Here is a 57,671-nt window from a genome sequence, read left to right on the forward strand (position 1 = left end):
GACCCTGCTACTCGACGGCGACCGGCTATCGGATCGCTACGAACGAAACGTCGCCGGAACGGACCCGTTAGATCCTGACAGCGACTCGCCGCGAACGGACGCCGACGAAGCGAACAACGGCATTCTCGACGGGGTAGAGGACTACGACGGCGATCGTGCGGTCACGCTGTTCGAACGGCAGGCCGGTTCGGACCCGTTCGTCGCCGACTCTGACGACGATGGCCTCGACGACGGCTTCGAGATCCAAGTCGGGGCGTTCGACCCGACGACAGCCGACACCGACGACGACGGCGTGGGCGACGGGGACGAGGATCTGGACGGTGACGGCCTGTCCGCGAGCGCCGAAGACGACGCGGGGACGAGTCCGCTCACCGCCGACACGGACGACGACCGCCTGAACGACAGTGCGGAAGTCGAGCAGTATCCCACCGACCCGACCGACGCGGACACCGACGACGACGGCGTGCTCGACGGCGTCGAAATCCGCAATGGTTTCGACCCGACCGCGGCCGACAGCGACGGGGACGGCACGCCTGACAACCGGGAGCCGATCACCGTCCAGGTGGAAAGCAACGTCTCCTCGGTGTCGCTGACCGGGACGGGCGACCTGCGAGCGAACACGACCGTCTCGAAAGACCGCGGGAACGTCCTGGCCGATCGCTTGCCCGCGGCCGTCTCCCCGTTCACCGAGATCGAGACGAGCGCGGAGTTCGAGTCGGCATCGGTCACGCTGGAGTACGACGAGAGCGCCGCCGCCGACGAGTCGGACATCGCCGTCTACCGGTTCAACCAGAGCAAAGGGACGTTCGTCGAACTCGATTCGACGGTCGACACTGGCGCCAACACGGTGACGGCGGAGGTCGCACACTTCTCGAAGTTCGTCGCGCTCGAACGCGACGAGTGGAAACAGATCGAGAGTCGCCAGGTGCCGACCGGTGGGGGGAACACCTCGGTCGAACTGCTCCTCTATCTCCGAGAAGGCAACAACGACGCCTACGGGTCGGTCACACTGGAGGACGCCTCGCTCGACGAGTCGGTCTCGAACATCGAGGGGGGTGATGGCGTCGACAGCCAGGGCAACGACTTCCCACCGGAGGGGGCGACGAGCAGTCCGCGCGGCTGCGGTGACGACGAGGTCCACCGCGTCAACGACACGACCATCGACTTCAGCCTCGCGACCTGCGGCGCCGACGACGCGTTCCGCGTCGCCTACAACGTCGTCGGCGAGGACCCTGCGATCAACATCGACTACCGGCGGACGAACGTCGGGCTGAACGTCGCCGGGGAGATCTATCCCAGCTCGACGACGCTCGAACTCACCGACCAGGGTATCGATATCACGGATTCGGACAACGACGGCGTCGTCGACAGCATCGAGAACGGGACGATCCCGCTGGGCAACGGCCTCACGACGACGACCGACCCGAACGANGATTCGGACAACGACGGCGTCGTCGACAGCATCGAGAACGGGACGATCCCGCTGGGCAACGGCCTCACGACGACGACCGACCCGAACGACCCCGATACGGACGGTGACGGCCTCAGCGACGGCGAGGAATTGCGGTTGACCCAGAAGAACGACGCCGGCTACAAGATCAAAAGCGACCCGAACGACCCCGACACGGACGGCGACGGGCTGACGGACTACCAGGAGGTCGTCGTCTTCGACGGGCTGAATCCGATCGACGCCGACACGGACAACGACGGCCTCGACGACGGCGAAGACCCGCAGCCGTTGGTCCCCCAGAGCGAGGCGTCGTCGGCCGGTGACGTCGACTTCGTCGACGCCTCGGGCGAGGTGGCGGGCAACGCGATCAAGGGCGCGGTGCTCGGTGACGCCGGGGTAAAATACGAAGTCGACGGCTCGAAGACGCTGGAGTACTACGGCGGCTGGCTGACGGCGAGCATCGCGCCGACCGTCGACGTGGCAGCCGACACGCGCGACTGTCTCGTCCTGAACAGCGATATCGGTACGAACGTCCTCGACTGCGGCGGCGCGGTCATCAGCGCCGGCGGGAGTATTGGGACCGTCGTCGGGACGTTGACCGCGCCGACTGGGCTCGGCGCCGCGCTCGGCGCGGGCAGCTTCGCGGTCGACACGGCCGAGGACATCACCGACGTTGCGACGATCACCGCACGGTTCGTCGAGTACGCGCCGGAGACGGCGACCAGTGTCGGACGCGTGCTCGACCAGAAGATCGGTAGCAGATTCAGCGCCGCCTTCCCGCGAATTTCCAGCAAATTATCGCCTGGCATCGCCGACGACGTTCGACGGGGCGCCCAACGCGGCAAACTGGTCAGAGCAGGTCTCGATGGGGACACCGCCAGGGCGCTCGAAGACGTCTTGCCGCGGGTCGACGCGACGGCCGACGAGGTCGCCCAGCTGACTACACGGATCGACAGCTTCGACGGACTCGCTAGTTCTGAGCAGCGGCTGGTCGTACAGAAGTTAGCGGACCGAGGGGATGCCGCACAGCTCACTGATGCCTACGACGGTCAGACGCTCGCCCGGATCACCGGTACTGACGGCGTGACGGGCAGTGCAGCGATCGACAAGGCGAGCAGTGCTATCACGAACGGCCGGGCGGATGAAATCTCGCGGTTGGCCGACGAACTCGACCCGGTCGCGTTCGGCGGTGTCCTCCGGGTCGATCGCATCACAGAAGCACGCCGACTCGTCGATGGGACGCCAAGCGGCGCAGGGGCGGAAACGCTCCGCGGGCTGAGTGGTGTCGGCGAAGATGCCCTGCAACGATTCCTGTCGCTAGAGGATGAGCTCGCAGCTGCCAACGATCTCGATACAATCGGGAAAAGTTCCACTGAACTTGCTGATGACATTCGTGTTTCACTTGCTCGGTCAGCAGAAGACCCATCCAGCAAGATCGAGCTCCAAGCCACTACAATCGACCAATTCACAACTGCTCTCAAGAGCGTGTCACAAGCCGATATCGATGGAGTTGCGAAACAAGTAGACGCCGATATCGCCAAACGGGCGGACGGCGTCGCCCCGGACAATGCGTACCTCACTCGAAACAACGCGTATAGCAACATCAAGGGAGCCATCTACGAGGTTTCGTTGGCCGACGAGCTGGGAACCACGGAAGTCCGAGCGATCGGCGATAGCCCTTCGGGAACGCAGTTCGAAGCCGATATCGTATTAGTAGATGACACCGCGATCGAAGCGAAGTCAGCAGGTATCACTGACATCGAAAAGCAGCTGAATAACCTGAAAGAGTATCAGAAGGCGGCCGGGACCCCAGACGGCGATACCGTGTTGATTGCCAACGATCCTAGCCAGGTTCCAGTTAGTGCAGGTGATGGTCGCGTGGCTCTGAACGAAATCGACGACCTTCCGAATACGGACGGCGCTTTCGTCGAGGTTCGTACTATCGCTTCCGAACTACCGAACTGAACCAGCCAAGGCACTACCAAAGACTACTCTTTTGAAGACAGCTAAACAACTGTCAAACATGGACGAGTTCTTGTATGCGTATTATGTCCTCGACGAGGAACCATCTGCCGCGTTGGCGAGTGACATGCTCGAATTCGTTAGCGGACACGCGGAGACTACGATTGAAGCGGGAACTGCTGATGAAGTGGATCCAGCTGAACTGCTCGACAATTCGATAACGTTCGACCTCGGAGGGGTTGAATATCATCTCTCCCTCGATTCGGCTACGCTTCCACAATTCGACGGCGTCCCGGCAATGGAAATCCAGGTCTACGGAACCCATTTTCAAGAACGATATGCTGGATCACCCGACGCCCGCGAACATACCGAACGCCTGATCAACTTGCTCCGAGACACCTATCTCTCGTTGCGTGACCATGGACACGAGATCCGATGCGTCCATGCGTTCGGTCCGAGCGATGTTGCTTCTCTGCTCGATGGGCGAGTCACTGTTCCAGACGCGCAGGTCAGCGGCAACGCGTTCGACGCGGTTTACTGGCTCCACATTCTTCCGCCCTATCTTGTCGAGATAGTCGGCGCCGACCGTCTTCACGAGGCCCCGGCGTGGCTGGTCGAGAAACTCGCAGACGGGAGCGTCATGCTGGTGGTCGACGACCGACCTGACAGGGGTGGAGCCGAGGGAACCGATCTGTTCTCCGACGTGGTGGCCCATCTCGGGATCGACGACGAGGCGTATATGCCAGACTAATCGGACCCCCGATTCGGCCCACTGACTACAGTTCCCATCGATTGCATCTCCGACCTGAAGGGATTCACGCAGCGGTCGCGCAGACCCTTTCCGCTCGCTCCGGTCGTGGCGCTACGGGAAAGGGCGAACCGCGGCATGGGTCGAGCGGGCAGCACTGTGTGGGGTCACCGCGTTATGTCGTCGCTTGCTTCATAAATATCATTTGGGCGACTATATTAAACGTGGTCTGGGTATAGGACACACAGTCATAGTATATGACAGGCTACGCAGTCGAGTGGTTGTATCGACGCCGAATCAGCCCTTCCGCTCAGTGCTCGGTTCCAGGGTACACACGTTCGAATTCTCGACACGCCACGAAACCTGGATGTCGCTGGTTCAGACAGTGGGGTAGTCGCTCGTGCGGCGACCGATCGAGTCTGGATCGGTTCGCCTCGCCGGGGCAGGTTCCGGAAACCGTAGTTCTATACCGGCCGCTCTGCCTCTTTCGGATATCATGACGGACGACGTCACCGTCCACGAAGGAATCACGTACGCCGAGCGTGAGACCGGCGAGCTGAAACTCGACCTCTACCTGCCACACTCTGATGACCCACCGCTGGTCGTCTACGTCCACGGCGGCGGGTGGATCGCGGAGACACGCTCGAACATTCCCGATCCCGAGCAGTACGCCGCCGACTGGGACTGTGCGATCGCCAGCGTCAGCTACCGCCTCCAGGAGGCCCCCGATGGGGCGGCCGTCGAAGCAATGTACGACCCGGGCAACCCCACCCCACGGGGTCACTTCCCCGACCACTTCGTCGACGTGAAAGCCGCGATTCGATGGCTTCGCGCTCACGCTGACGAGTACGACTACGACGCCAGCCAGATCGCCGCGTGGGGCGCCTCCGCGGGTGGCCACCTCGCCCTCCTCGCGGCTGTCGTCGACGACGTCACCGACCTCGGAGACGCCTTCGCCGACGAGGTCGAACAGACCGTCGCGCCCGACGAATCCGGCGCCGTCCAGGCCGTCGTCAGCTGGTACGGCGCCGCCGACTTCACGCTCGTCGAGGACGACGTGGAGGGACTCATCCCGCTGCTGATGGGCGGCTCTCGCTCCGAACACCCCGAGCGGTATGCACAGGCCAGTCCCGTCACGCACGTCACGTCGGAAAGTCCACCGGTACTGTTGATGCACGGCCGCGAGGACGAGGTGGTCGACGTGGCGCACAGCCACCGCTTTTTCGACGCTCTGGAGGCGGCTGGCGTGGACGGCGTCTTCTACGAGTTACACGATCTGAACCACGTCTGGGTCGAAGACGTCGAGGACATCGAGTCCGAACGCGTGGCGATGGACCTGCTCGCGGCGGACCCGACCCACGCCCAGTCGGTCTCCGAGGCGACGCACGCGGAGGAGGGTGGGTCGCTTGCGCCGCTTCTGGCGGACCTCCCGCCCGCGGGTCCCGAGGCTATTCAGCAGTTTCTCGACCGGACGATTCGGTGAACCGACCTCGTACTCTTCAGGGAGTCGCCTCTTCGATATCGTACCGGTGTCAGGGTAGCTCGATGCTGGTCGCATTGACTCCAAGCGCGACGCTTCGACAGCGGCATTCGGACTCGTCGGCACACACCTTCGAAATGAATGTATCAAACAGTTTTCAGCATCTTTCCCGGGTCTCTCCCGAATACGATGAGGCACTCAGGCGACGAGATAAATCTTAAACTCAGCAGTGGCTCAATTGTGAGATAATGGGGTTATATCACCACTCTCTCAATAAGATCATCTAGAATATCCGTATTCACATCATCTCTCTCAATATATTTGTAAATGGATCTGTTGTCCTTTCTGGTTGGGCGATGAGATCCCTCCTCAAATAACTGGTCAACGTAGTCGGTGTATTTCCGGTCAAATTCAATGCCAGCGGCCTTGTTAAAGTTAATATCCTCAATATCATCGTGTTCTTCTCCACTCTGTGTTTTGACAACATAATATCCGTTCCGAATAGCCACCTCTTGGATATCACTATTCATTCCGGAGGTTTTGGAGAAGAGGAGAAGGTGTGCATGCGTTGTTCCGATGTCTGTACCGTCGGTCTCATCTGATTCCTCCATATCTCGACTGGTTAACGCCAGGCCCTGACCGTCCTCTAGAACTTCAATATCGGAATTGACCGCTGAAAGAAATCCCTCTAGAGAATCCCCAAGTTTATGGCCGCAAACTTGACCCTCGTGGATAATTGCAGACTTCTCGCCGTCAATGATATCAGTGTAATCGCCCGTAGAGCGATCCATCATTAGATAGCCCTCTCTGATTTTGACTTCGAACTTCTCGTCTGCCTTAGCGAGATAGTCCGTGATACAGTTCACAAGTCCATCAACCAGTTCCCCATCGTCGTCTTCTCCCGGGATAACTGCGAGGTATTCGTCCTCAACGGACTCTTTGACTGGTGTCTCGTCTTGAACTCCGTCAATAATATTGGTAATATGTGGCTTCACCCAAGTAATGGTATTCCCTTTCTCAATGAGGTCCTCAATCTTATCGCTCAACTCGTCGATATCCTGACGCAACTGATCCTTCTCATCCGACGACTCCTCACTTGATTGAAGTTGAGCCTCAGTACCTAAGAGCTGAAAGTACATCGCAAAGAGCTTCCAACTGAGCCGGCGTGAGAGATCGGCCGCAGTCTTGGCCTCATCAGTCATCGTCTCGAAATCCATGAGACGAAACGCAACTTCTGCGAGATTAAGATGTGGTGTCTCTTCTCCTTTGCTTTGCTCAATCGCTTGCTCGTGACATTGACGTGCAGTATCGTATTGTTCTGCCGCTTTTGCGGATTCATCGAGAGTTTCATAGAGCTGTCCCTTTTCGAACGACACGACACCCTTTCCACTGTATGGCTCGTAGGCGCTAGAGTCGCGATCAATCGCCCATTTGAAATCTCGGAGTGCTTGTTCCCATTTCTTTTCGGCAGCCGCTCGCAGTCTCTTCTCTAGACGATCCGTCTTCTCAGAGAGTCTTTGTTGCTTTCGCTGGTTAAGAGTCTTCGCTAACGAAATCCTGGAGTCCTGTTGCTCGTTTGGCCCGCTCTTCGATTCACTCTCTGAGTCTTCCTCAGCTGATTTGTCCCCTTGTTCACCACCATCTGGAACCGTCTGGTTAATCTCCGTCCGCAGTTCCGAATGGAGCTCTGCAAGTGTTCGAGCAATTCGTCGGCGGACTGTACCCCGTCCATTGTAGATCTCCGAATTGTCGAGGCCGTCGAGGTCAAGATCATTCAGATCGATCTCCTCTCCATCTATATCAAGCACTCCAAGCTCTCCTGTGGGCGTGGTCTCCTGACAAGGACCTCCTATAGCGGCCATGTAGAGGTCTTCAGCGAGAGCCCATTCATCAAAGATCTTTTTGTCGCGATTGGAATAGTATTCTGCAAGCGCGACATAGTTCATGGGGTCTTCTTTATCCGCTCTGATAGCCCGTTCATATCGTTCCTCGGCATATTCGTTCTTTTCCGCTTCATACCAGTAGTCTCCGGACAGTCTATATCGGAGTCCCTGAAGCGCTTGTTCATCGTCTTCCTTATCGACCTGGCCATCGATTCGATCACTGGAATCAACCCGAAAACTCTCAACTTCTGCAATTACTTTGTTTGAGAGCTTTCGCATTCGATCTTCGATCTCCTTGGCTCGTGGGAATAAGAATCCTTCATCGTAGCGAACCTTCCTATAAAAGTCGCCCATCAGATCTTGAAATCCACCTATTTCGACGAGATACGTATTTGGTTTCCGCAACAGCTTCTCGACATTTTGGTTGAGCTCGCTTGCGTCATATGCACACCAGATGATACCCGGTTCCGGGATAGCAAAATCATCCGAGGTCAAGACATCCATGATAGAGTCATCACGGCCTCCGTATCCGACGACGACAAGTCCGTATTCCTGCAAAGTCCGACGAAGCGCAATACGCATGTTTTTCTCCAGAGTACTCGTCTCAAACGCCGTATTCTGTAGATTTGAATACAGATAGTCCCCATGGAGTTTGATAATCGCTGGGTCTGATTCGGTTAGTTTGAATTCTGGCCCGATGATGGCGTTGTGGTTGAGCATTCGAGGCCGTTCATGGAAGTATTCATAGAAGGCATCGTATAGCAAGTCGTCAAAATTGGGGGTGAGAACATGAGAAATGTAGGGCGGATCTGCAGTCAGCATCCCGGCCATCATTATATGCCCAAACGTCGTATCTGAATCAGCGACATTCTCACTGATGTGCCGGCGCCGCTCCTCTCTCGTCGGATAACACTCAGAAAACCAGAATCCGTATTCGTTCTGATTTTGCTTCATTTTTTCCTTCCGATAATCGTTGACCCATTCGTGGAAATCCGGGTCATCATCGTCGAACTCATCCTCGTAGTGCTTCCAGTCGGGCTCCTCGCATTCAATTTCAAGCCCGAGCATATCCTCGATATATAGCTTGTTTTGCCACCGCTCGATGAACTCCGAAGCCAGTGGAATGTCCGCACTCTTGGACGTCCCTGCACCGATGAGAAACGCGTACTTCCCACGGTTCCGTGTTACTGATCGTACTACCCTGTCCGACTTTCGGCGGTCTACCGTCTCGATCGATTTCATGCTCATTGGTACCATCCCACGACCGCACCGCTTTGGGAACCGCGAATAAGACTCTTCCGAAGAGTTCAATAAAGAACAAATGACTGGGACAATGGATAGTTACCAAATCATAGCTTAGATAACTAGTACGGCAATCATAACTTCCAGAAGCGGATGACTGTAGGTGATAGTTACAGTGTATTCTCCCTCACACGGTCAAAGGTAGCGTATCCTGTGATCACGTTCGATACCATCGGAGCACACACTAAACAAGCTGGAAGTGATATTGAATCGGAACGATATCCCAGAACTCAGGTTGCGTAGACACATCCCTGACATGCTCTAGAGGAGTTCTGCCACAGGCAAATGGCTGGCACCGCAGAGGACGCGATTGCCGCGGCAGCAAACCTGGGCGATAATTCGTGAGCCGTCAGTGTCAGTTTGGGTCGAGACAGATTGAGGTGGATCAGAGCAGTCGACAACTGCAGGAGGACCAACCGTCGGAGGAACAGATGTATACGAACGGCTACCGTCCCTGCCTCCAATGAGCGAATCGGACGGTCCCAAGCAGGTGTCGGACCCGGAGTACCACAGCGAGAACCACACGGCCGCCCAGACCTGTGGGTGGACGGCCAACTCGCTGCGCGGCGAGGGGAAGTGCTACAAGTACGCCTTCTACGGGATCGAATCGCATCGCTGCATCCAGATGACGCCGGTCGTCAAATGCAACGAGCGCTGTGTGTTCTGCTGGCGGGATCACGCCGGTCACGCCTACGAACTCGGCGACGTCGAGTGGGACGACCCCAGCGCCGTCGCCGACGCCTCGCTGGAACTCCAGAAGAAGCTGCTGTCGGGCTTCGGTGGCAACGACCAGGTCCCCCGTGAGCGCTTCGAGGAGGCCATGGAACCCCGGCACGTCGCCATCTCGCTGGACGGCGAGCCCTCGCTCTATCCGTACCTGCCGGAACTCATCGAGGAGTTCCGCGAGCGCGACATCACCACCTTCCTCGTCTCGAACGGGACGAAACCCGAAGTCCTCGCCGAATGCGACCCGACCCAGCTGTACGTCAGCGTCGACGCGCCCGACCGCTGGACCTTCGATAACACTGTCAAAGCGGTCGAGGACGACGCCTGGGAGCGGCTGATCGACACGCTGGACGTGCTCGCCGCAAAAGACGAGACCCGCACCGTCCTGCGCACCACGCTGGTGAACGGGCGGAACATGCACCACCCTGAGTGGTACGCCTCGATGTTCCAGCGGGCCGACCCCGACTTCGTCGAGCTGAAGGCGTACATGCACGTCGGCCACTCGCGGGGCCGCCTCGACCGCGATGCCATGCCCGACCACGAGGACGTGCGCGCGTTCACCGAGGACGTGATGGAACACATGCCCGAGCACGACCACCTCAACGACGTGCCCGTCTCGCACGTCACCCTGCTGTCGAAGACCGAGGACACCTGGGTCCCCAAGCTGCAGAAGGACAGCGAGTTCTGGGAGCGCGACCCCTACGCCGAAGTCGGCGACTGACCGAGCCCGAACGGCCGTGACGCTCGACCGAACGCGAGTTCGCCATCGTTCGACGGCCGTTACGGTCGGCCGGGCCGGATTATCAATCTTCGTATTTCGGCAGATATCTTGATACAGGATACCGGGAGAGTGGTTGCCACGGAGACCGAAATGGCAAGTATACTATCGACGCTCGACCCGATGACGGTCGCGGTGGCCGCGGTCGCGATCGTCGGGATCGTCCCGGTCGCGATCCAGTACCGCGAGCGGTCGCGGTGGTTCGCGGTCGGCTACGGAATGTTAGTGGTCGCGGCACTGGCGACCAACCTGGAGGATCTCTTCCTGGGCGGCCTGCTGAATGCGACCGAACACGCCGTCGGGCTGATGGGCGCCGGGATCGCTTTCCTGGTCGCCGCGTACGTCCATCGCAAGCGGGAGATCGAACCGGGAGTGGTCGACGATGGTTGAGATCACGGTCCTGTTCGACTTCGTCGCGGCGGCGGCGTTCGCGGCGGCGGTCGTCGTCGGCGTCCTGAACTGGCGGGACACGGACCTCGAACGCGGGTTCTGGGTCAACTTCACGTTCGGGGCGACGCTGGGCCTGTTGTGGACCGGGTCGGTGCTGCTGGAGTGGCTCGGCGTCGCGCCGGCGCTGATGAACGCCCTGGGCATGATGTTCCTGGGGACGACCATCGGCGTCTACGCCGTCGGCTCGACGGGGACGATGGCGGTCGTCGACGACATGAAGACGGCCACCCGCGAGGCCGACGAGGCTCGCCGGGAGGCCGTCGATCTCCAGGAGGACGCCGAGGACGCCCGGCTGGAGGCCGAGGAGGCCAGCGAAGCGGCCGAGGAGGCCAAGGAACGGGCCGAACGCGAGCGCGAGCAGGCCCAGCAGTTGAGCGAGACCCTCGAACGGAAGGCGACGGAGTTCGGCGACGTGATGGCCGCCGCGGCGGCGGGTGACCTCACCCGGCGGATGGACGCCGAGAGCGACAACGAGGCGATGGCCGAGATCGCAGCGTCGTTCAACGCGATGATGGGCGATCTGGAGGGAACGATCCGGGAGATCCGAGCGTTCGCCGAAGAGGTGGGCGCGTCGAGCGAGGAGGTCGAAGCCGGCGCGAGCGAGAGCCAGGCCGCGAGCGAGCAGGTCGCCGAGTCGATGCAGGCGGTCTCGGCCGACGCCGACGAGCAGAACGACCGCCTCCAGTCGGTCGCCACGGAGATGAGCACGCTCTCGGGCGCCGTCGAGGAGGTGGCGGCCTCCGCGGACGAACTCGACCACGCCACCGGCGAAGCCGTCGAAGTCGGCGAGGCCGGCCGCGAGGCCGCCGGCGAGGCGATCGAGGACCTCGACGCCATCGAGACCAAGGCCGACGAGACGGCCGACGAGGTGGAGTCGCTGGCTTCCGAGATGGACGAGATCGGCGAGGTCGTCGACATGATCGCCGAGATCGCCGAGCAGACGAACATGCTCGCGCTGAACGCCTCGATCGAAGCCGCCAGGGCCGGCGAGGCGGGCGAGGGCTTCGCCGTCGTCGCCGACGAGATCAAGGGCCTGGCGGCGGAGGCCGCCGAAGCCACCGACGAGGTCGAACGGCTCATCACCGACATCCAGGACTCGACCGACGGGACGGTCGCGAACATCCGCGAGATGACCGACCGCGTCGAGTCCGGCGCCGTCACCACCGGGGAGGCGCTGGACGCGCTCGACGAGATGGCCGAGACGGTCCGCTCGGCCCACGACAGCATCACCGAGATCAGCGCCGCGACCGACGACCAGGCCGCCTCCACCGAGGAGGTCGCCAGCATGGTCGACGAGGTCTCCGAGATGGCCGGCCGGATCGACGCCGAATCGGACCAGGTCTCGGCGGCCGCCGAGGAACAGACCGCCTCGCTCACGCAGGCCTCCGACAACGCCCGCTCGCTGTCCGACCGCGCCGACGACCTCCGGGAGTTGCTCGACGAATTCGTCGTCGGCGACGCCGGCGGCGGTGCGGGCTCGCCGACGACGGCGGCCACCGACGGCGGGCTCGCCCGCGAGGAGTGACTCCTGCGGACGGCGATTCGGTTCTGAACGGCGACTCGGTGCCGAACGACGACTCGGTGCCGTTATGACGTACCGGTTCGTACGTCGACACACGCGACCGACGGATCGATCCGTCACGATCGTCTTACCCAATTCTGGGACGCATCCCACATCCGGTACCCTTATCGGCGAGTGGTCGCTAGAGAGAGGTATGTCAGGAATCACGGCGTCGTCGGTCGGCCACGCCGAGCTGGCGACGCTGAAGGAGCTGGCGCTGTCGGGCGACCTCGACGGCGACCAGAAGGTGTCCTGCTCGGCGCTGGCCGAGCGGCTCGACGCCTCGACGCAGACGGCCTCGCGGCGGCTCCAGCGACTGGAGGAGTCCGATCTGGTCGAACGCGAGATCGTCAGCGACGGCCAGTGGGTGACCGTCACCGACGCCGGCGAGCGCGCGCTCCAGCGCGAGTACGCCGACTACCGGCGCATCTTCGAGCGGGACGCGAGCGTCGAACTCGACGGGTCGATCACCAGCGGGATGGGCGAGGGACGGCACTACATCTCGCTGCCGGGGTACATGCGCCAGTTCGAGGACCGCCTGGGCTACGAGCCGTTCCTCGGGACGCTCAACATCGAACTCGACGAGGACAGCGTCCGCGAGCGCGGCCACCTCTCCTCGTTCGAGCCCGTCACTATCGACGGCTGGGAGGACGACGAACGCACCTACGGGCCCGCCTACTGCTACCCCGCGACCGTTGAGGCCGACGATGGGGCGACCTTCGAGGACGCCCACGTCATCACCCCCGAGCGCACCCACCACGGCGACGACCAGCTGGAAGTGATCGCGCCGGTGAAACTCCGCGACGAACTGGGGCTCGACGACGGCTCCTCCCTCACCATCCATGTCACCGAACAGCGATAGCATGACCGGCGACGGATCGACCGCGACCGCGAGTGCGGCCGTCGACCGAGCGGTCGACGCGCTCCGGCGGGGCGACCCGATCCTCGTCCACGACGCCGCCGACCGCGAGGGCGAGGTCGACCTGATCTACCCCGCCGCCGCGGTCACGCCCGAGGCGGTCGCCCGCATGCGCAACGACGCCGGCGGCCTCGTCTGCGCCGCGCTCGGGGACAGGGTGGCCGACGCCTTCGAGTTGCCCTACCTGCAGGAAGTCATCGACCACCCGGTCGCCGCCGACCACGACCTGGGCTACGACGAGCGGTCGTCGTTTTCGCTGACGGTCAACCACCGCGACACCTACACCGGCATCACCGACGAGGACCGCGCGCTGACGATCACCGAACTCGCCGCCGCCGCGACCGATCCGGAGGGGACTGACTTCGCGAGCGAGTTCCGCGCGCCCGGCCACGTCCACGTCCTCCGGGCGGCCCCCGGCCTCCTCGCCGACCGGGAGGGCCACACCGAACTCGCCGTCGCGCTCGCCGGCGCCGCCGACCTGCCGCCGGCGATGGTCGTCTGCGAGATGCTCGACGACGACACCGGGACAGCCCTCACCCCCGCCGCCGCTCGATCCTACGCCGACCGCGAGGGGCTGGTCTACGTCGAGGGGTCGGCCGTCGTCGAGCGACTCGGCCGACCGGTATCGGACGACTGAAGGGGTGTCCGCCCTCAGTCCCCGACGATGAAACCGTTCTCGCGCCGCGCGCTCCTCCGCGCGAGCGGGCTCGCCGCCGCCGGCGCCGTCGCCGGCTGCGCGACCGACGACTCCGACGGCCCGACCGGGACCCCTAACTCGGGCGACATCGTCGCCGGACCGAACGGCGCCTACGCCTACGACCCCGAGGAGTACACCGTCTCCGTCGGCGAGACGGTCACCTGGTACTTCGCCAGTCCGACCCACAACGTCGGCTGTCGCCCCGGTGACTCTCCGCAGATCAGCCTGCCCGACGGCGCCGAGTCGTTCGCCAGCTACGACGACGGGAACGTGGGCCAGACCGTCCCGCAGGGCGAGACCTACGAGCACACCTTCGAGACGGCCGGCGAGTACACCTACGTCTGTATCCCACACTCCCGGCAGGGGATGGTCGGGACGGTCGTCGTCGAGGAGTAGCGCGGTCGGTGAGTCGGCGCGCGACTCAACACCAGTTGGGGATCCCGTCCCCGTCGTTGTCGCCGTCCGGCCCTTCGGGGCCGTCGGGGAGGTCCGGGTCTCGCGTGGCCGTCCACTCGTTGAAGATGACCGTCTCACCGTCGTCGTTCCGGAGGATGACGAAGTAGCTGTCCCCTTCGCTGCAGATCGGGTCGAGGACGCTGTCGCTGTCGAAGCCGTCGATGTGGACGTACTCCTGGGCCTTGACCTGTGGGCCACCCGTCCAGACCTCCGACCAGCGGATCGTGTTGCCGCTCTCGTCTTTGATGATCACGTTCTCGGCGTCGACGGTCCGGCCGACATCGTGGGTTATCTCGAGATAGGGTCGGTTGTCGGTGTTACCCTCGCCGGTCGCCACGTACTCGCGGTCGAAGGCGCCCGCGGGCGCCGGCTCGTCCAGTTCGCTCTCGAAGCCGATCGCCATCGTCGCGATCACACCGGCCAACACGACCGCGATCGCGACCAACAGGACGGTCCCGACGACCGACGAGACGCCGCGTTCGTCGCGCCGATAGCTGTCGGGCCCGCCGGATCTCCCCTCACGACCCGTTCGGTCGGTCGGCTCCATCGGTTTCCGACGGATACGCCACCCGGGATCATAACTCCCGACCAGCTATTTCACATCGTGACACCGCCGGTGAGTCGGACGCTTACAGGTTCTTGAGCGAGAACCACCCGCCGCCCAGGACGAAGAGGATTCCGAAGGCGGCGGCGAACAGGGGCGTGTTCGTCGTCCTGTTTTTCAGGAACGCCCCGTTCGGTCGGTCGGGCGAGACGTACGCGGTGGCCGCCCCACCCTCCTCGTACTCGGCGACGACCGAGCGGGCCGCCGACTCCGTGTCGTAGGTCGGTGATATCGACGCGGGGAAGACGCTGGAACTCTCGTAGGTCGTTCCCTCGTACTCGTAGCTGAACCGGACCGTCGGCTCGTGGTCGACCCCGCGCCTGGCCGAGGACGTCTCGACGCCGACCTCGGTGATCGTCGCGTTCACCTCGACCGAGTTCCGTACCGCATCGGACTGCTGGACGTAGTCGTAGCCGGCGTAGCCGGTGACCGCGAGGCCGAGCAACAGCATCAACAGCGCGCCGCGAAGCGACTCCGGCCCGTTGATCGACAGCCCCGAATCGTCGCTCATACCGGGTCGCTCCCGACTCCGGTCGACGGCGGGGCGCGCTCGCTGGCCGGCCCTGCGTCCGCGTGGAACCGACCGAGCGGCCGGGTGCGCGGACCGCAGACCCCTCGCGCCCGGTTCGTACCGCCGCGGTCTCGTTCGACAGTCATCGTCCGTGAATGCTCGCCGCTCTCGAGTAAAAGCCCTCTCGTAACCCCAGCGTCTGTTTGTGTCACGCGGTCGCACGCGACCGTCAACACTCTTTACGGCCGGGTCGCAACTGTGGCTATGGCCGACGCGCGCAGCCCCGACGCCGGGCGACTGACAACCTATAAACCGGGAGCGGCCCTCACCGGGAGGTACGACCCATGAGCGAGCGCCCAGAGATGTTCCAGGGCGTCGACGAACTCTGGATGGACGGCGAGTTCGTCGACTTCGACGACGCACAGATCCACGTCCTCACCCACGGCCTCCACTACGGTTCGGGAGTGTTCGAGGGCGTCCGGTGCTACGACACGGTCGACGGCCCCGCCATCTTCCGCTGGGAGGAGCACCTCGAACGGTTCTACGAGTCGGGCAAGCCCTACGATCTGGAGATCCCCTTCGAACCCGAGGAACTCACCGAGGCCACCGTCGAGCTGATCCGCCGGGAAGAGCTCGAATCCTGTTACATCCGCCCGATCGCCTTCTACGGGTACGACTCCCTCGGCGTGAGTCCCGGCGACTGCCCGACGAAGGTCGCCATCGGCGCCTGGCCGTGGGGCGCCTACCTCGGCGAGGACGCTCTGGAGAACGGCGTCGACGTGATGGTCTCCTCGTGGCGCAAGCACGCCTCCAGCCAGATCCCCACGAACATGAAGACCACCGGCCTCTACGTCAACTCCATGCTCGCCACCGAGGAGGCCAAGGGCAACGGCTACACCGAGGCGATCGTCCTCAACAAGGAGGGCAACGTCGCGGAAGGCCCCGGCGAGAACATCTTTCTGGTGCGTGACGGCGAGATCTACACGCCCGGCCTCGCCGAGTCCATCCTCGACGGGATCACCCGCCGCACCGCCATCGAACTCGCCGAAGACCTGGGCTACACCGTCCACGACGAGGCGACCATCTCCCGCGGGGAGCTGTACACCGCCGACGAACTGTTCTTCACCGGCACGGCCGCGGAGGTCACGCCCATCCGCAGCGTCGACGACAACGTCATTGGCGAGGGGACGAAGGGCCCGGTCACCGACGAGATCCAGAGCCAGTTCTTCGATCTGGTCGAGGGTCGACTCGACGGCTACGACGACTGGTTCACCTACGTCTAGCGCGCACTCCGATCGCCGGTTTCCACCGGGGAGCGGGCCGCTGACCCGCCGTTCACCGATAGGTGGCTAAACAATTAGGGATAACCGTCACGGGCGTTTGCGCCCGATGTCGGGTAGATGCAACAGACGAGTACGACCGGTAGTCACCACTGGCGCGTACGGGACTTCGAGGACGGAACACGCGACGGGGTGGTCGGCGAATGGCACTGACCACTCGCCTGCGGTCAGTGCTGAGCGACGCCCGCGAGCGCGCCGGTGGTGGCGACGCCGCGACGCCCGACGACCCGGCCGCGGGCGACGAGTCGCCCCCGGAACCGACGACGGGGCTGTTCGAGTGCTCCGCCTGCGGGACCGTCTACGTCGCCGAGGAGAAGTCGACCTGTTCGTCCTGCGACGAGCCCGTCGAAGAGGTCTCGGCGACCCTCTCCCGCGAGTAGCGGGTCGAAAGCGACCGACGCGGCCGACCGGGGCGCTCAGTTCTCCTCGCCGTCCGGCGTGAATCCGTCGACTCCGTCGCCGGACAGCGGGTCGTCCGAGCGGCCGCCCGACAGCGGAGTCTCGGAGTGTGAACCGTCGGCCCGGTCGTTCATCCGGGCCTCGACGCGTTCGAGCGCCTCGCGGGTCGCGCGGAGTTCGGCGACGAGTTCGTCGAGCTGGTCGGCGCTCGCGGCCCGCCGGTCGTCGGCGCGGCTACCGCCACCACCGCCGGTGCCGTCGCGACCGCCGCCGCCGGCCTCCCGCTGGACGCGGGAGATCTCCTCGCGCACGTCGCGAGCGTCCTCTACGTCGTCGAAGGAGATATCGGCGCCGGAACTCCCGGCGGTGCTGATCTCGATGGTGCCGAAGCCGAGCTGCGTGCCCCAGAACGACTGGGTGAACTCCGTGTTCTGGATGCGGTCGAGGTCGACGCTCTCGATGTTGGTGCTGAGGATCCCCTGCTTGACGTACAGCGAGCGGTTCGTCACCACGTAGTCGGTGTGTTTGATCCCCAGGTACGACAGCGGCGAAAAGAGGAGGATCACGAGCCCGATCAGGAAGGGGATCAGGACCACGCCCGTCACGAGCGTGCCGACCATCCGCAGCTTGGTCGGCTCGCCGACCCAGACGACCTCCTCGCCCGGTTCCAGCGAGAGCCACTCCGAGACCTCCGAGTCGGCCGCCGCCGCGGCGCGGTCGGTCAGCGAACCGCCGCGCTCGCCCTCTCCGCTCGTCGAGTCGCTTCCGCCGTCCGCGGAGCCGTCGCCGCTCATGCGCGCTCCTCCATGCGCTCGGCGACCGCGCGCAGCCCCCTGGCTTCCGCCAGCAGCGCCTCGACGGTCGCCTCGTCGAGCCCCTCGGCGACCGGCGCCGGGTCGTCGTCGTCCTCCCCGCGTTCGCTCGCGGCGCGGACCTGCTCCTGAAGCCGGTCGCGGAAAGTCTCGGGGTCGTCCAAGTCCGAAACAGCGAGGTCCGCGCCGCCGCTGCCGGCCGTCGAGACGGCGAGGGTCCCGTAGTCGAAGAGGTTCCCCGTGATATCCTTGCGCAGCGTCGTGTTCTGGACGCGGTCGACGCCGACGCTCGTGACCGTCTCCGAGAGCACGCCCGTCTTCAGGTAGATCCGCCGGTCGGTCAGCACGTAGTCCGTGTGCTCGACCTTCAGATACGCCCAGGCCACGCCGAGGACCTGCGAGGCGACGATCAGCGCCGCGACCGCCCAGACCACGAGGCCGGGCGCCACCGGGAACTCGGCGGGGTCGAGCGCCACCTGCGTCGTGACGAAGACGGCGGCCGCGAGGGCCAGCAGCGACAGGATCGCCGCCCCCGCGGCGGTGCCGACGATGCGCCAGACGCGCGGCTGGCCCGTCCAGACCACCGACTCGTCCGGGTCGAGTGAGAGCCACTCGTATTCCTCGTTCATATCACGGGAGTGGCACGCTCCGAGAGATAAAACCACGGGACCGTCCGCTCGGTGGCGTCGCCGCGGCCGCGAGGGAGACGACTCTATGCGCCCGCGACCTACGCGGACAGCCGCAGCCGGTCGCCCGCGGATATCGAGATGTCCAGATAATCCTCCGCGACACCTCCGCCGGACGCTTCGTAGAGTCCGATCCATCCCTGCGCGGTGTGGTCCCCGTCCTCGTTCCCGACCCGGACGAAGAACGCGCCCGGCTCCCGCAGAATCCCCGAGGCGACGACGCGTTCGTCGGACGTGACCCGGTACTCGTCTGACTGCCGCCAGATCGGTTCTCCCTCCGGGGTCACCGTCGCGGCCCCGGTGGAACGCCGTCGTCGTTCTCGTTCGTCTTCTCGACCGTTACCGCGACCGTGTGTGCCTCCGAATCCGTGTTCCGGATCAGCAGATCCCCTGCGGCCGGCCCGTCGTCGCCGCCCAGCACACAGCCCCCGATCAGTCCGCCGCTGCACACGGCGCCCGCCGTCCGGAGGACGTGTCGTCTGCTCGATTCGTCGATCACGGGTGGTCTGGTTCCCGCTGTGGTAAGTGCTTTCTCTAGATGGCTCGACACACCGCTCCGCCGACGGAGCGGGCGACTCGTTCCGGCACCCGCAACTTTTTGCGACCGCCGGTACCCCAACGCACATGCGACTCACCGGCCCCGCAGACGCGAACGCGGTCGTCTTCGACCCGGAGACGGCCGAACTTGCCGTCGAGCGAGCGGACACGACGCTCGTCACGCCCTCCGAACTCCCCGTGGGGAAACTCGCCCGGCAGCTCCACGGTGTCGACTGGACCGGCGCCGCGATATCGGTCGGCGACCCCACCGAGGTCGCCGAGGACTACGCCCTCCCGAAGGGGAAAGCGCGCGAGCGAGGGCATCGGGCGGTCGAGCGCACGGTCACCTACGACCACCCCGACGCCGACGGCGTCGTCGAGGTGGACCTGCGCGCCGCCGTCGAGGGCGTGGCCGTCCGCTATCGGATCACCGGGACGGCGATGGAGATACACACCGGTGACGAGACCACGCTGTCGCTCCCTCGCGACACCGTCTCCTGGCTGACACCGTTCGATAAGGCACACGAGGCCAGCGCCCGCCAGCAGCCCATCCGCGAGACCGACGGCGAGTACTGCACGCCCGGCCTGTTTCGGGTCGACGACGAGTGGCTGCTGCTGGCCGAGGCCGGCGCCGACGGCGACTACGCCGCGGCCCGCCTCGTCGCCGAGGAGTCGGGGATGACCTTCGGTCTCCCCCAGACGCAGATGAACGCCCACTTTCCGCTGGAGACGCCCTGGCGCGTCGCGATCACCGGCGACCTGGCCGACATCGTCGAGTCAACGCTGGTGACCGACCTCGTCGCTGGCTCGGATATCGACGACGACTGGGTCGAACCGGGCCGCGTCGCGTGGTCGTGGTGGTCCGAATCGGACAGCCCCGACGACTTCGCCCGCCAGCGCGAGTATATCGACTACGCCGCCGTCCGCGGCTGGGAGTACGTCCTCGTCGACGCCGGGTGGCCCCGCCGCCGCGATGAGATGCCGGACCTGATCGACTACGCAGCGGAGCGCGGCGTCGACGTGCTCCTCTGGACCCACTGGACGGACGTGAACACCGAGTCCAAGCGCGAAGAGCGCCTCCCGACGTGGGCCGAGTGGGGCGCCGCCGGCATCAAGGTCGACTTCATGGACGCCGACGACCAGGGGCGGCTCCAGTTCTACGACGCCCTCGCCGAAGCGGCCGCCGACCACGAGTTGCTCGTGAACTTCCACGGCTCCGTGGTCCCGACGGGGCTCCAACGGCGCTACCCCCACGTGATGACCTACGAGGGCGTCATGGGCGCCGAGTACTACAAGTGGTCGACGGTTACGCCCGAGCACAACTGCACCCTCCCGTTCACCCGCAACGTCGTCGGGCCGATGGACTACACACCCGTGACGTTCTCCGCCGACGCTGCACAGACCACACCCGGCCACGAACTCGCGCTGTCGGTCGTCTTCGAGTCGCCGCTCCAGCACTTCGCCGACTCCATCGACGAGTACGGCGCTCGACCCGAAGCGGAGGGGTTCCTCGAAGCGGCCCCCGCCGCGTGGGACGAGACGCGCCTCGTCGGTGGGTACCCCGGCGTCGAGGCGACCGTCGCCCGCCGGGACGGCGAGGAGTGGTTCCTCGGGGCGATCACGGCCGGGCCACAGCGGATCGTCACCGTCGACTGCTCGTTCCTGGGGAGCGGCGACGCCGACTCCGACGAGGAGTGGACCGCCCACGTGGTTCGAGACGAGGGAGACGGCACGCTCGAAGCCGAGCAGTGGACGGTCACTGGCGACGAGGCGCTGGACGTGGTGGTCCCCGAGAATGGCGGGTTCGCGGCGCGGTTCGAGCGGTAAGGTCCTCGGGTTCGCCGCGTTCCGGGTGGCGGTATCTCGACCTGCTGTCCGACCGCGAGAACGGTCTCGTCTACGAGAATACCGACGACGTGTCCACCGCCGTCGCAGAACTTGCCGCGGAAATCGAACGATAGTGGAGTCTGACCGCCGCGCAATGGACACAGTTATTCGGGGAGAGAGATAACACCGCTCCACCAGCCATGCGCCACGCACACACGAAGCGGGTGATCCGATGCGAGTCGTAGTGAAGTTCGGGGGCACGAGTCTCGGGAACGGCGCGCGCGTCACGCGGGCGGCCGACTCCATCGCGCAAGCGATCGAGAACGGCCACGAGGTCGCCGTCGTCGCCAGCGCGATGGGGTCGACGACCGACGACCTGCTCGACGACATCAACTACGAGGCCGAGGACGCCGACCGCGCCGAGATCGTCTCCATGGGCGAACGGACCTCCGTCCGGATGCTCAAAGGGGCCCTCGCCGCTCGCGGCATCGACGCCGACTTCTTCGAGCCCGGCAGCGAGGGATGGCCGATCATCACCGACGAGTACGGCGAGGTCGACGTCGACGAGACGAAGAGACGTGCCAGCGCGCTCGGCGGCCAGCTCTCCGACGTAGTGCCGGTCATCACCGGCTTCCTCGCCCAGGACCACCAGGGCAACGTCACCACGCTCGGTCGCGGCGGCTCGGACACCTCCGCCGTCATGCTCGGCAAGTTCATGGACGCCGACGAGGTCGTCATCGTCACCGACGTCGAGGGCGTCATGACCGGGGACCCCCGCGTCGTCGAGGGCGCCCGCAACGTCGGCGAGATCACCGTCGACGAACTGCGTTCGCTGTCGTTCCGCGGCGCCGAAGTCGTCGCCCCCTCCGCGCTGTCGTACAAGGACGCCGACCTTGGCGTCCGGGTCGTCCACTACCAGCACGACGACCTGCTCACCGGCGGCACGTCCATCGAGGGCGAATTCCAGAACCTCATCGACCTGCAGGAAGAGCGACTGGCCTGCGTCACCGTCGCCGGCCGCGCGATCCGCAACAGCCCGGGCATCCTCGCCGATCTGGCCGCCGCGCTGGGCGACGAGGGGATCAACATCGACGCCAACTCCTCGGGGATGGACTCGATCACCTTCTACGTCGACGCCGAGGACGCCGAGGACGCCGAGGCGCTGCTGCACGACGAGGTCGTCGACGGCGAGGCGCTCTCCAGCGTCACCGTCGAGGACGACATCGCCGTCGTCCGCGTCACCGGCAGCGACCTGCCCAACCAGCCCGGCATCGTCAAGCGCACCATCGATCCCGTCTCGGAGGCTCACATCCACCTCTACGACGTGATCACCTCCGCGACCTCCGTCTCCGTGTTCGTCCCCTGGGACGACCGCGAGCAGACGCTCAAGCTCGTCCAGGACGTGTTCTGAGACGGCGTATTGCGAGACAGCCCGGGCGACGGTTGGGCGCGTGACCAAGTCGCCGAGCGCGTGTTCGTCGCGAGCGAACCCGCCGAGTCGCCGGCGTTGGGCGAGCGGGTACCCGCCGATGGACGGACCTGCCCGTCACGGGCCGGACGCGCTCACCGTCGCACTGTCCTGTCGGACATCAAATAAGCCCGTCCCGGGCGGAGGTGGTGTATGCGCTCGTACGCCACGCGGATGGCAACTCCCGTCGATCTCCCCTCGCGCGAGGAGCGCGCGGCGGCCCTCGAATCGGCCGGCTACAACCTCTTCGACGTGGCGGCCGACCGGGTGTTCGTCGACTTGCTGACCGACAGCGGGACCGGAACGATGAGCGACGCCCAGTGGGCGGCCGTGCTCCGGGGCGACGAGTCCTACGCCGGGTCGTCGTCGTTCCGGCGACTCCGCGAGGCCGTCGCCGACGTGATGGGCTTCGACCGCGTCGTCCCCGCTCACCAGGGTCGGGGCGCCGAGAACGTCCTGTACGGAACGCTCGTCGCCGAGGGCGACCGCGTCCTCAACAACACGCACTTCGACACGACCCGCGCCCACGTCGCCGCCAACGGCGGCGAGGCCGTCGACTGTCCGGACCCGGCCGCCAGCGAGCCCGACGCCAACGACCCGTTCAAGGGGAACTTCGACGTCGAGGCCGGCCGCGCGGCCGTCGACGAGGTCGGTGCGGCGAACGTCTCGGTCGTCGTCCTGACGATCACGAACAACTCCGCGGCGGGCCAGCCGGTTAGCGTCGAAAACACCCGCGAGGTGGCCGCCTTCGCCGACGAGATCGGCGCCACCTTCGTGATCGACGCCTGCCGTTTCGCCGAGAACGCCCACTTCGTCACCGAACGCGAGCCCGAGTTCGCCGACGCGACCGCCGCCGAAGTCGCCCGCGAGCAACTCGGGTACGCCGACGCTATCGTGATGAGCGGCAAGAAGGACGGGCTCGTCAACATCGGCGGCTTCGTCGCCGTCGACGGCGGCCTCGACGACCTGTTCGAGCGGGCGAAACAGCGGGCGATCCTCTACGAGGGCTTTCCCACCTACGGCGGGCTGGCGGGCCGGGATCTGGAGGCGATGGCCGTCGGCCTGCGCGAGGCGGTCGACGACGACTACCTCGCCCACCGCGTCGGTCAAGTCGCCGAACTCGGCGCCGAACTCGCCGCGGCGGGGCTCCCCGTCTACGAACCCGTCGGCGGCCACGCCGTCTACGTCGACGCCGGCGCCGCCCTCGATCACGTTCCGTCGTCGGACTTTCCGGGGCAGGCGCTCGCTTGCGAGCTGTATCTGGAGGGCGGGGTCCGAACCGTGGAACTCGGGAGCTTCGCGTTCCCCGAGACCGAGCGGCCGGAGTACGTCCGCTTCGCGGTCCCACGGCGCACCTATCACCGCGAACACTTCGAACACGTCGGCGAGACGGCCGCGGCCGTCGTCGACCGGGCCGACGAGCTGACGGGGTTCGAGGTGGTCGACGAGCCGCCCATGAAAGAGTTGCGCCACTTCTCGGCGGACTTGCGGCCGCTCGACGGGTGATTTCCGGCCGACTTCGAGGGAGCGAGTAGGGTTGGGTTCGGACGGCGACCGTGGTCGGGACGGGGCGCCTATCTGTCGCTCACTTCGATATTCGACTGTACGAGACACCAACGACGACGGCTCCGACCATCATCGCACCGATCCATCGGACAACGCTGCCATAGGAGAGTAACGGGAGCGCAACGAGTGAGACGAACGCCAGTGATAGACGGACTACTTCGGGGCCTTCGGCGGCGATGTAGACCGTTCCAGCGACTACGAGACCGATCCCTAGGGCAGCGAGGAGTGACGTGAACCCGAACGAATCTCGGAAGACGAGGCCCACGATAGCGAACAAGAGACCGATGAGGACGATACTCGACTCGGAGACCGTGGGTGTGCTTCGATTCTCTTGGAGGGCGTCCATGCGTGATATACCAGCACTCGTACTACCTAAGATTCTGTCGTTCAGTGCGCGCCCCGAATCTCGCACGCGCCTCTGAAGACAGCCGTTTCGAACACGATTGCCAGTAGTCAGTACGTACGCGAAACCGAACACAGTCGGAGCGGGGCTCACTGTCCGGAGCGCAGTCGGGTCCCGATCCGCAGCGGCAGATCGGCCTCGCGGACGGCGTCGACGACGCGGTCCACGTCGTACTCGACGCGACGGGCCTCGATCTCGCGGCTGTCGAAGTCGACCAACGAGTACGCCGCTCTGGGGTCGCCGTCGCGCGGTTGCCCGACCGCGCCCGGATTCAGTATCAGCCCCTCGTCGAAGAACTCGTGGCCCTGGACGTGCGTGTGGCCCGTCACGAGCACCTCCTCGTCGCCGAGCATGTCGGGCTCGTACTCCTCGGGGTAGGTGTAGCGGTCGGGGTCGTTGGGGTGGCCGTGGACGATGCGCAGCCGGCGGTCGCAGACGACCCGCTGTTCGGGCAACTCCCCGAGCCACTCCAGTTGGTCGTCGGTGCAGGTCTCGCGGGCGTGGTCGACCGCGGCGGCGGCCATGTCGTTGAAGCCGTAGGCCTGGTCGAACGCGACCGCCCGGTCGTGGTTGCCCATCACCGTCGGAACCTCGCCGTCCGGCAGCATCGCCGCCGCCTCGTCGCTCAGCCCGTGGTCGCCCTCGCCACGGATCGCCGCCGCGCACTCGGCGTGCCAGGGGTTGTACCCGACCACGTCGCCCGCACAGACGAGCAGGTCCACCGACGGCATGTCCTCCAGCACCGCCTCCAGCGCCACGAGATTCCCGTGAATATCCGAGATGACGCCCACCTTCATGGCCTGGCCTGCGCACCCCTCGGTCTTAGTAGTACGGCAAAATCCTGTCAGAAATCGGTTTTTTCGGAGTGCGCACCGACGCCCGCGAGGCGGGGAGTGCGGTGCCGACCGCGACCGGCGACCGAAGGGAGCCGAGAGCAGGGCGACCCGCCTCGCTTTGAGGGCTCGCGCGCGTGGCTTACTCGTCCTCGCTTGGTTCACGGCTCCCTGCGGTCGCCGTTCACTTCGAGAGCTTGTTCCCTGCGGTCACTCGCCCTCGCTACCGTTGTAGATGGCCGTCTCGAACCCGCCCGCGCTGTCGCCGGAGACACCGACGGCACAGACCTCGTGTTCGAGGTCCATCTGGTAGACTTCGCTGGCGGCCGCGGCGGCGTCGGTCGCGTCGAAGTCGACCGGTTCCGGGCTGTCCTTCTCGTAGGTGGCGACGAGCGTCGGTTCGGTGAGCTCCTCGACGAGCAGGGCGTCGCGGCGGACGGTCCCGATCACGGCGCCGGGGCCGTCGGCGTTCGTACTCGGATCGTCCGCGTCGACGCCGACGATCCCCGCGACGCGCGGGGTGTCGTAGTCGTCCTTCTCGAAGTCCAGCGCCAGTAGCGGCTCGGCGACGGCGTCGCGGGCGGGGTAGCCCAACTCGAGCTTCTCGGCGATGGGGTCGACGTGCGAGCCGTTGCCGATCACGGCGCCGTTGTCCGTGAGTCGGAGGCAGTTGTACTCGACGTAGGGGTTGTCCGTCTCGGGGGCGTCGGCCGTCGGGCCGACGGTGACGGTGCCCGGCTCGCGGCCGGTCGCTTTCCTGTTCGGGAACGAGCGCGAGGAGACGCGGTAGGCGCCCACTTCCGGCGCGACGACGACGAAACGTCCGACGTACATGGCCAATCGTCGGCCCCAGGATCGAAAGTAGGTGTCGATACGGTGCGAAGCGTCGCGGGTTCGGTCCCCGTCGCCGGACGGGAACGCGGGGGTTATGCCCATCGCCCGCGTGGATCCGTCGATGACAGCAGGGCTCGACGCGGACGTGGTCGGCGCCGACGCCGCCGCCGACCGCCGGGACGAACTGGTCGCGCAGGTCACCGACCACGCCGGCCGCATCGCGCGCGAACTCGCCCGCCTCCAGGGCGGCGACTACGGTCAGCGGGAGTTCGACACCGACGGCGGGACGTGGACGCTCAAGTACGAGGGCGGCGACGTCGACTACCTCCGCTTCGACGGCCGCGGCGACGACGTCTACGTCGTCTCCACCAAGCAACCGCCCGACCCCGAGGCGCTCGCCCGGGCCATGGCCGACTACGACGCCTTCGTCGAAGCCTTCAACGAGTACGTCCGCTCACTCGACGGCGTCCTCGACGACACCGCCGACGAGCTCCCGGCCATCGAGTCCGTCGACTCCGTAGTCGAGGCCCGCGAGCGCATCCTCTCGCGGATGCGCGAGACCTGCGACCTGATGGCCGAGCAGCTCAACCGCGTCGAGGGAAACGACTACGGGACGTTTTCCGCTCGTGTGGGCAGTTCCCGCTGGGAGCTGAAGTGGGAGGAGAACCGCGCCAGCTACCTCCGCGTCGGCGGCGAGGGCGGCGTGTACCTCCTCTCGCAGTACCAGCCGCCCGCCCCGAAGGACCTGCGCGCTCACGCCGACGGGTTCTCCGGGTTCGTCGACGCGTTTAACGAGCATGTTTCGGAGATCTCTGAGTCGCTCGACACTGTCGAGTTGTAGCGCGAGGTGGCTGTTCTGTGGTCGGTAGATATATTTTAGCTGTACCTGGGTCAGCCGCGACTTCCGAAGAATGCCGAAAGCCCTCGGTCCGCTCGCGGCCGCTGAGCGGGATATTCTCGCTTCCCTCGGTCGCTCGAATCGTGCCACGCTCAGCGACTAAACGGAACGCGAGCGGACCTCGCCCTTTCAGTCCGCCAGGGGCAGGGCCGCGATCACACCGTACAGCACCGCAGACGGCCACACGCCTCCCCAGCCGGTTGCGATGCTCGCAAGCTGCGCTTCTCATCCCTCGCACGGTTACGGTCGCGCGCATGAAAGCGCGCGCCACCTGTAAAATTATAGTCTGCTACAACTCCACGGCCGTCGATTCCGACTTTTCGGCGATCTCCTCGGCGGTCAACTCGCGGCCGGCCTCCTGCGAGAGGTAGATGCCCTCCATGATGCGCATGGAGTTGAGCGCGAGCGCGCCGGTGTCGATGGGGTCGTCGGCGTCGCCCTCGATGGTGTCGATCCAGTGGGCGAACTGGTCGCCGGTATCGGTGGGCTCGTAGCCGTCGCCGGCGATGAGGCCCTGGCGGCGCTCGTACTCGTCCAGATCCAGCGAGACGGTCGCCTCGTAGTCGCCCGTGGTGGTGTAGAACTCGAAGGGGTCCAGCTGCAGGCCGCCCTGCGAGCCGGCGACGACGCTGGGCCGGTCGGGGAGGTACATGTGCCAGGCGGCCCGGAGTTCCAGCACCGATCCGTCGGCCAGATGGGCCATCCCGACGCCGGAGTCCTCCACGTCGTAGCCCGATTCGTCCAGCCGACCGGTGTAGGTGTCGCGGTTCTCGCCGACCTGCTCCTCGGCGTAGGCGTCGTCGGTCTTCTCGAAGGTGGCGCCACCGACCCGTTCCACGTCGGCGTTGCCGAGCAGGTACAGGAGCTGGCCGAGGACGTAGGTGCCGATGTCGATGACCGGGCCGCCGCCGGCCGAGTCCTTGGAGACGAAGCCGGGGGTGCCGTAGCCGTCGATGTACGGGCGACCGCGGCGGCGCGAGAAGACGCCGCGGGCGTAGTAGGGTTCGCCGAGTTCACCCTGATCGACGAGGCGACTGGCCGCGCGGGTCTCGTCGTTGAACAGGTCGTAGTTCTGGACGCCGATGTGGACGCCCGCGGCGTTGGCGGCCTCTGCCATGGCCTTCGCGTCGGTGTAGGTGGCGGCCATGGGCTTCTCGGTGAAGATGTGCGCCCCCGCGTCGGCGGCGGCCTCGGCGACCGGCCGGTGGAGGTTGTTGTGGACGCAGACGCTCACCGCGTCCAGGCCCGCGTCGTCGAGCATGTCCCGGAAGTCGCCGTACACGTCGGCGCCGTGGCTCGCTGCCAACTCGGCCGCCGCTTCCTCGTCGATGTCCGCGACGGCGACCACGTCAGCGCCGTCGACCTCGCCGTATGAGTCGGCGTGGGCCTGTCCGCGGTTGCCCGCGCCGACGATGCCGATATCGACTGTCATGGACACGGATCGCGCGGGAACGGACAAGAACGCGCGCTTCCCGGAGAGTCGCGCCCCGACTCTCCGCCGGTTGCGGGCCGGCTACTCGTCGACGACGACCACGATCCGCTCGCGCCCGCTCTCGGCCGGGCAGTCGTCGGCGCGCTCGACCGGGACCGGCGCGTCCAGCGACTCGACGACCGCCTGCGGCGCGAGGACGGTCATGTCGACCCGCAGCCGGCCGTTCCCGCCGACGCTCGACGGGAAGTACGACCCGTTGGTCCCGTAGAGGACCGGCGTATCCGTCCGGCCCGTCCCGTTGAAGACGCAGGCCCGCGCGGCCGGGAACGAGACCTGCTCCCGGTAGACGAAATCGTTGTCGACCGTCGCCGACCCGACGACGACCGCCGCCGACTGTTCAGGGTCCGCGGGCAACTCCGCCGAGCCGTGAACGCTGGTCTCGTAGGACAGCGGGCTCGTCCCGAGGTCGGTGGCGACGAGCGCGCCGCCGGCGAGGGCCACCACGACGACGGCGGCGACGGCCTCCCCCCGGCGGAGCCTGTACCGGCGCTCCTCGACGACGTAGATCGCGCCGAGCAGCGCGACCAGCGCGAGCACGACGAACACGAACGTCCCCGTAGCCCCGAAGCTGTGCGTCGACGCCGCGTAGCCGGCGGTTCCGGCGACCAGCGCGGCGTACAGGAACAGCGACCCCTGGCGAAAGCGGGTCGTCGCCGCCCCGACCAGCGCGAGGGTCGCCGCCAGCGCGAACAGCGCCGACTGGACGGTCACCGACAGGTCCGGCCCGACGCGTCGCGCGAACACCGCCACCGCGGCCACCACCGCTATCGCGGCGACGAGTTCGCCGACCCGCCACCCGAGCGACCGCTCGCTCATCGGCACACCTCCGTCGCCGGACCGAGAGACACTGCAGACACACCCGCGCGTTCATGTCAAACCCACAAAACACCTGCGACCGAGCGGCGTGCGCCGGCGCTCCCTGCGATCCCGTCCGCGGCGGGCGTCAGTCGACGAGCGGGAGCCCCTCGCCGGCGTCGGCGCTCCGACGGGCCGTCTCGACGATCCGGTGGGCCTCCCGGCAGAAGGCCGGGTCGCTCGGCCCCTCCGGGTCGGCGCCCGTCTCCAGACAGTGGACCAGATACGAGACCAGATCGCCGTCTCGGTCGGGTAGATCGTCCGGTTCGACCGCGTACCCCTCGGGCCGCTCGGCGGTCGTCACGCGGATCGGCGTCCCGCGTTCGCGGGTGCTGATCGCCCCGTCGGACCCCGCGATCTCGTAGCCCGTCGCCGGCTGGGGTTCGGCCTCCCAGGGGTGGCTGAGCAGTCGCCAGTTCGTCTGGAGCGTCGACAGCCCCGCCTCGTACCGACAGACCGTCGAACTCTGTACGTCCACGGCCAGGTCCTCGGGGACGAACCGCTCGGCTGTCACCCGCTCGGGGAGCTCGCCGCCGCGGAACCACGTCGAAAATGTGGCACCGTACCCCAGGTAGTCGAGCATCGAGCCGCCGTCGTCGGCGTCGTAGAACCACGACTCGGCAGGCGGTGCGCCGGCGTTCCCGCCGTAGTACTGCACCTCCCGAACGTCGCCGACCGTCCCCTCGGCGACCAGCCGCCGGAGTGTGTGCATGAGGGGATCCCACGTCGACGGCCAGTTGATCACGAACAGTTCGTCGTCGACGGCGTCGAGCATCCGGTCGCAGTCGGCGAGCGTGTGGGCCATCGGTTTCTCGACCGCGAGCGCGTCGATATCGTAGCCGACGACGCGCTCGACGAACGCGGCGTGCTCGGCGTTGCGCGGACACCCCAACACTACGTCGGGGTCGGTCGCTTCGAGACAGTCGTCGAGGTCGGAGAAGACGGCCGATTCGGGCACGTCGAGGTCCGCCACCGCGCCTTCGAGTGACCCCGTGGAGGTTTCGGGGCGCTCGTCGCAGACGCCGACGAGTTCGGCGTCGGGGTGGTCGCGCACCCACTCCAGGTTTCGGTTCTGGTGCATCTGGTCGAAGTTCGCGCCGACGAATCGCCAGGACATACCCATCGATGGCCGCGGGCGGGCAAGGCGTTTGGGGCCTCAGGCCAGTCCCGCCCGTCCCTCGCGGGCGACCGTGTAGCCGACCACGACGACCATCCAGACGGCGACCCCGGCCATGAACAGCCCGAACGGCACCTCGTGTCCGAGGTTCCAGGCGAACAGGAGTCCCTGAACGGCGGCCATCAGCGCCATCGTCGCGGCGGTCACGACCCCCAGAACCGACGGGTCCTCCGGCGGATCGATGCGACCCGCGCCCTCGATGAACAGCATCGTCGCGAGCATCAGCGCCGGGAGCGACACCACGGCGACCGGCTTCGACGTGACGTTGTCGGGCTCGCCCGACGCCGAGAAGTGGACCGCCATCTCCGCCGGAAGCTGCTCCCACAGCGCCAGCCCCGACAGCAGCGTCGCCACGATCAGCGCCAGCGACAGCCAGTCGTAGCGGTCGAGTCGGAGGGCCATGTACAACTGTTCTCACTCGACTGTCAAGAAGCCGTTCGGTTCGGTGCGACGAGTCGCCGGCTGTGGCCCCGGGCGCTCAGTCGCCCGCTGCGGACTGGCCGCCGCCGCCACTGCTACCGGTCGACAGCGGCGTACGCTCGACGACCGTCCCGTCGTAGGTCGGGTACTGCTCGACGATCTCTCCGCTCTCGACGTCGCCGTCCTCGACCATCTCTTCGAGCAGCCACCACGCGACCTCGACGTGTTCGGACTTGGCGGTGTAGTACTCCTCGGGGACGCCCAGCGCGTCCATGCGCTCGGGCTCGGCCCACGTCTTCCCGTAGACGAGCGTCCCGTCGTCGGTGATCTCGTCGAAGGGCCGCCGGAGCGTGCGGGCCATCCGCTTGAGCCGTCGGCGGTGCTGGGCGGCGTCCTTGAAGACGCTCGTGCAGAAGTACACCTGCTCGTGGTCGCCCATCTGGTCCAAAATTTCCTCGCGCGGGCTGTCGACGGCGCTCATGTGCTCGTCGCGGAGTTCGAAGCCCTCCTCCTGCATCCGGCGGTAGTTCCCGTCGGACATCTCGAACTCGTTGATGTTGCAAAAGTCCGCCGCACCCTCGTCGAGGAAGTCGATGAACTCCTGTTCGGGCCGGATGCCCGGGATCTCGAAGGCGGGCGTCAGGCCCTCCTCGCGGGCGATATAGAGGATCTCTTCCCACTCGGTGCCGTGGAGGTCGCCCCACTGCTCGTAGGGTGGGTGAAAGCGGATCTCGTCGAGACCCGCTTCGGAGAGCCGGCGCATGTTCTCGCGGCCGCCGGTGATGCCGGTGTAGAGGTGCGTGTGGAAGTCCTCGCCGTACTCGTCTTTCAGCAGGGAGAGATAGCGGGTGGTGCGGCCCATCGCCTCCTGGGGCTCGCCGCCGGTGATAGACGCCCCGAGCGCGTCCATCCGCTCGGCCTCTTCGAGCACGTCGTCGTCGGACTCGACGGGGCGCTCGTTGGCGTACACCTGGTTGACGTTCTTGCGGTTCTCGCCGAGGGGACAGTAGAAACAGTCGCGCTGGTCGCAGTAGCCGTAGACGAACAGCACCATCTTCCCGCCTTTGGCGCACTGTTCGCAGCCCTCGGATATCATTGCCCCTACCTATCCCGTCGAGCGGGAAAAGTCGTGCGTTCCCGAATCGGGGGTGTGAATCGGTGGCGTTCGACCCGCGCGCGAACCGGAAACCTCGGCCGCGAACGCGACCCTATTAGGGGTCCACCCGTTCGACTCGGCCAGTGAGCCGGAGCGAGTCGCACGTAAACGGATCGACGGACCCGACGGGCCACCGACGTGACTGACTCGACCGACCGCCACGAGCGCCTGCTGTGGACGGTCGCCATCTTCGCGTTCGTCACGACCGACGCCGTCGGGTTTCAACTGCGGGGCGCCCTGCTGCCCAGTATCGAGGGCAGCTTCGAGGTCTCGCAGGCGGCGCTCGGCCTCGTCGCCACGGCGGGCACGCTGGGGTTCGTCGCCTCGGTGCTGGTCGTCGGGCTGGTCGCCGGGCGCATCGACATCTACCGCGCGCTGGTGGGGAGCGCCGCCGTCGTCGCCGTCGGCGCCGTCCTCACGGGGATCGCGCCGGTCTTTCTCGTCTTCCTCGCGGCCCTCTTCCTCCGCGGGGTCGCTACCGGGCCGTTCCGCGCGCTCGACCGCGCGGTGCTGGGCCACCTCTACCCCGACGGCCGCGCGCGGATCTTCAACCGCTACGCCCTCGTCTGGGCCGCCGGCGCCGCCGCGGGGCCGCTGGTCGTCACCGCCGCGCTCGCGGCCGGGAACTGGCGGTTCGCCTACGGCGTCGTCGCAGTCGGCTTCCTCGTCTCGACGATCCTGCTCGCCCGGCTGGACCTGCCCGACTCGGTCGCGACCGAGCGGGAACTCACTCTCGACGACCTCCGGGAAGTCGTCCGCAAGCCCGCCGTCGCCGGGATGACCGGCGTACTCGTGTTCAACGGCGGCATCGAGGGGACGCTGTTCACGTGGCTCCCGTACTTCGCCGGCCGACAGCTCCCCGCCGCCGAGGCCAATCTCGTCCTCTCGACGTTCCTCGCCGCCTACGTCCCGGGCCGCCTGGCCTACAGCTACCTCGCCGACCGCACTGGCCGCACGCTCGACCTGGTGCTCGTGACGCTGACGCTCACCATGCCCGCGTTGCTCGCGACGATCTACCTCGCGAGCGGGCGCTGGCTGTTCGTCGCGGTCTTCGCGCTCGGGCTGGTGATCTCGGCGACGTTCCCGACGCTGTCGGCCTTCGGCATGAACGCCGCCCCGGAGTACAGCGGCCCCGTCAACGCCATCTCGACGAGCGCCGGCTACGTCGGCATCGCGCTGGTGCCGCCCGTCGTCGGCCTGCTGGCCGAGCGCGTCGGCCTGCGCGGGGCGCTCGGAATCTTGCCCGTCCTGCTGGTGGCGATGCTCGTCGTCGCCGCGGTGACGCGGGTGTATCAGGCTCGTCGCGGCGCGCCGACGTGAGCGCCCCCGTCCCGACACGTCGCCCCCACACCACGCGATACACCCCCGAAGACTGATACAGGCCCGTTGCCTACGCCCGATCGATGCTGCTGGTCCTGTGCGTGGACCTCGACGACGACCTCGGTCGGAAGACGGGCGTCGACACGCCGGTGGTCGGCCGCGACGCCGTCGAGGCCGCGGCCGTCGAGTTGGCGACCGCAGACCCGGAGGACAGCGACGTGAACGTCCTCTTCGAGGGGCTGCACGTCGCCGACCGGGTCACCGACGAGTCCGTCGAGGTGGCGGCGGTGACGGGCGTCGACGGCAGCGACGTGGCCGCCAACCGCGCCGTCGGCGAGGAACTCGACGAGGTGCTCGCCGGACTCGTGACGGGCGAGGACGTGCGCGCGGTGGTCGTCACCGACGGCGCCCAGGACGAGTCGGTGCTGCCCGTCATCCGCTCGCGGGTGCCCATCGACGGCGTCCAGCGCGTCGTCGTCCGCCAGGCCCAGGATCTGGAATCGATGTACTACACGATCAAGCAGGTGCTCGACGACCCGGAGACCCGGGGGACGATCCTCATCCCGATGGGGATCGTCCTGCTGATCTACCCGCTGTCGCTGCTGGCCGAGCGCCTCGACATGCCCGGCGCGGTCTTCGGCGTCACGTCGGCGCTGATCGGCTTCTACCTGCTGTCCCGGGGGCTGGCGCTGGGCGAGCGACTCGACTCGTTCGTCGACCGGATCCGCGAGGGGCTGTACGCCGGTCGCGTCTCGCTGGTGACGTACTTCGTGGCCGGGCTGCTGTTGATGATCGGCGGGTTCACCGGCGTCCAGACGGTCCAGGACCTCCAGGCGGGTACGGGCGACGCGCTGACGGTCATCGAAGTGATCGCGGCGATGGTGTACGGATCGCTTCGCTGGTTCGCCGCAGCCGGCGTGACGAGCAGTTTCGGCCGCGTCGTCGACGGCTACATCGACGGCGAGTTCGAGTGGCGCCACCTCAACGCGCCCGTCTACGTGCTGGCCATCGCCTTCGTCCTCCACGGCGTCACCAGCTTCGTCCTCGCCTACGGCGACCTGTCGTATCTCGCCTTCACCCTCACCGGCGCGACGCTGCTCGGCCTGGCCAGCACCTTCGCGCTCGCGCTCGCCGAGTCGCGGTTCGGGGGGCGGGTCAACCCCACCTAGGACCGCTCTCGGGACTGGCTCACCAGGAACCCGCAGCCGGCGATCAGGACGATGACCCCGCCCAGCAGGAGCCGCCCGCTCCCGGTCGCCGTCCCGACGACGATCCCCGTCCAGGCGAGGCCGAAGATGCCGTGGGCCAGCGCGAACAGCCGCCGGCCCCGCCGGTAGAAGACGACCGCGCCGAGCAACAGCGCGGCCGCGAGGACGGCCGCCGAGAGCGCGACCGGCCGCACCCGCAGGCCGCCCAGCGGGACGGGCCCCACGAGCGGTTCGAGCAGAAAGGTCAGCCCCGCGAGGCCGACGAGCGTCCCGACGGCGGCCGGTCCGGGTTCGAGGTCGAGCGTGTCGGTCACGGCGCGTCGTTGGGACCGGACCGCGGTGAACCTTCCGACGGGTCCCGGGGGCGGGACACGGCAGCGACCGCCGTCTGCGACGCTCTCACCCCCGGCGACGGTACTTTTATCGCGCCCGCCCCGCTATCCGGTGTCGTGTCAACGATCGGACGAGGGTGTGGCCGGGCGACCCGTGGGAGGCCGCGGCAGTGGCCGCCGCCGGTCGGTCGGACGGTTCGGAGCCGACGATGACGGACGGCGATTCGGAACCGTCCGTCGGAGAGCCGACCGATAGCGAGTCGACGGAATCCGCGGCGGCGACCGGCGGCGCGGTCGCCGACGCGGTCCGGGGTCGTCGGTGTGTCGCCGTGGCGCTCGCGGACGGCCGCGTCGCCGACGCGACGGCCCCGCTCGACGACGCCCTGGGAGTGGCCACGGCGGTCGCAGCCGGCGACGCGGACTTTTACGACGGCCTCGCGGCCGCCGCGACGGACGCCGCGCCGGTCGAGCGGATCGCGGCGGCGGCCGCCGAGGGAGCGGCGACCGACGGGACCGCGGTGGCGGTCGAGACCGACGCGGGCCGGCGGGTGTTCCGCCACGCCGGTCTGACGTGTCCCCCCGGCTCGGCGGCCGACCGGGTGGCGCTGTTCGAGGACGTGACGCGACTCCGGGAGGGCGCCGAGCGGCTCGACCTGTTCGAGACGCTCGCCGAGCGCGCCCGCGACGGCCTCGTCGCGACCGACGGTGCGGGCCGGGTCGCCTACTGCAACGAGTCGTTCGCGGCCTGGCTCTGCGCCGACCCGGCGACGCTCGTCGGACAGCGGGTCGAGCGGCTCGTCACCGAGCGCTCCGCGTGGGCGGCCGCGGTCGCCGACCTCGACCCCGAGACCGAACTGACTCACGAGCTCGCGTTCGACGGCGACGGGGCGTGCGTCGAGCTCTCGGTCGCGCTGACCGGGCGGCCGGACGGTGGCGTCCTCGGCGCGGTTCGCCGTCCCGGAGGGGAGGCCGAGCGGGCCGACCGCGTCGAGCAGTACCGGACGCTCGTCGAGAACGCGGCCGACCCGATGTGGGTCGTCGACGCCGACGACCGGATCACACTTGCCAACGCGGCGATGGGCGAGTTCCTCGGCGCCGACCCCGCGGACCTGGAGGGGCTGCCGGTGAGCGATCCGGTTCCGTCCGGGGCGGCGGAGCGGATCGCCGCGGCCCTGGAGACCGTCCGCGCGGGCGACCGCCGCCGGTGGCACGACACCGACCTGCGGCTCCCGGACGCCGACGGTCGCGACCGTCGGTTCGAGGCCACCTTCGGGCCGGTGCGGGCCGACGGGGCCGTCGTCGGAACGGTCGGCACCTTCCGGGACGTGACCGAGCGCGAGCGCCGCCGGACGGAACTCGAACGGCTCCGACGGCTGCTCGCCGGCGTCGTCCGCACGGACATCGCCGAGGGCGTCCGCGAGATCGGCGAGCTGGCCGACCACCTGGTCGAGACCGTCGACGGGGAGCCCGCGTCGCTCGCGGCGGCGATCCGCGAGTGCGCCGACGCGCTGGCGGCGCTGGTCACCAAGACCGCCGCGGTCGACCGCATCGTCGACACCGACCCCGAACCGACGACCGTCGCCCTCGACGAGGCCGTCGACAGAGCCGTCACGTCGGTCGGCGACGACGCGGCGGCGACCGTCGACGTGGACGTGCCGTCGGTCGACGTCCGGGCCGTCCCGGTCGTCGACCTGGCGGTCCGCAACCTCCTCGAGAACGCCGTGGAACACGGTTCCACGAGCCCTGCTTCGCAGACTCAGCAGGACGCGCTCCGCAACGCCGGCGAGGCGCCGACCGTCTCGGTGACGGCCGAGGTCGCGGAGCGGTCGGTGGCCCTCTCCGTCGTCGACGACGGTCCGGGGATCCCCGACGCGGAGCTGGCGGCGCTCGAACGCGGCGCGGAGACGCCGCTGGAACACGGCAGCGGCGTCGGCCTCTGGCTGGTCGAGTGGGTCGTCGCCAAGTCCGGCGGCGACCTGTCGTTCGCGACCGACGACGGCACCCGCGCGACGGTCCGGTTCGACCGCGCCGATACCGCGAACGCTCCGCTGAGCGGGTCCGACGGCGAGGGGCCGACCGATAGGGAGTCCGACGACGCCGACGTGCGCGTCTGTCACCTGGACCCGGACCGCTCGGCGACCGCGCGGATCCGGGACGCCGCCGCCGGCGTCGCCCCGACCGTCACGGTCGAGCGCGCCGAGGGGGTCGACGGCGCCGTCGACGCCCTGGCGACCGGCCGCGTCGACTGCCTGGTGATCGACCGCCTCGACGACTCCGGGTGGGACCGACTCGCCGACGCGGCCGCGGCGGCCGACGCCCCCGTGGTCTGCTACGCCGGCGCCGCCCATACCGGCGACGAGGCGCGTCTCACTGCCGTCGACAGCCTCGTCGAGAAGGGTACGGGGACCGCTCCGGCCGCGTTTCTGGTCGAGAAGGTCCTCGCGCTCGTCGGCGCCGACGCCGACGCGCCTCGAGAGCGGGACGCCGGTGCGGGGACGGCTGAGGGCGGTAGCGATGCAGGAGCGACCGGGGGCACTGTCGACGCCGACGAGGCCGGCGATCCGTCCACCGCCGAACTCACCGAAGCAACCGACCCGTCCGTCGGTGCGGCGCTCCGCGTCGTGACCGACGCGGGAACGGTGACCCGCGTGCCGGACGGCCATCCCGGGTTCGCCGACGCGGTCGACCCGCCGGCGGACGGCGAGGAAGCGACGGTCGGGACGAGTCGGCGCCGCGTCGGCGAGTGGACCCTCTCGCTGTCGGTCGAGGGCGACGACATCCGGGTGCGCTACGCGCGGGACCTGACGCCCCAGGTCGAGCGCGAGCGCCGTCGCGCGCTGCTGTCGGCGCTGGTCGACCACGCCCGCGACCGCATCTCGGTCGTCGACGCCAACGGCGAGGTGGTGTACCACAACGAGGCGTTCGCCGACGCGCTGGGTCACGAGGACATGGTCGGGGTCCACTCGGCGGAGTTCATGGCGCCGGGCGAGCTGGAGAAGGGCCAACTGGCCGTCCAGCGGTTGCTCGCGACGCCGGAGCTGGACAGCGAGGCCCTCGACGTGGCCTTCGAGACGGTCGACAGCGAGCGGGTCACGCTGGCGGTCCACTTCGCGGTCCGGCGCGAGGCCGGCGAGTACGCCGGCGTCGTCAACGTCGCTCGCGACGTGAGCGGCGCCGCCGCGGACCCGTGGCTCGAACGCTCCCGGACGCTCGTCGAGAGCGCCGGCGACCCGATGTTCGTCACCGACGCCGACGGCCGGCTGATGCTGGTCAACGAGGCGCTCGAACGCCTGCTCGGTCGCCCCCGATCGGCGCTGCGGGGCACCCACGTCGAGACGGTCTTCCCGACCGTCACTGCCGACGGCGACCGACGCTCGGACGGCGACACCGGCGAGTGGTGGCGGCCCGCGGGCGCCGATCGGACCTTCTCCGCGCGCGTCCGGGACGCCGACGGCGACCGCCACCGCTACGAGCTGACCGTCGCCGACCCCGACGCCTTCGACGGGACCGTCTGCACCTGCCGAGAGGTCACTGCCCGCGAGCGCCGCGCCGAGGAACTCGCCCGGCTCAAGCGGGTGCTCGGCCGGGTCCTCCGGCACAACCTCCGCAACGAACTCACGCTCGTGACCGGCCACGCCCAGCTCGTCGCTCGCGCGCTGGCCGACGGCGACGACACCGGTGACGTCACCGCGGAGGCCGGTGTCGGCGACACCGTGGGCGATACCGACGACCCGCTCGCGCTGGCGCGGTCGATCCAGCGCGCGAGCGACGACCTCGCGGCGACGGCCACGACGGCCCGCGCGGCCGAGCGGGCCCTCGAACCCCGCGACGCCGAGCACGTCCAGTCGCTCTCGACCGCCGTCGACGCGGCCGCCGAGGCCGCCGCCGAGCGCCGCCGGCCCGTGACGCTCTCGGTGACTCTCCCGGACGACTGTTCGGTCGTCGCCCCGCCGTCGATCGTGACGGCGCTCGAAGCGCTGTTCGGCGCGCTCGCTCGGGACGGCGACACCGACGCCCCGACCATCCGGGTTCGGGCGAGCGAGGTCGACGGACGCGTCGACCTCCGCGTCTCGCTCCCGAACGCTCGGGTCGACCGCGAGACCGTGGCCCCGTTCGTCGCGCCGCCCGAGGCGGCGCTCGACCACCACAGCGACGCCGGCGCCTGGCTGTTCGCCTGGGTCGTCGACCGCGCAGACGGGCGGGCCCGCGTGGACGACTCGTCGGACTCGCCCGCCGTCGTCGTCTCGCTGCCCGCCGCCGATGGGACGGCGGGCGAGTCTCCAACGGAGTGACGCCCCGGGGCCACGCGACGCGCCTTCGCGCCCGGCGCGACGCCCCGGTCGATAGTAACTACCATAGACGTGGCAACTGATCGATCTGTATGGTCGGGTTCAGATTCCGTGGGTACTACGGGTCGCGGGCGACGGACGGAGCGAGGGCGGCGGCTCCCTCACGACCGGGTGGCGGCGCGGCGAGCGACGGCGGGCGCGCGACCGACGGGGCGGCGGACCACACGGCGGCGCTGGGGGCAGTCGGCCTCCGACTGGCGTCGCCGGTCGGGACGGCCCAGGACGGGGAGGGCAACGTCTGGCTCGCCGACGCGGGGCACAACCGTCTGCTCGTCGTCGACGACGGCCTGGAGCGGCTGCTCGCGGTGGTCGGCGGCGTCGGGACGGAGCCGGGTCGCTTCGACCTGCCGATGCGGCTCGCTCACCATCCGACCGACCGGTCGATCTACGTCGCCGACACCGGTAACGGCCGGCTCCAGCGCCTCGACTACGAGTACGACGGGACGGTCCCTCGCGTGACCGGCGCCGAGCCGTTCGCGGCGGACGGCGGGTTCCACCCTAACGGCGTCGTCGCACACGAGTACTGGGACGGCGTCCGAGTGATCGCCGCCGACGAGTTCTACCGCGAGGGCGGCGACCTCCGGGGGCGGCTGGTCGTCTTCGGCGAGTCGGGCGAACAGATCCGGTCGATCCGCACGGTCGGCGACGACCACGGGACGCCGCTGTACTGGCCCCAGGGCCTCGACACCGACGACGAGGGGCGGATCTACGTGGCGAACACGGGCTACGGCGTGCTCCACGATGGGCCGACCGGGCCGCCGAAGCTCGCGACGGTCGTCCGCTGCGACCGGACCGGGGGGGCGGCGCCTTTCGAGGGACTCGCCGACGAGGTGCTCGCCGAGTTGCCGATGCCGCGGGACGTGGCCGTCGTCGGGTCGGGCGCCGACGCGCAGATATTCGTCCCCGACGCGGCGACCGGGCGGATCCACGCCTACACGAGCGTCGGCATCGCCGACGGCGCCGTCCCCGAGGACGGCGAGGACATCCGGGCGAACGCCGCCCTCGAAGACGGGATCGGGATCCCTCACGACGGCGCTCGTCCGCCGGTTGACGACTCCGCTCCGGCCGACGCCGGGGGCCAGGACCGCTTTCGTGGCCCCGTCGGGGTCGCCGGCTTCGAGGGGGTTTCGGTGCCGGATTCCGACGCCGACGACCCGACGCTCGCGGTGCTGACGGCGGAGGCGCTCGCGGGGCGGATCGGTGCGTACGCCCTCGACGTCCACACCGAGTCCGCCCGCCGGCTCGGGTCGGTCGGCGCTCCGCGCGACCGACCGGGCCAGTTCTCGACCCCGACCGGGTCGGTCGTCGTCGACGACCCCGAGTCACCGCTCGGTCGCTGCGCCCTGGTCGGCGACGGCGGGAACGGGCGCCTCCAGCGCGTCGATTTCGCCGCCGCGACCGACGGCGGCCGCGTCGCCGACGCCGGGGGTGATCGCGGTGGGGCCCGCGCCGACGGCCGCGTCGACCCGGTCGCCCTGCCCGCGACGCGATTCCCCTTCGGACTGGACTACTGGCCTGCCGGCACGGGCGGCGGCGGGCGGCTGTTCGTGACCGATTACACCGCCCACTACCGCGAGGCCGAGGGGGTCGGTCAGATCCACGTCTACGCCGTCGACGAGGACGCCACGAACGCGAGCGGCGAGCGCAGTGGCGCCGGCGTCTCGCTCACCCTCGTCGACTCGTTCGGCCCCTGGGGAATGGGCGACGGCGAGGTGAAGCTCCCGCGAGGGATCGCGGTCGAGCCCCGAGGCGAGGGAGTGGCCCGCGTGTGGGTCGCGGACTCGGCGAACGGACGGATCGGCGTCTGGGACTACGACCGCGTCCTCGACGGCGCCGACCCGCGGGGCGACAGGGGCTGTTTCGGGCACATCGACGGCGGGTTCTGGAACCCCTCGGACCTGGCCGTCGGCGAGCGCGGCGTCTACGTCGCCGACGAGAACAACAACCGCCTCCAGCGCTTCGACGGCGACGACTGGCACCCCGTCGGGGAGCCCGGCTACGACGGCGACCGCGAGTTCCTGCTCCCCATCTCCGTCGCCGCCCGCGACGGCTATCTCTTCGTTCTCGACCTGGTGAGCCGCTCGATCCGGGTGTTCGCGGAGGACGCGGCAGCCGACGGCGGCCTGCGCCCGGTCGACGAACACCGGGCGTTCGGCGGCGACGCCACCGCCGGGGAGCTGTGGCTGCCCTACCTGCTGTCGGTCGGCGACGTTTCGGACGCGCCCGGCGTCGACGTCGTCGTCCCGGACTCGACGCTGCACGTCGCACAGCACTACGCGTGGGACGGGGCGTAGGACGGCGCGGCCGCTGGACGGAGCGGCGACGCGAAAAAGCGAGCGAGCGAATCCGAGCGGCGTCGACGACGAGAGTTTTTCGATGTTCTGGCGGCTACGCCGCCAGAGCGGGAGGAACTCGTTACGCGAGTTCCTCGATGTTCTCGGAAATCGAAGATTTCCGAGCGCACGAAAAACTCTCTACGAGAGTTTTTCGATGTTGTCGACGATGGCCTCGGCGTACTCGTCGGTGCCGAGTTTCTCGGCGTCGTCGAGCTGGCGTTCGAGGTCGTAGGTGACCTTGCCCGAGGAGATGGTCTCCTCGACGGCATCGCGGACGAGATCGCCGGCGTCCTTCCAGCCCATGTAGTCGAACATGAGCCGCCCGGAGAGGGTCATCGCGGTCGGGTTGGCCTTGTTCTGGCCGGCGCGCTTGGGCGCGGAGCCGTGGACCGGCTCGGCGAGCACGCGGGCGTCACCGAAGTTGGCGCCCGGCGCGATGCCGAGCCCGCCGATCTGGGCGCCGGCGGCGTCCGAGAGGTAGTCCCCGTTGAGGTTCGGCATGGCGAGCACGGAGAACTCGTCGGTGCGCAGCTGCATCCACTGGAGCATCGCGTCGGCGAGTCGCGACTCGACCATGACGGCCTCGTCCGGGACGTCGATGTCGTCCTGCTCCTCCCACAGGGAGTCGGGGGCGGCGAAGACCTCCTCGTCGTCGTACTCCTCGTCGGCGACCTCCATGCCCCACTCGGTGAACTGTCCCTCGGTGAACTTCATGATGTTCCCCTTGCCGACCAGGGTGACCTTGTCGCGGTCGTGTTCGAGGGCGTAGTCGATGGCCTTGCGGACCAGACGCTTGGAACCGAACTCCGTGATCGGCTTGATGCCGATGCCGATCGGGCCGTCGTGCATGACGTCGTCGAAGCCCATCTCGTCTTCGACGAACTCGCGGACCTGTTCGACTTCCTCGGTGCCCTCCTCCCACTCGATGCCGGCGTAGACGTCTTCCGTGTTCTCACGGAAGGTGACCATGTCCATCTCTTCGGGGGCCTTCATCGGCGACGGGACGCCGTCGAGGTAGTACGTGGGTCGGACGTTGGAGTAGAAGTCCAGCGTCTGTCGCAGCGCGACGTTCAGCGACCGGAAGCCGGCGCCGACGGGCGTCGTCAGCGGGCCCTTGATCGCGACGCGGAACTCGTCGATGGCGTTGACGGTGTCGTCGGGCAGGTTCTCGTCGTACTTCTCGCGACCCGACTCACCGGCGTAGACGCGCATCCAGGACACGTCACGCCCGGTCGCGTTCGCCGCGGCCTCCAGCACCTTCTGGGCGGCCGGCCCGACGTCCTGCCCGATGCCGTCGCCGTGGATGATCGGGACGATCGGCTTCTCCGGCACGTCCAGTTCGTCCGCGTCCTCGTCGACGACCTCGATCGCCGTTCCGTCAGCCGGAACCTCAACCTTGTCGTACTCGTATTCCATACGCCGCCATTCCACGTTCGGGCCTAAAGGACTGCCGTTTTCCGTGAGGCGATCTCGACGGAACGAGACACCACGATCCCCGCGTTTGTTCCGGATCGTCGAACATGATTTCGACGATACCCGAGCGGTGTGTCGACGATCCCCGCACACCGTGGAGAAGATTTATCAACTAGACTGGGGAAACGGCGCCTATCAGGGGGTGTCGTGGTGAGCAAGTACCTGCACGGACCGTCGACGGTCGTGATAGCGGTCGGTTCGGACGCGGTGGGCGAAGCCGTCCTCGACGCGGTCGAGCGGTGGTCGTTCCCGTCGCCGGTGACGAGTGACATCGTCAGCGCGGCGGCGGCGACCGACACCGACCCCGCGGTCGAGGGGGTCGTGGTCGCGGACCGCGCGAGCGCGCTGGACCGGCTCGCCGACGACGAGTCGGTCGGCTGTCTCGTCGTCGACGACACCCTCGCCGACCCGGTCGAGTGCGTCGCCGCCGCGACCGACCGGCACCCGGACCTGCCGGTGGTCGTCTACGCGGCCGACGGCGACGAGTCGCTCGCCAGCGCGGCGACGCGAGCGGGGGCGTTCGCGTACCTCCCACGGCCTTCGGACCCGGCGGTCTCGACCCACGAGACGCTGCTGGAGACCGTCGCCGAGGCGCTGACCACTCACGACAGACGCTACCGAGCGGCGACCGACAGCGACATGTTCGACGCCGTCCTCTCGGAGCTGGAACTGCCGATATACGTCAAAGACGAGCGGGCGCGACACCTGAAGATCGCGGACGTACACGGCGCCCCCAGCCCCGCCGAGGCCGTCGGCAAGACCGACTGGGAGCTGTACTCCTGGGACGAGGAGGCGAAAGTCGAGGCGCTGGGCGACGACCGCCTCGTCATCGACGAGGGCGAGGAGATCCGCGACCGCGAGGAGCGCCACGGCCCCCCGGAGGCCGGCCGCTGGCTCCGCACGACGAAAGTGCCCTGGCGCGACGGCGACCGGACCCGCGGCCTCGTCGGCGTCACCCTCGACGTGAGCGACGAGAAGCGACAGATCCGCGATCTGCGCGCGCAGAACCGTCGGCTCGACGACTTCACGAGCTTCGTCGCCCACGACCTGCGCAACCCGCTCCACGTCGCGATGGCCTACCAGGAGTTCGCCCGCGAGGGCGACCCCGAGGCCGCCGAGCGGGTCAGCGACGCCCTCGACCGGATGGCGGAACTCGTCGAGGACGTGAGCGAACTCGCCGCCTCCGGCGGTACTGCGCCCGCCCCCGTCGGCGGCGTCGAGGTCGGCTCGTTCCTCCAGGTCGTCTGGGACGAGGTCGCCACCGCCGCGGCGACGCTCGAGATCGATCTCCCGCCGGAGACGGTCCTCTACACCAACCGTCTCCAGCTGAAACCGCTGTTCGAGAACTGCTTCGAGCGCTGTCTCGAACGCGGCGGTCCCGACGTGACCGTTCGCGTCGGTTCGACCGACGACGGCTTCTTCGTCGCCGACGACGGCCCGCCCGTCCCCGACGACGAGCGCGAGGAACTGCTCGAGGCCGGCTACAGCGCCGCCGCGACCGGAGCGGACCTCGCTATCGTCGCGGAGGTCGCCGACACCCACGGCTGGGACCTGCGGATCGGCGAGAGCCGGGCGGGCGGCGCCCGCCTCGAGTTCGGTAACGTCCTGCTGGTGACCGACCCGGACCCGCTCCCGGGGACCGGACGGGCGCGACCGCTGACGACCGGCCGGGACGTGGGGCAGGTACTCAACGCCGGTGAGTCCTCCCACGACGAGTCGGTCGACCGCTGGACGCTCCGCGCGGCCGGCGACAACCTCCTCGGCCGGGTCAACGAGTTTCACTTCCGATGGGCCTCGATCCGCGGCTCCTGTCGCGTCGAGGCGCGTCTCGATGGCCTCGACGCGCCCGGCGACCGGAGCAAAGCCGGCGTGATGCTGCGCGACGACGCCAGCGAGTCGGCGACGTTCGGCTACATCGGCCGGACCGGCGACGGTCGCACGGAGGTGTGCTGGCGGACCGCCCGCGGCGAACCGACGCGCGCGCAGCTGCTGGAGAGCGGCGAGCGCAACTTCGAGTGGTTCGCCGTCGAGCGAACCGGCGACCGAGTCACCGTCTTCGTCTCCCCGAACCGCGAGGAGTGGCACGCCGTCGACCAGCGGTCGGTCGACCTCGGCGACCCCGTCTGCGGCGGCCTCGCCGCCTGCTCGACCATGATCGGCGCCTACTGCGAGGCCACTTTCGACCACGTCTCCGCCGTCGAACTCGACGGGGAGTGATGTGGAGGCGTCGCAAGGGCCTGGACGACACCAATATTGGTCGACTATCGTCGGTAGATCGACCGAAACGTACTCGGTAACTCCCTTCGAGATACGGTGACTACCGGACCGACCGCGACCGCGAACAGCGTGAAAGCCCCCGCTGGCTCCGGTCGAGGGCCTCGCTGCGCTCCTCGCCTCGTTACACTCGGCTGCGGTGCTTACATCGGCCGTCTTCCCGGAGCCAGCGGCCCCTTTCATTCCCGCCCGTTTCGGCTGATTAGACAGTCTGTGCGGGTGGGAATGAAAGGGGCGGCCGTCTCGACGAACCCCGGCGACGTAAGCACTGGAACGAGCGAAGCGAGTGAAGCGCGCAGCGAGCCGCGGGAGTCGAGACGGCCGGGGCTTTCACGCTGTTCTGCCCCCCGATCGAGTCGGCGGTGCTGGCGGCTGTTGCGGTAGCGTTCACTCCGTTTGCGCTCGCGGTCGAGTCGCCAGTCGCTGTCTCACACCCGACTCGCGATCGCGGGACACCGAACTTATGCCGACGGGCACGACACCACCAGACATGCAACTACTCGCCCACGGCGGGGCGGGGTCGCCGCCCGAGGAACCCGCCGAGCGCCAAGCAGTGCTGGACGAGGCGGTCGCCCGCGGCGCCGAGGAATCGGACCCGGTCGCGGCGGTCTGCGCCACGGTGCGCGTCCTCGAAGTCGACCCGTCGTTCAACGCGGGCGTCGGCAGCGCCGTCCAGAGCGACGGCATGATCCGCACGGACGCCGGGGTCATGACCGCCGACGGGGAGGTGGGCGCCGCGGGCGCGATGCCCGAGGTCTGCCACGCCGTCGAAGTCGCCCGGGCGGTCATGACCGAGACGCCCCACGTCATGCTCGCGGGCGAGCGGGCCGTCGCGTTCGCCCACGCCGTCGGCGTCGAGACCGGGCTGGACCTGTGGGCCGACCGCACCCGCGAGCGGTGGGGGGACCGCGAACCGCCCACCGGCGACCCCGAGGCCCATCTCCAGTGGGTCCGCGAGCACTTCGCGAGCGACGAGAACGAGAGCGGCGACGCCGAAGGCGACGAGGCCGGGGGCCAGCCGCCACGAGCCGACCCCCACGACCACGACACCGTCGGCGCGGTCGCTCGCGAGGGTGAGGAGATCGCCGCCGCCACCTCCACGGGCGGGCGCTGGTTCGCGCTGGCGGGCCGGGTCGGCGACGTGCCCCAGGTCGGCGCTGGCTTCTACGCCTCCGAGGCGGGGGCCGCGAGCGCGACCGGCGCCGGCGAAGATATCGCCCGCGAGGGGCTGGCTCGCCGCGCCGTCGGCCTGCTCGAAAGGGGCGCCGACGCCGAGGCGGCCGCGCGGCTGGCGATCGAGGAGTTCGACGACGCGGCCCAGGGCGACGCGGGGATCGTCGTGGTCGACGACGACGGCGGAACGGGCGAGGCGTACAACAGCCCGGCGATGCAGACGGCGCGGGCGGACGGGACGTAGGGGCGGGGTTCGCTCCTCGGATACGGCGTCAGCCCGTTTCGACACCCAGCCGTTCCAGGCGTTTCTCGGACGCTTCGGACCCCGATCGCTCGGACCGTTCGACGAGTTCTCGGTGTCGGTCGGGGTCGAGCGGTGAATCGTCCGCCGCGAAATCCAGAAGTGTCCACTCGCTCATCGCTCGGTCGGTGGCCGACAGTTCGGAGCCGGGCGGCAAAAGCGTTAGTCGATCAGCATCGGATCGGCGCTCTCGCGCCCCAGATCGGACGCCACCCCCGCCGCTCCCCGACACAGAAACCCTTTGACCGCAGGGCGCAAACCGCGAGCCATGAGCGTCGATCTGGATGCCGAGCAGTACGAGCAGTGTCGCGAGGCCGGCGAGATACTCGCGCAGGTGCGCGACGAGGCGGCCGAGCGGTGCGAGGTCGGGACGGGCTACCTGGAGATAAGCGAGTGGGCCGAAGAGCGCATTCGCGAACTCGGCGGCGAGCCCGCCTTCCCCGTCAACGTCAGCGTCGACGAGGAGGCCGCCCACGGCGCCGCCGGCCCCGACGACGACCGCGAGATCGGCGAGGATCTGGTCAAACTCGACATCGGGGTCCACATCGACGGCTGGCTCGCCGACACGGCCGTCACCGTCGACCTGGCGGGCGAATCCGAACTCACGGAAGCTTCGGCCGAGGCGCTCGACGCCGCCCTCGACGTGGTCGAACCGGGCGTCGAGACCGGCGAGATCGGCGCGGTCATCGGGGAGACCATCGAGGGCTACGGCTACAACCCGGTGGTCAACCTCACCGGTCACGGCCTGGGCCACTGGGAACAGCACACGACGCCGAACGTCCCCAACCGGGCCGTCGAGCAGAGCGCCGAACTCGAAGTCGGGGACGTAGTGGCCATCGAGCCGTTCGCCACCGACGGCGGCGGCAAGGTCCAGGAGGGCAACCAGGAGGAGATCTTCGCGCTCGAACGCGAGGGGTCGGTCCGCGACCGCACCGCCCGGAAGGCCCTCGAACAGATCACCGACGAGTTCCGGACGCTGCCGTTCGCCGCCCGGTGGCTCGACGTGCGCCGCCCGAAGATGGCGCTGCGCCGGCTCCAGCGCCAGGACATCGTCCACGGCTACCCCGTCCTCAAGGAGGACGAGGGCCGGATGGTCAGCCAGAAGGAACACACGATCATCGTGACCGAAGACGGCTGCGAAGTGACGACGCGGAGTCGGTAGGGCGCCGTAGGGTGCAGTCGACGGAGGGGGTCGCCCGGCCTCACTCCCCGTCGGTCTTCCACTCGCCTTCCTTCTCGCGGTCGTAGAACTCGCCCATCGACCGGCGCTGACGGGGCCAGTAGGCAAACGCGGCCGCGGCCAGGTACCCCAGCGCGACGGCGCCGGCGACGACTGACCCCGGGATCATCACGATGGACGCCGCGGCGAGCGGGTCGGACGCCCTGGTGAAGACGGTGATCCGGACGACCCACGCGGCGAGGAGGACAAGCAACAGCGGGAGGTAGACCCGGCGGAGCCGGCGTGCGTACCCCTCGCCGAAGGGGGTCTTGCGCGCGGGTCGGCGGAGGTCCTCGCCGAGTTCGTCGCGCCAGTCGTCGTGGGTGGCGCCGCTCTCGCGGTCGAGGCCGGCCGCGAAGACGTCCTCTTCGAGCAGGCGCACCCGCGAGCGCCACACGTCGTAGGCGATGTAGCGGCGGGTGTCCACGAGGTGGAACACGGCGACCAGCCCCATCCCGAGGATCAGCAGGTAGTGGGGGTTGTCGCGGCCGGAGAACACGAACGTCAGCAGTGCCGCGATGATCGTCACCGCCCAGTTCGTGGTCCGGTCGAGGCGGTCGCGCCACGTGTTCGCCCGATTCATCTCGCCGCGATACAGGTGGCCCAGCAGCGTCGGGAGGCTCTCGTCGATGCGGTCGGACAGGTCGTCCCGCGTCGACGGGTCGCCGTCGTCGGTTCGGTCGGACATGCAGGCCGGTAGGCTCGCGACGGTGGTGGGGTTTGTCCGCGAGTGGTTGCGGGATACGTCGACCGGTGACGGGGGACCGATCGGGACGGCGCGACAGGGCGGCGACGCACTGAAGCGGTCTCCGCCGCACTCGGTCCGACATGGCAACGGTGTTCGTCGCGTACGGCGAGGACGGCCGCTCGGAGATAGCGGCCGTTCTCGACGACGTGGCACCGGACGTGAACGCCGAGGTCGTCGTCGAGGAGGGCCGAGGCGTCTCCGACGAGACGAACGTCTCCAGTCAGAAGAAGCTGATCGACGCCATCGAGAGCGACGATCGCGAGTGGGCCTACGTAGTGATGGGCAACGTCCAACACGGGGCCGTCGAGAGCTTCGTCCTCCCGAGTCTGACCGAGTCGGTCCTCGACCTGCGCGACGTGCCGGTTGCGCTCGACCCGGTTCGATCCGCTTTCTCCGGGTTTATGCCGAGCCAGGCCATCGGGTCGGACATGTCACGAATACTCGTCACCGGCGGTCTCGGTGGCTCCGGCCGATGGATCGTCGACCGACTCGCCGACGACGGCCACGAGGTCATGTGCGTCGACCAGCGCTACGCCGAGAGCGAACGCGGGAACGTCGACGTGCGCGTCGCCGACCTGACCGACCGCGGCGACGTGTTCGACCTCGTCGGCGCGTTCGACCCCGACGGGGTCGTCCACTGGGCGGCCATCCCGGACCCGCTCGACCACCCCGGCGGCGAGGTCTTCGAGAACAACATCGTCTCGACGTACAACGTCCTCGAAGCCGCGGGCCGGGCCGACGCCCGCGTCGTCTGGGCCTCCTCCGAGAGCGCGCTCGGCTTCCCCTTCGCCGCCGAGACGCCCGCGCCCGACTATCTCCCGATCGACGAGGAACACCCGCTCCGGCCGGAGGACCCCTACGGCGTCTCGAAAGAAGCGGGAGAGGCGCTCGCCCGCCAGACGGTCCGCCGACACGACGTGTCGGTCGTCTCGATCCGTCCGTCGTGGATCCAGTACCCCGGCGAGTACGACTGTCTCGACGTCGAACCGCCCGCGGAGGGCGTCGGCAACTTCTGGAGCTACGTCGACGTGCGCGACATCGCCTCGATCGTCGCCGCGGCGCTCGACGCCGATATCGAGGGTCACGAAGCCGTCTTCGCCGTCGCCGACGAGAACTACGCCGACCGCGACACCGTCGACCTCTTCGAGGAGCAGTTCGGGGCAGTCCCGGAACCCTGTGACCTCTCCGGTGACGACGCCTCGATCTCGAACGCGAGGGCCGCCGACCTGCTCGGGTGGGAACCCGCCCGCTCCTGGCGCGAGGCCGCCGACGAGGACGTGGACGGACCGACGGTCTGAGATCCGCGCTCCCGTCCGAACGACTCCTCGTCCCGCCGCCCGCCCGGATCGCCGTCGTCGACCCCGGCCCGGCGCGGTGCGTCCGGACGACTACGTTCGGCTTCGAGATAATTTTAGATCTATTGACTACAATTATACACCGTCTTGCCACGAGCGCTGCACGGTCCGCCCGCAATGGCACACACGGACCGCGACGGTGGACGCACAGAGCATCCGGATACGACGGCGGCGGGAATGCGGCGACGGGCGTTCGTGAGCGGCGTCGGCGCGTCGGCGGCGGGGCTGGCCGCCGGGGTCGCCGCGGCTGGGGGACGGTCCGACGATGGCGGACCGGACGACGACGAGAACGAACGAGGGGAACGGATCGACGACCACCGCGGGCGCACGGAGGAGTTCCCGGACCTGATCGCCCACCGCGGGTTCGCGGGGATGTACCCCGAGAACACCGTCGGCGCGGTGACGCGGGCGGCTCGCGGCGCGCGCTCGCCGCGGTCCCGGTCCCGGGCGGCAGAGAGCATCGAGATCGACGTCATGGCGACGGCGGACGGCGACGTCGTCGTGTTCCACGACGACCGGCTCGACGGTCGCGACGGCGGCGAGCGGGGGCTCACCGACGCGGAGGGGCTGGTCTGGGAGACCGATACCGAGACCGTCACTGGTGCGGAGGTGCTCGAAAGCGGCGAGACCGTCCCGCTCCTGTCGACCGTACTCGACGCCATCCCGCGGCATATCGGCGTGAACGTCGAACTCAAGAACCCCGGCTCCGCCGACCTCCGGTTCGCCGCGAACCTCTCCGGGGCGGAGCTGGAGACCCAGGCCGCGATCTGGCGGCCGTTCGTGAACGACGTCCTCGACATCGTCGACGAGTACTACAACGACGTCCTCTTCTCGTCGTTCTACGAAGCCGCGCTGACGACGACGCGGGAGGCGTCTGACTACCCCGTCGCGCCGCTGCTGTGGGACTCCATCGAGGACGGCCTGGCCATCGCCGAGGAGTACGATGCCGAGGCGATCCACCCGCCGTACAACATGGTCCGGGGGACGCCCTTCTACGCCGACGAGTACTACACCGAGGGCTCCGACTGGTCCGACACGGACCTGCTGGCGGTCGCCCACGACGCCGGCCGGGACGTGAACGTCTACACCATCGGGACCTGGTACCAGGCCGAGCGGCTCTCGGCCGCCGGCGTGGACGGCCTGATCGCCGACTACCCCGGCCTGCTCCGGTTCGGCGCGGAGAACGGCGACGACTGAGCTACCTATCGCCCAGACGGTGGGATCGCCGGTGACCGTCGACGACCGCCGTCGACCTCGACGGTTACCTCAGTCTCCCTCGGTCTCCCCGGCCGGGTTGTGCGAGATGGCGAACAGGAATCCCGAGAGAAAGAGGAGTTCGTTGCCCAGATACACCGCCAGTATCGGGTCGGCGATCCCGACGATCGACGACGGGAGCGCGACGCCGAGAATCACGAGGAGGAGCGCGAGGAGCGCCGCGATCCCCGCGAAGATCCGCGTGACTGCGCCGCAGACGTAACCGACGGCGAACACCAGGACCGCTTCGAGAAGTCCCATGAGTGACAGGCCGGCCCGGGCGGCAATAGCCGTTCCGCCGGCCCGGTTCGACGCCTCGCGGAGAACGGTCTGTGCCACGAAACCACATGGTCCGGAAATCGTTTTGTCGTCTCGGCGGCAGGACTCGCTCGTGGCGACCGAGGTCAGGAAAGTGACGACCGACGACGGGTGGGACGAGGCCGTGGCGATACTCCGACAGCTCTGGACCCACGTCGACGACGCGTTCGTCTACGAGTGGCGCGACGAGGACGACTATCGGCTGTTCGGGCTGTACGAGACCGACGAATCCGATGGCCCCGGGACGGACAGCGAGGCGCTCGTCGCGGTCGCGGGCGTCTCGATCCAGCGGGTGCTCCACCACGAACGGCACCTGTGGGTCCACGACTTCGTCGTCGACGAACCGCGCCGCGGCGAGGGGTTCGGCGGCGAGTTGCTCGACTGGCTCGACGGGTGGGCGCGCGACCGGGACTGCGAACACCTCGCGCTGGCCTGCCGGGACGGGAACGACGCGGGCCGCGAGTTCTACGAGTCCGAGGGTCTCGAAGTGTGGGGGCAGGTGCTGGAACGCGAGCTTTGATCACCAGTCCGGACCGGCGTAGGCGATGTAGACGCCGATGGCGGTGCCGACGGCGTAGCCGAGGCTGCCGAGCGCCGCTCGTTCGAGGGGGTCGCCGGCGACGACGACACCGAACAGCGTGACGGCCATGGCACCGGCGACGAACGCCGCCGCGGCGGCCCGGAGGGGTCGCGTCTGGAGGGAGGGGGACATATCTCTCGCATGTCTCGCCCGTTCCAATACGTCTTTCGTCCATGTCTCGCCCGTTGCAACGCGTTTTTCGTCCCGGTTCGGGCGTTCCCCACCACTGTCCGCCGGTCGGCGGCGCCCCGTCGGGGTTTAGTGGGTCGGTCCCGCAGGGCCGGCATGGACCAGGTCTTCGCCCCGTGGCGCATCGAGTGGGTCGAACGCGAGGGCGGCAACGACGACGTCGACGGCTGCGTCTTCTGCGCGTTCGCCGACGGCGACCCCAGCGAAGACCGCGACCGTCGGGTCGTCGCCCGCTCCGAGCGCGCGTTCGTCCTCCTGAACAACTACCCGTACAACCCCGGCCACGTGATGGTCATCCCCCACGCCCACACCGGCGACTACCGCGAGCTGGACGAGGAGACGCTGCTCGACCACGCCCGGCTGAAACAGCGGACCTTCGACGCGCTCGACGACGGGCTCGGCCCCGACGCCTACAACGCGGGGCTCAACCTCGGCGGCGGCGCCGCCGGCGGCTCCATCGACGACCACCTCCACACCCACGTCGTCCCGCGCTGGGAGGGCGACACCAACTTCATGCCCGTGATCTCGGACACGCAGGTCATCGTCGAGGCGGTCGACGACTCCTACGACCGCCTCCGCGAGGCGTTCGCCGCCCAGGACGGTGCGACCGTCGACGGCGAGACTCGAGCGGTCGTCTTCTCGGAGTGACCGAGTCCCGACACCGCTTTCACCCGGGGTCGTCAACCACCGACGATGACCGAGGACAGGCCGCGGGTGCTCCGGCGGGTCGGCATCCTGCTTCTCGTGGTCAACGTCGTGCTGGTCGCGCTGAAAGGCGGCGCGTGGATCGCGACGGGGAGCCTCGCGGTCGAGTCCGAGACGGTCAACAGCGCCGCCGACTCGGTGTACTCGCTGGTCACGGTGGCGGGCCTCTACCTCACCACCCGGCCGCCCGATTTCGAGCACCCACACGGGCACGAACGCATCGAGCCGTTCGTCGGCCTGTTCGTGGCGCTGGGCATCTTCGCCGCCGGCGGCACGGTCCTCTATCAGTCGGGGACAGCGCTGCTCTCCGGGGACGTGGCGGTCTCGCGCGGCCCGACCGCGGTCGCGGTGCTGGTCGTCGCCGCCGTCACGAAGTTCGCCCTCTACCGATACGTCCTCGCGGCGGCCGACCGGCACAACTCCCCGGCGCTGACCGCGACCGCCCTCGACAATCGCAACGACATCCTCACCGCGAGCGCCGCTATCGTCGGCGTCCTCGGCGCCGGCGCCGGCTACCCGATCCTCGACCCGCTGGCCGCGATGGTCGTCGCCGTCGGCATCGTCTACACCGGGGTCGAGGTCGTCCGCGACAACCTCGGCTACCTCCTCGGGCGCGCGCCCCCCGAGGACCTCCGCCGGGAGATCATCCGCCGGGCGCTCGAACACCCGGACGTGGAGGGCGCTCACGACGTGATCGCCCACTACGTCGGCCCGGAGATCGACGTGTCGCTCCACATCGAGGTGGAGGGCGAACGGACGCTGTACGAGGCCCACGACATCGAGTCGGCGGTCGTCGACTCCATCCGGGACCTCCCCGAGGTCGACGACGTGTTCGTCCACGTCGACCCGCGCGAACTCGACGAGTGGAAGGCCGACGAGCAGGTCGACCAATTGGCCGGTGACGAGTCCGCCAGGTAGACCGCTCGCACCGCCAGCCACTACCCCCTGGCCGCCCAACCGCCGGTATGTCGATGGAAGCCGGCTTCGAACTGGGGTTCTCGACGCTCGATACCGAAGTGAGCGACCGCTCGCTCGCCGTCGAGGGGTCGCTGCCCGAGTGGCTCGACGGCGCGCTGGTCCGCAACGGTCCCGCCGTCTTCGAAGTCGGCGGCGACCGCGTCGCCCACTGGTTCGACGGCCTGGCGATGCTCCACAGATTTTCTTTCGAGGGCAATTCCGACGAGATCCGCTACACCAACCGGGCGTTGCGCTCGGAGACCTACCGTCGGGCGATGAAGACCGGCGAGATCTCGGGGCAGTTCGCCACCGGCGGCGGCTACCTCCGGCGCGTCCGTCAGTTGCTGTTCGACGACCCGACCGACAACTGCAACGTCCACGTCGCCCGCGTCGGCGACTCGCTGGTCGCGATGACCGAGGTCCCGCGCTTTTGCTCCGTCGACCCCGACACCCTGGAGACGCTCGGCGAGTTCGCCTTCGCCGACGCGCTGACCGGCCACATCAACTGCGCGCACGTCGTCCCCGACCCCCACCGCGGGGAGACCGTCGGCCTCCTCACCACCTTCGGCCGCCCCAGCGAGTACACGCTCTACCGGCTCCCCGACGGCTCGCGCTCGCGCGAGCGGATCGCGACGCTACCGGCCAGAGACCCCGTCTACGTCCACAGCTTCGCGCTGACCGAGCGCTACGTCGTCCTCACGGAACACCCGTTCGTCACGAACCCGGCCTCGTTTCTGCTGCCCGGGAGCGAGAGCTTCGTCGACAACTACGACTGGGAACCGGAGCGGGGCACCCGATTTCGCGTCGTCGACCGCGACACCGGCGAGGTGGCCGCCACTCGGGTCACCGACCCCTGGTTCGTCTTCCACCACGTCAACGCCTTCGAGGCCGACTCGGGTGAACTCGTCGTCGATCTCGTCGCGTACCCGGACGCCGACGTGGTCGACGGGCTGTATCTCTCGGCCGCCGAGGACTGGTTCGAATCGGGACAGGACGGCCAGCTCCGACGGTTCCGAATTCCGCTCGACGGCGGTCGAGTGACGAGCGAGTCGCTGTACGAGGGCCTGGAGCTCCCGCGGGTCGCCCGCGGTGACCGGACGAAGCCATACCGCTACGCCTTCGCCCAGGGGGCCGCCAAGCGCGACGGCAACCACGTCGCGAAGGTCGACGTGACCACGGGCGAATCGCGCCGCTGGGAGCAGTCGGGACTGTTCGTCGAGGAACCCGTCTTCGTCCGCGCACCCGACGCCGAGCGCCCGAGCGACGAGGGGGTCGTCCTCGTGACCGCGCTGAACACGACCGAGCGGCGGACCGACCTCCTGGTGCTGGACGGCGAGACGCTCGACGAGCGGGCACGGGCACCGCTGCCCCACGCCGTCCCTTTCGGCTTCCACGGGCGATACTTCCCCGAGTGGTGAGCCGGCGTCGCGACCACCGGAAAGCACTTGCGTAGTGGCTGACAGTATCCGGCGATGGTCGATCGGTTCGGGTCGTTCGCGGCGCTACTGGTCGGTGCCGGGGTCGTCGGTTGGTTCGTTCGCGAGTGGCGCCGCGACCGCTTGCAGACGACGCTGGTCGGGCGCGGATGGCGCGGGCTGGCGATGGCACTGGCCGTCGGCGCCGCGGTCGCGGCGCCGTCGCTCGTGGCGCAGACATCCTCGCCGTGGATCGCGGTGGGAGTTCCGGGCGTGCTCCTCGTCGGCGTGAGCGTGGGGGCGGGCGTCGCCGACGCCGGCGTGGTTCCGTCGTGGCTCGCGACGGGATTCCCGCTGGTGCTCTTGGCGTTCGCCGAGCGCGGCTGTGACGACACGCCCTCGGGGGCGGCAGCGGTGTGTGCGGTGCCGCCGCCGGCGTGGCTGGTCGCGCTGGGCGCCGTCGCCGGTGCTGGAGCACTCACGGCCGCGGGATACCCGCTCGGACGGGGTCTCGGCCGACTGGGTCGAGGATTCCACGCCGACGGCGGCGACGCGTGATCCGGTTCCGCGCTCCGGGGCCGTCGCCGTCCCCCAGTCTCGACGCGGCCGACTGGCGAATGCCGGGTCCGCCGCTTTCGGCGTCGCGTCCGAGACGTATCATATGCAACGCAGGACGGTCGCGGCGGTGGCGATCGCGGTCGTGGCGGTGCTCGCCGGCTGTTCGGGGTTTCTGGGCGGGACGGGTCCCGCCGCACAGCCGGCGTCGCCGACGACGGGGGTAACGCCGTCGACCGACGAGCCGAGATCGACGACCGTGGAACCGGTGCCCACCGCCGACCGCTCGACCGATCGGGCGCCGACGGCGTCACAGCCCGGAACGGAGACCGCACGACCGACCGAAACGGCGGCGTCGCCAGCGGACGCAACGGAGACCCCGAACCCGTCCGAAACGACGGTGGCGAACGGGACGGCCGGCGGCAGTGACACCGACGATGCGGCGGTCGAGAACCGTTCGGACCCCGAGACCGACCGCCTCGGCTGGGAGGGCGGCTACTGGTACAACGAGACGATCGACGTGGACCAGAGCGACGGCCTCTCGGAAAGCGAGCGGCCGGCGCTGGTCGCGCGGGCGATGGCTCGCGTCGAGCGAGTCCGCGGCCTGGAGTTCCGGAGCGAAGTGCCGGTGACGGTCGTCTCCCAGTCGCAGTTCGCCAGCGCCCAGCGCAGTCGCAGCACCTCGACGGAGCGCCGGGTGTTCACCAACGCGAAGTTCGAGGCGCTGTTCATGGTCAACGAGTCCCGGGACGCGGTCGCGGTCCGGCGCAACGGTACGGCGTCGTCGGTCGGCGGGTTCTACTCGTCCATCCGCGAGGAGATCGTCCTGATATCGTCGGACGGCGAGGTCCGGGTCGACGAGTCGACGCTGGCGCACGAACTCACCCACGCCCTGCAGGACCAGCACTTCGGCCTCTCGCAGTTCGAGCGCCCCACTCGCGAGGCGCACAACGCGATCGACGATCTCGTCGAAGGTGACGCGAACCTGGTCGGGCACCTGTACGAACGCCGCTGTGCGGGCGCCTGGAACGGGACGTGTCTCGCGCCGCCGGCGGACCCCGCCGAGGGCGGTGCCGGGTCGCTCCCGCGAGTCGGCCCGTACCTGCTGCGCTATCAACCGTACAGCGACGGCCCGGCGTTCGTGAACGAGTTCCGCCAGCGGGGCGGCTGGGAGCGGGTGAACGCGCTCTACGAGGAGCCGCCGGCCAGCACCGAGCAGACGATCCATCCCCACCTGTACGGCGAGGACGAACCACGGACGGTCACCGTCACGGACCGCAGTAGCGCCGGCTGGGAGCGCCTGCGCGTGGACGGCCGCCCGGACTACGCCAGCGTCGGCGAGGCCGGGCTGGCGAGTATGTTCGTCCGTCCCGCCGTCGC

Annotated in this window: 50 protein-coding genes (1 of these 50 running past the window's edge); 30 read left to right on the plus strand and 20 right to left on the minus strand. The window is 68.2% G+C overall.

The window, feature by feature from the left end:
- The first annotated feature begins 4 nt into the window (after window positions 1-4).
- The 3 genes from C475_RS24845 (at window position 5) to C475_RS04760 (ending at window position 5,643) form a co-directional block, all read left to right on the plus strand.
- Window positions 5-3,415, plus strand: coding sequence for a hypothetical protein (locus C475_RS24845; protein WP_449404410.1), 3,411 nt, complete (start codon window positions 5-7; stop codon window positions 3,413-3,415).
- Window positions 3,416-3,473: 58 nt separating this feature from the next.
- Window positions 3,474-4,163, plus strand: a complete 690-nt coding sequence (locus C475_RS04755; RefSeq protein WP_006882640.1) for a hypothetical protein — start codon at window positions 3,474-3,476, stop codon at window positions 4,161-4,163.
- A 493-nt stretch (window positions 4,164-4,656) separates the two neighbouring features.
- Window positions 4,657-5,643, plus strand: coding sequence for an alpha/beta hydrolase (locus tag C475_RS04760; RefSeq protein WP_006882641.1), 987 nt, complete (start codon window positions 4,657-4,659; stop codon window positions 5,641-5,643).
- 251 nt (window positions 5,644-5,894) lie between these two features.
- Here C475_RS04760 and C475_RS22185 read toward each other — a convergent pair whose 3' ends face one another.
- Window positions 5,895-8,771: an SIR2 family protein gene (locus tag C475_RS22185; protein WP_161625167.1), complete on the minus strand. Its 2,877-nt coding sequence runs from the start codon at window positions 8,769-8,771 to the stop codon at window positions 5,895-5,897.
- Between the two features lie 517 nt (window positions 8,772-9,288).
- On the opposite strand from C475_RS22185, the gene twy1 reads away from it, so the two are divergent.
- The 6 genes from twy1 (at window position 9,289) to C475_RS04800 (ending at window position 14,352) form a co-directional block, all read left to right on the plus strand.
- Entirely contained in the window at window positions 9,289-10,272 is a 984-nt protein-coding gene (gene twy1, locus C475_RS04775) for a 4-demethylwyosine synthase TYW1 (RefSeq protein WP_006882644.1), read from the plus strand.
- A 150-nt stretch (window positions 10,273-10,422) separates the two neighbouring features.
- The gene (locus C475_RS04780) at window positions 10,423-10,719 is read left to right on the plus strand and encodes a hypothetical protein (RefSeq protein ID WP_049930101.1); all 297 of its coding nucleotides are present in this window, start codon (window positions 10,423-10,425) and stop codon (window positions 10,717-10,719) included.
- A complete protein-coding gene (locus tag C475_RS04785) occupies window positions 10,712-12,304 on the plus strand; it encodes a methyl-accepting chemotaxis protein (RefSeq protein WP_006882646.1) in 1,593 nt (530 codons plus the stop codon). The genes C475_RS04780 and C475_RS04785 overlap by 8 nt, the downstream gene beginning before the upstream one ends.
- Window positions 12,305-12,494: 190 nt before the next feature.
- Window positions 12,495-13,202: a DUF120 domain-containing protein gene (locus C475_RS04790; protein WP_006882647.1), complete on the plus strand. Its 708-nt coding sequence runs from the start codon at window positions 12,495-12,497 to the stop codon at window positions 13,200-13,202.
- A 1-nt stretch (window position 13,203) separates the two neighbouring features.
- Window positions 13,204-13,896: a 3,4-dihydroxy-2-butanone-4-phosphate synthase gene (gene ribB, locus C475_RS04795; protein WP_006882648.1), complete on the plus strand. Its 693-nt coding sequence runs from the start codon at window positions 13,204-13,206 to the stop codon at window positions 13,894-13,896.
- Between the two features lie 27 nt (window positions 13,897-13,923).
- Window positions 13,924-14,352 carry a plastocyanin/azurin family copper-binding protein gene (locus C475_RS04800; RefSeq protein WP_006882649.1) on the plus strand — a complete coding sequence of 143 codons (429 nt, stop codon included), beginning with the start codon at window positions 13,924-13,926 and terminating at the stop codon, window positions 14,350-14,352.
- A 25-nt stretch (window positions 14,353-14,377) separates the two neighbouring features.
- Here C475_RS04800 and C475_RS04805 read toward each other — a convergent pair whose 3' ends face one another.
- The gene (locus C475_RS04805) at window positions 14,378-14,959 is read right to left on the minus strand and encodes a type IV pilin (protein ID WP_006882650.1); all 582 of its coding nucleotides are present in this window, start codon (window positions 14,957-14,959) and stop codon (window positions 14,378-14,380) included.
- 82 nt (window positions 14,960-15,041) lie between these two features.
- Window positions 15,042-15,527 (minus strand): DUF3592 domain-containing protein, encoded by a 486-nt coding sequence (locus tag C475_RS04810; protein ID WP_006882651.1) that lies wholly within the window; start codon window positions 15,525-15,527, stop codon window positions 15,042-15,044.
- Between the two features lie 344 nt (window positions 15,528-15,871).
- Between C475_RS04810 and C475_RS04815 the strand changes: the two genes are divergently transcribed.
- A complete protein-coding gene (locus C475_RS04815; RefSeq protein WP_006882652.1) occupies window positions 15,872-16,810 on the plus strand; it encodes a branched-chain amino acid transaminase in 939 nt (312 codons plus the stop codon).
- Window positions 16,811-17,010: 200 nt separating this feature from the next.
- A complete protein-coding gene (locus tag C475_RS24225) occupies window positions 17,011-17,247 on the plus strand; it encodes a hypothetical protein (protein WP_006882653.1) in 237 nt (78 codons plus the stop codon).
- Window positions 17,248-17,283: 36 nt separating this feature from the next.
- On the opposite strand, the gene C475_RS04825 is transcribed toward C475_RS24225, so the two are convergent.
- From C475_RS04825 to C475_RS04840, 4 genes are all read right to left on the minus strand, one after another.
- Window positions 17,284-18,060 carry a PH domain-containing protein gene (locus C475_RS04825; RefSeq protein ID WP_006882654.1) on the minus strand — a complete coding sequence of 259 codons (777 nt, stop codon included), beginning with the start codon at window positions 18,058-18,060 and terminating at the stop codon, window positions 17,284-17,286.
- Entirely contained in the window at window positions 18,057-18,707 is a 651-nt protein-coding gene (locus C475_RS04830) for a PH domain-containing protein (RefSeq protein WP_006882655.1), read from the minus strand. Before C475_RS04830 ends, C475_RS04825 begins: the two co-directional genes overlap by 4 nt.
- A 98-nt stretch (window positions 18,708-18,805) precedes the next feature.
- Entirely contained in the window at window positions 18,806-19,051 is a 246-nt protein-coding gene (locus C475_RS22975; RefSeq protein WP_006882656.1) for a hypothetical protein, read from the minus strand.
- Window positions 19,048-19,263, minus strand: a complete 216-nt coding sequence (locus C475_RS04840; protein WP_006882657.1) for a hypothetical protein — start codon at window positions 19,261-19,263, stop codon at window positions 19,048-19,050. The genes C475_RS22975 and C475_RS04840 overlap by 4 nt, the downstream gene beginning before the upstream one ends.
- 125 nt (window positions 19,264-19,388) lie before the next feature.
- Between C475_RS04840 and C475_RS04845 the strand changes: the two genes are divergently transcribed.
- The 3 genes from C475_RS04845 (at window position 19,389) to C475_RS04855 (ending at window position 24,102) form a co-directional block, all read left to right on the plus strand.
- Window positions 19,389-21,128 carry a glycoside hydrolase family 97 protein gene (locus C475_RS04845; protein WP_006882658.1) on the plus strand — a complete coding sequence of 580 codons (1,740 nt, stop codon included), beginning with the start codon at window positions 19,389-19,391 and terminating at the stop codon, window positions 21,126-21,128.
- 232 nt (window positions 21,129-21,360) lie between these two features.
- Window positions 21,361-22,539, plus strand: coding sequence for an aspartate kinase (locus tag C475_RS04850; RefSeq protein WP_049930109.1), 1,179 nt, complete (start codon window positions 21,361-21,363; stop codon window positions 22,537-22,539).
- A 210-nt stretch (window positions 22,540-22,749) separates the two neighbouring features.
- Window positions 22,750-24,102, plus strand: a complete 1,353-nt coding sequence (locus tag C475_RS04855) for a tryptophanase (RefSeq protein ID WP_049930112.1) — start codon at window positions 22,750-22,752, stop codon at window positions 24,100-24,102.
- A gap of 79 nt (window positions 24,103-24,181) precedes the next feature.
- On the opposite strand, the gene C475_RS04860 is transcribed toward C475_RS04855, so the two are convergent.
- From C475_RS04860 to C475_RS04870, 3 genes are all read right to left on the minus strand, one after another.
- A complete protein-coding gene (locus C475_RS04860; protein WP_006882661.1) occupies window positions 24,182-24,508 on the minus strand; it encodes a hypothetical protein in 327 nt (108 codons plus the stop codon).
- A 146-nt stretch (window positions 24,509-24,654) separates the two neighbouring features.
- Window positions 24,655-25,362: a metallophosphoesterase family protein gene (locus tag C475_RS04865; protein ID WP_006882662.1), complete on the minus strand. Its 708-nt coding sequence runs from the start codon at window positions 25,360-25,362 to the stop codon at window positions 24,655-24,657.
- Window positions 25,363-25,608: 246 nt separating this feature from the next.
- Window positions 25,609-26,232, minus strand: coding sequence for an IMP cyclohydrolase (locus tag C475_RS04870; RefSeq protein WP_006882663.1), 624 nt, complete (start codon window positions 26,230-26,232; stop codon window positions 25,609-25,611).
- Window positions 26,233-26,353: 121 nt separating this feature from the next.
- Between C475_RS04870 and C475_RS04875 the strand changes: the two genes are divergently transcribed.
- The gene (locus tag C475_RS04875) at window positions 26,354-27,073 is read left to right on the plus strand and encodes a hypothetical protein (protein ID WP_049930116.1); all 720 of its coding nucleotides are present in this window, start codon (window positions 26,354-26,356) and stop codon (window positions 27,071-27,073) included.
- Between the two features lie 346 nt (window positions 27,074-27,419).
- Here the strand turns inward: C475_RS04875 and C475_RS04880 are convergent, their stop codons facing one another.
- The 5 genes from C475_RS04880 to C475_RS04900 form a co-directional block, all read right to left on the minus strand.
- Complete coding sequence (locus C475_RS04880; protein WP_006882665.1) at window positions 27,420-28,562, minus strand: Gfo/Idh/MocA family protein; 1,143 nt, start codon at window positions 28,560-28,562, stop codon at window positions 27,420-27,422.
- Between the two features lie 81 nt (window positions 28,563-28,643).
- Window positions 28,644-29,438: a hypothetical protein gene (locus C475_RS04885; protein ID WP_006882666.1), complete on the minus strand. Its 795-nt coding sequence runs from the start codon at window positions 29,436-29,438 to the stop codon at window positions 28,644-28,646.
- A gap of 127 nt (window positions 29,439-29,565) precedes the next feature.
- Window positions 29,566-30,594, minus strand: a complete 1,029-nt coding sequence (locus tag C475_RS04890; protein ID WP_006882667.1) for a Gfo/Idh/MocA family protein — start codon at window positions 30,592-30,594, stop codon at window positions 29,566-29,568.
- A gap of 39 nt (window positions 30,595-30,633) precedes the next feature.
- Complete coding sequence (locus tag C475_RS04895; RefSeq protein WP_006882668.1) at window positions 30,634-31,056, minus strand: DUF1648 domain-containing protein; 423 nt, start codon at window positions 31,054-31,056, stop codon at window positions 30,634-30,636.
- Between the two features lie 76 nt (window positions 31,057-31,132).
- Window positions 31,133-32,170 carry a radical SAM protein gene (locus tag C475_RS04900; protein ID WP_006882669.1) on the minus strand — a complete coding sequence of 346 codons (1,038 nt, stop codon included), beginning with the start codon at window positions 32,168-32,170 and terminating at the stop codon, window positions 31,133-31,135.
- Window positions 32,171-32,368: 198 nt separating this feature from the next.
- Here C475_RS04900 and C475_RS04905 point away from each other — a divergent pair, with 198 nt between their 5' ends.
- Together C475_RS04905 and C475_RS04910 are read left to right on the plus strand one after the other, a co-directional pair.
- Window positions 32,369-33,550 (plus strand): MFS transporter, encoded by a 1,182-nt coding sequence (locus tag C475_RS04905; RefSeq protein WP_006882670.1) that lies wholly within the window; start codon window positions 32,369-32,371, stop codon window positions 33,548-33,550.
- Between the two features lie 83 nt (window positions 33,551-33,633).
- Window positions 33,634-34,719, plus strand: coding sequence for a DUF373 family protein (locus C475_RS04910; RefSeq protein WP_006882671.1), 1,086 nt, complete (start codon window positions 33,634-33,636; stop codon window positions 34,717-34,719).
- Here the strand turns inward: C475_RS04910 and C475_RS04915 are convergent.
- Window positions 34,716-35,072, minus strand: a complete 357-nt coding sequence (locus C475_RS04915) for a hypothetical protein (protein ID WP_006882672.1) — start codon at window positions 35,070-35,072, stop codon at window positions 34,716-34,718. The two genes, C475_RS04910 and C475_RS04915, sit on opposite strands and share 4 nt — an antisense overlap.
- Window positions 35,073-35,299: 227 nt before the next feature.
- On the opposite strand from C475_RS04915, the gene C475_RS04920 reads away from it, so the two are divergent.
- Both C475_RS04920 and C475_RS04925 read left to right on the plus strand, forming a co-directional pair.
- Window positions 35,300-39,382, plus strand: a complete 4,083-nt coding sequence (locus C475_RS04920) for a PAS domain S-box protein (RefSeq protein ID WP_152436331.1) — start codon at window positions 35,300-35,302, stop codon at window positions 39,380-39,382.
- A gap of 89 nt (window positions 39,383-39,471) precedes the next feature.
- Window positions 39,472-41,733, plus strand: a complete 2,262-nt coding sequence (locus C475_RS04925) for an NHL repeat-containing protein (protein ID WP_006882674.1) — start codon at window positions 39,472-39,474, stop codon at window positions 41,731-41,733.
- Window positions 41,734-41,913: 180 nt separating this feature from the next.
- Here the strand turns inward: C475_RS04925 and icd are convergent, their stop codons facing one another.
- Entirely contained in the window at window positions 41,914-43,191 is a 1,278-nt protein-coding gene (gene icd, locus C475_RS04930; protein WP_006882675.1) for an NADP-dependent isocitrate dehydrogenase, read from the minus strand.
- A 207-nt stretch (window positions 43,192-43,398) separates the two neighbouring features.
- Between icd and C475_RS04935 the strand changes: the two genes are divergently transcribed.
- The 3 genes from C475_RS04935 (at window position 43,399) to map (ending at window position 48,158) form a co-directional block, all read left to right on the plus strand.
- Window positions 43,399-45,465: a PAS domain-containing protein gene (locus C475_RS04935; RefSeq protein WP_152436332.1), complete on the plus strand. Its 2,067-nt coding sequence runs from the start codon at window positions 43,399-43,401 to the stop codon at window positions 45,463-45,465.
- A gap of 547 nt (window positions 45,466-46,012) precedes the next feature.
- On the plus strand, window positions 46,013-46,939 hold the full coding sequence (locus C475_RS04940) for an isoaspartyl peptidase/L-asparaginase (RefSeq protein ID WP_006882677.1): 927 nt from the start codon (window positions 46,013-46,015) through the stop codon (window positions 46,937-46,939).
- A gap of 325 nt (window positions 46,940-47,264) precedes the next feature.
- Window positions 47,265-48,158 carry a type II methionyl aminopeptidase gene (gene map / locus C475_RS04950; RefSeq protein ID WP_006882679.1) on the plus strand — a complete coding sequence of 298 codons (894 nt, stop codon included), beginning with the start codon at window positions 47,265-47,267 and terminating at the stop codon, window positions 48,156-48,158.
- A 40-nt stretch (window positions 48,159-48,198) separates the two neighbouring features.
- Here map and C475_RS04955 read toward each other — a convergent pair whose 3' ends face one another.
- The gene (locus C475_RS04955) at window positions 48,199-48,903 is read right to left on the minus strand and encodes a DUF2270 domain-containing protein (protein ID WP_006882680.1); all 705 of its coding nucleotides are present in this window, start codon (window positions 48,901-48,903) and stop codon (window positions 48,199-48,201) included.
- 140 nt (window positions 48,904-49,043) lie between these two features.
- Between C475_RS04955 and C475_RS04960 the strand changes: the two genes are divergently transcribed.
- Window positions 49,044-50,261, plus strand: a complete 1,218-nt coding sequence (locus C475_RS04960; protein ID WP_006882681.1) for an NAD-dependent epimerase/dehydratase family protein — start codon at window positions 49,044-49,046, stop codon at window positions 50,259-50,261.
- Window positions 50,262-50,435: 174 nt separating this feature from the next.
- Complete coding sequence (locus tag C475_RS04965) at window positions 50,436-51,515, plus strand: glycerophosphodiester phosphodiesterase (RefSeq protein ID WP_049930125.1); 1,080 nt, start codon at window positions 50,436-50,438, stop codon at window positions 51,513-51,515.
- A 69-nt stretch (window positions 51,516-51,584) separates the two neighbouring features.
- Here C475_RS04965 and C475_RS04970 read toward each other — a convergent pair whose 3' ends face one another.
- Window positions 51,585-51,833: a hypothetical protein gene (locus C475_RS04970; RefSeq protein WP_049930126.1), complete on the minus strand. Its 249-nt coding sequence runs from the start codon at window positions 51,831-51,833 to the stop codon at window positions 51,585-51,587.
- A gap of 130 nt (window positions 51,834-51,963) precedes the next feature.
- Here C475_RS04970 and C475_RS04975 point away from each other — a divergent pair, with 130 nt between their 5' ends.
- Window positions 51,964-52,410 carry a GNAT family N-acetyltransferase gene (locus tag C475_RS04975; RefSeq protein ID WP_006882684.1) on the plus strand — a complete coding sequence of 149 codons (447 nt, stop codon included), beginning with the start codon at window positions 51,964-51,966 and terminating at the stop codon, window positions 52,408-52,410.
- Here C475_RS04975 and C475_RS04980 read toward each other — a convergent pair whose 3' ends face one another.
- The gene (locus C475_RS04980) at window positions 52,411-52,602 is read right to left on the minus strand and encodes a hypothetical protein (RefSeq protein WP_006882685.1); all 192 of its coding nucleotides are present in this window, start codon (window positions 52,600-52,602) and stop codon (window positions 52,411-52,413) included.
- A gap of 153 nt (window positions 52,603-52,755) precedes the next feature.
- On the opposite strand from C475_RS04980, the gene C475_RS04985 reads away from it, so the two are divergent.
- From C475_RS04985 to C475_RS05005, 5 genes are all read left to right on the plus strand, one after another.
- Complete coding sequence (locus C475_RS04985) at window positions 52,756-53,307, plus strand: HIT family protein (RefSeq protein WP_006882686.1); 552 nt, start codon at window positions 52,756-52,758, stop codon at window positions 53,305-53,307.
- A gap of 45 nt (window positions 53,308-53,352) precedes the next feature.
- Window positions 53,353-54,282, plus strand: coding sequence for a cation diffusion facilitator family transporter (locus C475_RS04990; protein ID WP_006882687.1), 930 nt, complete (start codon window positions 53,353-53,355; stop codon window positions 54,280-54,282).
- 47 nt (window positions 54,283-54,329) lie between these two features.
- On the plus strand, window positions 54,330-55,739 hold the full coding sequence (locus C475_RS04995) for a carotenoid oxygenase family protein (RefSeq protein ID WP_006882688.1): 1,410 nt from the start codon (window positions 54,330-54,332) through the stop codon (window positions 55,737-55,739).
- A 54-nt stretch (window positions 55,740-55,793) separates the two neighbouring features.
- Window positions 55,794-56,294, plus strand: coding sequence for a hypothetical protein (locus C475_RS05000; protein ID WP_006882689.1), 501 nt, complete (start codon window positions 55,794-55,796; stop codon window positions 56,292-56,294).
- Between the two features lie 103 nt (window positions 56,295-56,397).
- Window positions 56,398-57,671 carry the 5' portion of an Hvo_1808 family surface protein gene (locus C475_RS05005; RefSeq protein ID WP_152436333.1) on the plus strand. The gene runs 412 nt beyond the window's last position, so only the first 1,274 of its 1,686 coding nucleotides appear in the window; its start codon is at window positions 56,398-56,400; its stop codon lies off the right edge, out of view.

Source organism: Halosimplex carlsbadense 2-9-1 (assembly GCF_000337455.1).
Classification (GTDB): Archaea; Halobacteriota; Halobacteria; order Halobacteriales; family Haloarculaceae; genus Halosimplex; species Halosimplex carlsbadense.

Excerpts from the sequence above, each read along its gene's own strand:
- C475_RS04790 (WP_006882647.1), top strand. The coding sequence starts at position 12,495 with ATGTCAGGAATCACGGCGTCGTCGGTCGGCCACGCCGAGCTGGCGACG.
- C475_RS04825 (WP_006882654.1), bottom strand. The coding sequence starts at position 18,060 with ATGAGCGGCGACGGCTCCGCGGACGGCGGAAGCGACTCGACGAGCGGA.
- C475_RS04870 (WP_006882663.1), bottom strand. The coding sequence starts at position 26,232 with ATGTACGTCGGACGTTTCGTCGTCGTCGCGCCGGAAGTGGGCGCCTAC.
- C475_RS04955 (WP_006882680.1), bottom strand. The coding sequence starts at position 48,903 with ATGTCCGACCGAACCGACGACGGCGACCCGTCGACGCGGGACGACCTG.
- C475_RS24225 (WP_006882653.1), top strand. The coding sequence starts at position 17,011 with ATGGCACTGACCACTCGCCTGCGGTCAGTGCTGAGCGACGCCCGCGAG.
- C475_RS04960 (WP_006882681.1), top strand. The coding sequence starts at position 49,044 with ATGGCAACGGTGTTCGTCGCGTACGGCGAGGACGGCCGCTCGGAGATA.
- C475_RS05000 (WP_006882689.1), top strand. The coding sequence starts at position 55,794 with ATGGTCGATCGGTTCGGGTCGTTCGCGGCGCTACTGGTCGGTGCCGGG.
- C475_RS04885 (WP_006882666.1), bottom strand. The coding sequence starts at position 29,438 with ATGAGCGAGCGGTCGCTCGGGTGGCGGGTCGGCGAACTCGTCGCCGCG.
- C475_RS22185 (WP_161625167.1), bottom strand. The coding sequence starts at position 8,771 with ATGAGCATGAAATCGATCGAGACGGTAGACCGCCGAAAGTCGGACAGG.
- icd (WP_006882675.1), bottom strand. The coding sequence starts at position 43,191 with ATGGAATACGAGTACGACAAGGTTGAGGTTCCGGCTGACGGAACGGCG.
- C475_RS04985 (WP_006882686.1), top strand. The coding sequence starts at position 52,756 with ATGGACCAGGTCTTCGCCCCGTGGCGCATCGAGTGGGTCGAACGCGAG.
- C475_RS04995 (WP_006882688.1), top strand. The coding sequence starts at position 54,330 with ATGTCGATGGAAGCCGGCTTCGAACTGGGGTTCTCGACGCTCGATACC.
- C475_RS04980 (WP_006882685.1), bottom strand. The coding sequence starts at position 52,602 with ATGTCCCCCTCCCTCCAGACGCGACCCCTCCGGGCCGCCGCGGCGGCG.
- C475_RS04970 (WP_049930126.1), bottom strand. The coding sequence starts at position 51,833 with ATGGGACTTCTCGAAGCGGTCCTGGTGTTCGCCGTCGGTTACGTCTGC.
- ribB (WP_006882648.1), top strand. The coding sequence starts at position 13,204 with ATGACCGGCGACGGATCGACCGCGACCGCGAGTGCGGCCGTCGACCGA.
- C475_RS04845 (WP_006882658.1), top strand. The coding sequence starts at position 19,389 with ATGCGACTCACCGGCCCCGCAGACGCGAACGCGGTCGTCTTCGACCCG.
- C475_RS04805 (WP_006882650.1), bottom strand. The coding sequence starts at position 14,959 with ATGGAGCCGACCGACCGAACGGGTCGTGAGGGGAGATCCGGCGGGCCC.
- C475_RS04875 (WP_049930116.1), top strand. The coding sequence starts at position 26,354 with ATGACAGCAGGGCTCGACGCGGACGTGGTCGGCGCCGACGCCGCCGCC.
- C475_RS04940 (WP_006882677.1), top strand. The coding sequence starts at position 46,013 with ATGCAACTACTCGCCCACGGCGGGGCGGGGTCGCCGCCCGAGGAACCC.
- C475_RS04860 (WP_006882661.1), bottom strand. The coding sequence starts at position 24,508 with ATGGACGCCCTCCAAGAGAATCGAAGCACACCCACGGTCTCCGAGTCG.
- C475_RS04965 (WP_049930125.1), top strand. The coding sequence starts at position 50,436 with ATGGCACACACGGACCGCGACGGTGGACGCACAGAGCATCCGGATACG.
- C475_RS04850 (WP_049930109.1), top strand. The coding sequence starts at position 21,361 with ATGCGAGTCGTAGTGAAGTTCGGGGGCACGAGTCTCGGGAACGGCGCG.
- twy1 (WP_006882644.1), top strand. The coding sequence starts at position 9,289 with ATGAGCGAATCGGACGGTCCCAAGCAGGTGTCGGACCCGGAGTACCAC.
- map (WP_006882679.1), top strand. The coding sequence starts at position 47,265 with ATGAGCGTCGATCTGGATGCCGAGCAGTACGAGCAGTGTCGCGAGGCC.
- C475_RS04830 (WP_006882655.1), bottom strand. The coding sequence starts at position 18,707 with ATGAACGAGGAATACGAGTGGCTCTCACTCGACCCGGACGAGTCGGTG.
- C475_RS04925 (WP_006882674.1), top strand. The coding sequence starts at position 39,472 with ATGGTCGGGTTCAGATTCCGTGGGTACTACGGGTCGCGGGCGACGGAC.
- C475_RS04800 (WP_006882649.1), top strand. The coding sequence starts at position 13,924 with ATGAAACCGTTCTCGCGCCGCGCGCTCCTCCGCGCGAGCGGGCTCGCC.
- C475_RS04785 (WP_006882646.1), top strand. The coding sequence starts at position 10,712 with ATGGTTGAGATCACGGTCCTGTTCGACTTCGTCGCGGCGGCGGCGTTC.
- C475_RS04920 (WP_152436331.1), top strand. The coding sequence starts at position 35,300 with ATGACGGACGGCGATTCGGAACCGTCCGTCGGAGAGCCGACCGATAGC.
- C475_RS04815 (WP_006882652.1), top strand. The coding sequence starts at position 15,872 with ATGAGCGAGCGCCCAGAGATGTTCCAGGGCGTCGACGAACTCTGGATG.
- C475_RS04865 (WP_006882662.1), bottom strand. The coding sequence starts at position 25,362 with ATGAAGGTGGGCGTCATCTCGGATATTCACGGGAATCTCGTGGCGCTG.
- C475_RS04810 (WP_006882651.1), bottom strand. The coding sequence starts at position 15,527 with ATGAGCGACGATTCGGGGCTGTCGATCAACGGGCCGGAGTCGCTTCGC.
- C475_RS04990 (WP_006882687.1), top strand. The coding sequence starts at position 53,353 with ATGACCGAGGACAGGCCGCGGGTGCTCCGGCGGGTCGGCATCCTGCTT.
- C475_RS04880 (WP_006882665.1), bottom strand. The coding sequence starts at position 28,562 with ATGACAGTCGATATCGGCATCGTCGGCGCGGGCAACCGCGGACAGGCC.
- C475_RS04855 (WP_049930112.1), top strand. The coding sequence starts at position 22,750 with ATGCGCTCGTACGCCACGCGGATGGCAACTCCCGTCGATCTCCCCTCG.
- C475_RS04780 (WP_049930101.1), top strand. The coding sequence starts at position 10,423 with ATGGCAAGTATACTATCGACGCTCGACCCGATGACGGTCGCGGTGGCC.
- C475_RS04910 (WP_006882671.1), top strand. The coding sequence starts at position 33,634 with ATGCTGCTGGTCCTGTGCGTGGACCTCGACGACGACCTCGGTCGGAAG.
- C475_RS04895 (WP_006882668.1), bottom strand. The coding sequence starts at position 31,056 with ATGGCCCTCCGACTCGACCGCTACGACTGGCTGTCGCTGGCGCTGATC.
- C475_RS04890 (WP_006882667.1), bottom strand. The coding sequence starts at position 30,594 with ATGTCCTGGCGATTCGTCGGCGCGAACTTCGACCAGATGCACCAGAAC.
- C475_RS04760 (WP_006882641.1), top strand. The coding sequence starts at position 4,657 with ATGACGGACGACGTCACCGTCCACGAAGGAATCACGTACGCCGAGCGT.
- C475_RS04755 (WP_006882640.1), top strand. The coding sequence starts at position 3,474 with ATGGACGAGTTCTTGTATGCGTATTATGTCCTCGACGAGGAACCATCT.
- C475_RS04900 (WP_006882669.1), bottom strand. The coding sequence starts at position 32,170 with ATGATATCCGAGGGCTGCGAACAGTGCGCCAAAGGCGGGAAGATGGTG.